The organism is Bradyrhizobium sp. SZCCHNRI1029, assembly GCF_032487555.1.
GTDB lineage: Bacteria > Pseudomonadota > Alphaproteobacteria > Rhizobiales > Xanthobacteraceae > Bradyrhizobium.
The window spans coordinates 573,865-624,519 of record NZ_JAUEUK010000004.1 but is presented as its reverse complement, the minus strand read 5'-3'; the positions used below and the strand labels follow the sequence as shown (position 1 = coordinate 624,519).

Annotated in this window: 50 protein-coding genes, 1 tRNA gene and 1 pseudogene (1 of these 52 only partly in view); 28 read left to right on the top strand and 24 right to left on the bottom strand. The window is 64.6% G+C overall.

The window, feature by feature from the left end; genetic code table 11:
• Window positions 1-757: 757 nt before the first annotated feature.
• The gene (locus QW861_RS15105; protein WP_315750089.1) at window positions 758-1,015 is read left to right on the top strand and encodes a hypothetical protein; all 258 of its coding nucleotides are present in this window, start codon (window positions 758-760) and stop codon (window positions 1,013-1,015) included.
• 178 nt (window positions 1,016-1,193) lie between these two features.
• A complete protein-coding gene (locus QW861_RS15100; RefSeq protein WP_315750090.1) occupies window positions 1,194-1,445 on the top strand; it encodes a hypothetical protein in 252 nt (83 codons plus the stop codon).
• A 10-nt stretch (window positions 1,446-1,455) separates the two neighbouring features.
• Here QW861_RS15100 and ppk2 read toward each other — a convergent pair whose 3' ends face one another.
• The 7 genes from ppk2 to napE all read right to left on the bottom strand — a co-directional run bounded on the left by ppk2 (window position 1,456) and on the right by napE (window position 8,287).
• Window positions 1,456-2,586 (bottom strand): polyphosphate kinase 2, encoded by a 1,131-nt coding sequence (gene ppk2, locus QW861_RS15095; protein ID WP_315750091.1) that lies wholly within the window; start codon window positions 2,584-2,586, stop codon window positions 1,456-1,458.
• Window positions 2,587-2,732: 146 nt separating this feature from the next.
• Window positions 2,733-3,842, bottom strand: a complete 1,110-nt coding sequence (locus QW861_RS15090) for an ATP-dependent RecD-like DNA helicase (protein ID WP_315733892.1) — start codon at window positions 3,840-3,842, stop codon at window positions 2,733-2,735.
• A 267-nt stretch (window positions 3,843-4,109) separates the two neighbouring features.
• The gene (locus QW861_RS15085; protein ID WP_315714154.1) at window positions 4,110-4,772 is read right to left on the bottom strand and encodes a NapC/NirT family cytochrome c; all 663 of its coding nucleotides are present in this window, start codon (window positions 4,770-4,772) and stop codon (window positions 4,110-4,112) included.
• Complete coding sequence (locus QW861_RS15080) at window positions 4,769-5,239, bottom strand: nitrate reductase cytochrome c-type subunit (RefSeq protein ID WP_315714155.1); 471 nt, start codon at window positions 5,237-5,239, stop codon at window positions 4,769-4,771. The genes QW861_RS15085 and QW861_RS15080 overlap by 4 nt, the downstream gene beginning before the upstream one ends.
• Window positions 5,240-5,244: 5 nt before the next feature.
• Entirely contained in the window at window positions 5,245-7,749 is a 2,505-nt protein-coding gene (gene napA, locus QW861_RS15075; protein WP_315750092.1) for a nitrate reductase catalytic subunit NapA, read from the bottom strand.
• 15 nt (window positions 7,750-7,764) lie between these two features.
• Complete coding sequence (locus tag QW861_RS15070; RefSeq protein ID WP_315714157.1) at window positions 7,765-8,085, bottom strand: chaperone NapD; 321 nt, start codon at window positions 8,083-8,085, stop codon at window positions 7,765-7,767.
• A 16-nt stretch (window positions 8,086-8,101) separates the two neighbouring features.
• Window positions 8,102-8,287 (bottom strand): periplasmic nitrate reductase, NapE protein, encoded by a 186-nt coding sequence (napE, locus tag QW861_RS15065; protein ID WP_315714158.1) that lies wholly within the window; start codon window positions 8,285-8,287, stop codon window positions 8,102-8,104.
• Between the two features lie 389 nt (window positions 8,288-8,676).
• Between napE and QW861_RS15060 the strand changes: the two genes are divergently transcribed.
• The 6 genes from QW861_RS15060 to QW861_RS15035 all read left to right on the top strand — a co-directional run bounded on the left by QW861_RS15060 (window position 8,677) and on the right by QW861_RS15035 (window position 13,358).
• Window positions 8,677-9,633, top strand: coding sequence for an aliphatic sulfonate ABC transporter substrate-binding protein (locus tag QW861_RS15060; protein WP_315714159.1), 957 nt, complete (start codon window positions 8,677-8,679; stop codon window positions 9,631-9,633).
• A gap of 36 nt (window positions 9,634-9,669) precedes the next feature.
• A complete protein-coding gene (gene ssuD / locus QW861_RS15055) occupies window positions 9,670-10,848 on the top strand; it encodes an FMNH2-dependent alkanesulfonate monooxygenase (protein WP_315827660.1) in 1,179 nt (392 codons plus the stop codon).
• Window positions 10,845-11,651 carry an ABC transporter permease subunit gene (locus tag QW861_RS15050; RefSeq protein WP_316176094.1) on the top strand — a complete coding sequence of 269 codons (807 nt, stop codon included), beginning with the start codon at window positions 10,845-10,847 and terminating at the stop codon, window positions 11,649-11,651. Before ssuD ends, QW861_RS15050 begins: the two co-directional genes overlap by 4 nt.
• A gap of 9 nt (window positions 11,652-11,660) precedes the next feature.
• Entirely contained in the window at window positions 11,661-12,521 is an 861-nt protein-coding gene (locus QW861_RS15045; RefSeq protein ID WP_315750097.1) for an ATP-binding cassette domain-containing protein, read from the top strand.
• 14 nt (window positions 12,522-12,535) lie between these two features.
• Window positions 12,536-13,111, top strand: coding sequence for a flavin reductase family protein (locus QW861_RS15040; protein WP_316193224.1), 576 nt, complete (start codon window positions 12,536-12,538; stop codon window positions 13,109-13,111).
• A gap of 91 nt (window positions 13,112-13,202) precedes the next feature.
• Window positions 13,203-13,358: a hypothetical protein gene (locus QW861_RS15035; RefSeq protein WP_316193223.1), complete on the top strand. Its 156-nt coding sequence runs from the start codon at window positions 13,203-13,205 to the stop codon at window positions 13,356-13,358.
• Window positions 13,359-13,802: 444 nt separating this feature from the next.
• Here the strand turns inward: QW861_RS15035 and QW861_RS15030 are convergent, their stop codons facing one another.
• The 8 genes from QW861_RS15030 to QW861_RS14995 form a co-directional block, all read right to left on the bottom strand.
• Complete coding sequence (locus QW861_RS15030) at window positions 13,803-15,182, bottom strand: sigma-54 dependent transcriptional regulator (RefSeq protein ID WP_315714165.1); 1,380 nt, start codon at window positions 15,180-15,182, stop codon at window positions 13,803-13,805.
• Window positions 15,183-15,235: 53 nt separating this feature from the next.
• Entirely contained in the window at window positions 15,236-15,583 is a 348-nt protein-coding gene (gene fliN / locus QW861_RS15025) for a flagellar motor switch protein FliN (RefSeq protein WP_015669138.1), read from the bottom strand.
• Window positions 15,584-15,612: 29 nt separating this feature from the next.
• The gene (locus QW861_RS15020) at window positions 15,613-16,233 is read right to left on the bottom strand and encodes a FliH/SctL family protein (RefSeq protein ID WP_315714166.1); all 621 of its coding nucleotides are present in this window, start codon (window positions 16,231-16,233) and stop codon (window positions 15,613-15,615) included.
• A complete protein-coding gene (gene fliG, locus QW861_RS15015) occupies window positions 16,233-17,327 on the bottom strand; it encodes a flagellar motor switch protein FliG (RefSeq protein WP_315714167.1) in 1,095 nt (364 codons plus the stop codon). Before fliG ends, QW861_RS15020 begins: the two co-directional genes overlap by 1 nt.
• Window positions 17,328-17,371: 44 nt before the next feature.
• A complete protein-coding gene (gene fliF / locus QW861_RS15010) occupies window positions 17,372-18,970 on the bottom strand; it encodes a flagellar basal-body MS-ring/collar protein FliF (RefSeq protein WP_315750101.1) in 1,599 nt (532 codons plus the stop codon).
• A 335-nt stretch (window positions 18,971-19,305) separates the two neighbouring features.
• Entirely contained in the window at window positions 19,306-19,581 is a 276-nt protein-coding gene (locus QW861_RS15005; protein ID WP_002714638.1) for a DUF1153 domain-containing protein, read from the bottom strand.
• Between the two features lie 249 nt (window positions 19,582-19,830).
• On the bottom strand, window positions 19,831-20,529 hold the full coding sequence (locus QW861_RS15000) for a flagellar hook assembly protein FlgD (RefSeq protein ID WP_315750102.1): 699 nt from the start codon (window positions 20,527-20,529) through the stop codon (window positions 19,831-19,833).
• Window positions 20,530-20,541: 12 nt separating this feature from the next.
• The gene (locus tag QW861_RS14995; RefSeq protein WP_316172599.1) at window positions 20,542-22,146 is read right to left on the bottom strand and encodes a flagellar hook-length control protein FliK; all 1,605 of its coding nucleotides are present in this window, start codon (window positions 22,144-22,146) and stop codon (window positions 20,542-20,544) included.
• Here QW861_RS14995 and QW861_RS14990 point away from each other — a divergent pair.
• The 5 genes from QW861_RS14990 to QW861_RS14970 all read left to right on the top strand — a co-directional run bounded on the left by QW861_RS14990 (window position 22,133) and on the right by QW861_RS14970 (window position 25,103).
• Complete coding sequence (locus tag QW861_RS14990) at window positions 22,133-22,360, top strand: hypothetical protein (RefSeq protein WP_316169303.1); 228 nt, start codon at window positions 22,133-22,135, stop codon at window positions 22,358-22,360. The two genes, QW861_RS14995 and QW861_RS14990, sit on opposite strands and share 14 nt — an antisense overlap.
• Before the next feature lie 142 nt (window positions 22,361-22,502).
• A complete protein-coding gene (gene mnmA / locus QW861_RS14985; protein ID WP_315714172.1) occupies window positions 22,503-23,699 on the top strand; it encodes a tRNA 2-thiouridine(34) synthase MnmA in 1,197 nt (398 codons plus the stop codon).
• Between the two features lie 27 nt (window positions 23,700-23,726).
• The gene (locus QW861_RS14980) at window positions 23,727-24,362 is read left to right on the top strand and encodes a class I SAM-dependent methyltransferase (protein WP_316172598.1); all 636 of its coding nucleotides are present in this window, start codon (window positions 23,727-23,729) and stop codon (window positions 24,360-24,362) included.
• A 76-nt stretch (window positions 24,363-24,438) separates the two neighbouring features.
• Window positions 24,439-24,789, top strand: coding sequence for a hypothetical protein (locus QW861_RS14975; RefSeq protein WP_316172597.1), 351 nt, complete (start codon window positions 24,439-24,441; stop codon window positions 24,787-24,789).
• A 237-nt stretch (window positions 24,790-25,026) separates the two neighbouring features.
• A tRNA-Met gene (locus QW861_RS14970) sits at window positions 25,027-25,103 on the top strand.
• Here QW861_RS14970 and QW861_RS14965 read toward each other — a convergent pair.
• Window positions 25,060-26,691: a recombinase family protein gene (locus QW861_RS14965; protein ID WP_315768699.1), complete on the bottom strand. Its 1,632-nt coding sequence runs from the start codon at window positions 26,689-26,691 to the stop codon at window positions 25,060-25,062. The two genes, QW861_RS14970 and QW861_RS14965, sit on opposite strands and share 44 nt — an antisense overlap.
• On the opposite strand from QW861_RS14965, the gene QW861_RS14960 reads away from it, so the two are divergent.
• Entirely contained in the window at window positions 26,675-26,938 is a 264-nt protein-coding gene (locus tag QW861_RS14960; protein ID WP_315707331.1) for a hypothetical protein, read from the top strand. The two genes, QW861_RS14965 and QW861_RS14960, sit on opposite strands and share 17 nt — an antisense overlap.
• A 218-nt stretch (window positions 26,939-27,156) precedes the next feature.
• On the opposite strand, the gene QW861_RS14955 is transcribed toward QW861_RS14960, so the two are convergent.
• Window positions 27,157-27,432: a helix-turn-helix transcriptional regulator gene (locus QW861_RS14955; RefSeq protein WP_315707353.1), complete on the bottom strand. Its 276-nt coding sequence runs from the start codon at window positions 27,430-27,432 to the stop codon at window positions 27,157-27,159.
• A gap of 102 nt (window positions 27,433-27,534) precedes the next feature.
• Window positions 27,535-30,546 carry a Ti-type conjugative transfer relaxase TraA gene (gene traA / locus QW861_RS14950; RefSeq protein WP_315827668.1) on the bottom strand — a complete coding sequence of 1,004 codons (3,012 nt, stop codon included), beginning with the start codon at window positions 30,544-30,546 and terminating at the stop codon, window positions 27,535-27,537.
• Window positions 30,547-30,715: 169 nt separating this feature from the next.
• Between traA and QW861_RS14945 the strand changes: the two genes are divergently transcribed.
• Both QW861_RS14945 and QW861_RS14940 read left to right on the top strand, forming a co-directional pair.
• Window positions 30,716-31,042, top strand: coding sequence for a conjugal transfer protein TraD (locus QW861_RS14945; RefSeq protein ID WP_315706518.1), 327 nt, complete (start codon window positions 30,716-30,718; stop codon window positions 31,040-31,042).
• Between the two features lies 1 nt (window position 31,043).
• Window positions 31,044-31,313, top strand: coding sequence for a conjugal transfer protein TraD (locus QW861_RS14940; protein WP_315706517.1), 270 nt, complete (start codon window positions 31,044-31,046; stop codon window positions 31,311-31,313).
• 94 nt (window positions 31,314-31,407) lie between these two features.
• On the opposite strand, the gene QW861_RS14935 is transcribed toward QW861_RS14940, so the two are convergent.
• Entirely contained in the window at window positions 31,408-31,605 is a 198-nt protein-coding gene (locus tag QW861_RS14935) for a tetratricopeptide repeat protein (protein WP_315706516.1), read from the bottom strand.
• Window positions 31,606-31,879: 274 nt separating this feature from the next.
• Between QW861_RS14935 and QW861_RS14930 the strand changes: the two genes are divergently transcribed.
• Window positions 31,880-33,187 carry an MFS transporter gene (locus QW861_RS14930; RefSeq protein WP_315706515.1) on the top strand — a complete coding sequence of 436 codons (1,308 nt, stop codon included), beginning with the start codon at window positions 31,880-31,882 and terminating at the stop codon, window positions 33,185-33,187.
• A gap of 105 nt (window positions 33,188-33,292) precedes the next feature.
• A complete protein-coding gene (locus QW861_RS14925; RefSeq protein WP_315706514.1) occupies window positions 33,293-34,765 on the top strand; it encodes a carboxylesterase/lipase family protein in 1,473 nt (490 codons plus the stop codon).
• A 27-nt stretch (window positions 34,766-34,792) separates the two neighbouring features.
• Here the strand turns inward: QW861_RS14925 and QW861_RS14920 are convergent, their stop codons facing one another.
• Window positions 34,793-35,791 (bottom strand): LysR substrate-binding domain-containing protein, encoded by a 999-nt coding sequence (locus tag QW861_RS14920; RefSeq protein ID WP_315706513.1) that lies wholly within the window; start codon window positions 35,789-35,791, stop codon window positions 34,793-34,795.
• Window positions 35,792-36,065: 274 nt separating this feature from the next.
• Here QW861_RS14920 and QW861_RS14915 point away from each other — a divergent pair, with 274 nt between their 5' ends.
• Window positions 36,066-37,160: a hypothetical protein gene (locus tag QW861_RS14915; RefSeq protein ID WP_315706512.1), complete on the top strand. Its 1,095-nt coding sequence runs from the start codon at window positions 36,066-36,068 to the stop codon at window positions 37,158-37,160.
• 27 nt (window positions 37,161-37,187) lie between these two features.
• Here QW861_RS14915 and QW861_RS14910 read toward each other — a convergent pair whose 3' ends face one another.
• From QW861_RS14910 to QW861_RS14900, 3 genes are read right to left on the bottom strand one after another with little or no spacing between them, the layout of a single operon-like run.
• Complete coding sequence (locus QW861_RS14910) at window positions 37,188-38,129, bottom strand: SMP-30/gluconolactonase/LRE family protein (protein ID WP_315706511.1); 942 nt, start codon at window positions 38,127-38,129, stop codon at window positions 37,188-37,190.
• Window positions 38,104-38,676, bottom strand: coding sequence for a hypothetical protein (locus tag QW861_RS14905; RefSeq protein WP_315706510.1), 573 nt, complete (start codon window positions 38,674-38,676; stop codon window positions 38,104-38,106). The genes QW861_RS14910 and QW861_RS14905 overlap by 26 nt, the downstream gene beginning before the upstream one ends.
• On the bottom strand, window positions 38,673-39,332 hold the full coding sequence (locus QW861_RS14900; RefSeq protein ID WP_315706509.1) for a GntR family transcriptional regulator: 660 nt from the start codon (window positions 39,330-39,332) through the stop codon (window positions 38,673-38,675). Before QW861_RS14900 ends, QW861_RS14905 begins: the two co-directional genes overlap by 4 nt.
• Window positions 39,333-39,549: 217 nt before the next feature.
• On the opposite strand from QW861_RS14900, the gene QW861_RS14895 reads away from it, so the two are divergent.
• From QW861_RS14895 to QW861_RS14860, 8 genes and pseudogenes are all read left to right on the top strand, one after another.
• A complete protein-coding gene (locus QW861_RS14895; RefSeq protein WP_315706508.1) occupies window positions 39,550-40,569 on the top strand; it encodes a TRAP transporter substrate-binding protein in 1,020 nt (339 codons plus the stop codon).
• Between the two features lie 74 nt (window positions 40,570-40,643).
• Entirely contained in the window at window positions 40,644-41,153 is a 510-nt protein-coding gene (locus QW861_RS14890) for a TRAP transporter small permease (RefSeq protein WP_315706507.1), read from the top strand.
• 55 nt (window positions 41,154-41,208) lie between these two features.
• Window positions 41,209-42,482: pseudogene (locus QW861_RS14885) on the top strand (TRAP transporter large permease).
• 28 nt (window positions 42,483-42,510) lie between these two features.
• Window positions 42,511-43,005 (top strand): type II 3-dehydroquinate dehydratase, encoded by a 495-nt coding sequence (locus tag QW861_RS14880; protein ID WP_315706506.1) that lies wholly within the window; start codon window positions 42,511-42,513, stop codon window positions 43,003-43,005.
• 13 nt (window positions 43,006-43,018) lie between these two features.
• Window positions 43,019-43,675, top strand: a complete 657-nt coding sequence (locus QW861_RS14875; protein WP_315706505.1) for a hypothetical protein — start codon at window positions 43,019-43,021, stop codon at window positions 43,673-43,675.
• Window positions 43,675-44,490 carry a sugar phosphate isomerase/epimerase family protein gene (locus tag QW861_RS14870; RefSeq protein ID WP_315706504.1) on the top strand — a complete coding sequence of 272 codons (816 nt, stop codon included), beginning with the start codon at window positions 43,675-43,677 and terminating at the stop codon, window positions 44,488-44,490. Before QW861_RS14875 ends, QW861_RS14870 begins: the two co-directional genes overlap by 1 nt.
• A 15-nt stretch (window positions 44,491-44,505) precedes the next feature.
• The gene (locus QW861_RS14865) at window positions 44,506-46,227 is read left to right on the top strand and encodes an FAD-dependent oxidoreductase (protein WP_315706503.1); all 1,722 of its coding nucleotides are present in this window, start codon (window positions 44,506-44,508) and stop codon (window positions 46,225-46,227) included.
• A gap of 188 nt (window positions 46,228-46,415) precedes the next feature.
• Entirely contained in the window at window positions 46,416-48,242 is a 1,827-nt protein-coding gene (locus QW861_RS14860) for a tannase/feruloyl esterase family alpha/beta hydrolase (protein ID WP_315706502.1), read from the top strand.
• A 279-nt stretch (window positions 48,243-48,521) separates the two neighbouring features.
• Here QW861_RS14860 and QW861_RS14855 read toward each other — a convergent pair whose 3' ends face one another.
• Window positions 48,522-49,589, bottom strand: a complete 1,068-nt coding sequence (locus QW861_RS14855; protein WP_316179841.1) for a LysR family transcriptional regulator — start codon at window positions 49,587-49,589, stop codon at window positions 48,522-48,524.
• Between the two features lie 135 nt (window positions 49,590-49,724).
• On the opposite strand from QW861_RS14855, the gene QW861_RS14850 reads away from it, so the two are divergent.
• Window positions 49,725-50,655, top strand: partial view of a 2,3-butanediol dehydrogenase gene (locus tag QW861_RS14850; protein WP_315706500.1) — the 5' portion only. Its footprint extends 152 nt past the window's final position; only the first 931 of its 1,083 coding nucleotides appear in the window; it begins with the start codon at window positions 49,725-49,727; its stop codon lies beyond the right edge, outside the window.

Sequence of the window (50,655 nt, the reverse complement as noted above, 5' to 3'; positions counted from 1 at the left end):
GCCCCGCGTTGACCGTTTCTTTCGAATGCCCATCGCAACCTCCTCATCGAGTGTTGCGACGACCAATTGAATCCGCCTCCGGCCCTCCCTGCGCGATGGTTTTAACGCTTATACGTGCTCTCCCCGGGGACCGGCTGTCTTGCCCCCGTCGCCGGCGGATCATCACCGCCAGCTTGGCCTCAGCGTCGGGAGGCCAGGACCACACGCTTTCGCCGTCCGCGCCATGCCGTTCGTCCGCAGGCGCTTCACCCGCTGCAACATGCCGCATCCATCGCATTTCGCTGCCAACGTCCGTGACGATCGCGATACGTCCCCTGCCGTGCAACGAAACGCAGGCATCATAAGCCTGATTTGGGCACGGCGCGAAATGATTTATGTTTTTCAGAAGACCTTGACAGCTTTTGTCGTCGCCGGCCGATTTGCCCGACGGGCCGAACGGCGCTGCCGCATGCGAGGAAGGTGCAGTGATTCATGCATGGGTGGGCAGCTACGAGATTCACCATAGTCGATATCGTCGACGGCGCGACGCGCGACGTCCAACCCGCCAGGTCACGATCCCATCACGCTTCGCCGATCCTCGAACCATGATGTCATTCCATTGTCGCGGTCGTGATGCCGGCGCGGCGGGACGCCGCGAATATTTCCTCCATCCGATGGTCAATACAGAGGCGGTCGCGCCTCGACCGGCAGGGCCCTGACCAGGGCATCGATCAATCGAGTGCGCGCTCTCCGCCTCTTGAGAACCTGGAGAACAATCATGACAATGTGGAAATCGAAGGCGGCAGCCGTGCTGCTGTCGATGGCGACTGCCGCGCCTGCATCGGCGCAGGGTTGGTTCTACGGCGAGCAGGAGCCGGGGGCGTTTCAGGCGATGTATCCCGATCGCGACGTGCTCAACGGCGGCGCACTGACGCCGGCGGGACGAATGGGCCTGGTGCGCGCCTCCGGCGCGGTGCTCGTGTTTCCGCCGCCGGCTCATCTCCGCCCGTATGATCGGCTGCCGCAGCGGCGATGACGCGTCGCCCGGAAGGCGCCCCTATGATCTGCTGCCCGGACAGCGGCTGCCGCGCTACGTCCGAGCGATGGGCGCGATCACGAACGGCCGTCGGCTCGCGCGGTCGTGATTGGGATGCCGCTTTCGCCTGCCTACATCATCGCCTGCGCGAACTGGTGCGCAACAGGGAAGACCAATTATGATCGCATTCAGGAGCCTGGCGGCAGCTCTGCTGATGTCGACGCTGGCGGCCACCGCGGCATCGGCCCAATTCTCCGAGCCGGCGGCCTATGCGGCCATGCATCCCGAACGCGACGTGCTCAATGGCGGCGCGCTGACGCCGGCGGCGCAGGCGGAACTGGCCCGCCGTGGCACGTCGGCCTTTCCGAATGCAAATGCAGCGATGCCTCCGGCCGATCGCGTGGGGCCGCATCGACGTCATCGGCGCTGAGCGCGTCGCCTCAGTTGGCGTGCTCCTCGCGCTCGTGGATGACGCTGGCGCGGCCGACGATGAGATCGTCGACCTGGCCGATGCGTGAGACGTCCTTGCCCGCATAGGGCAGCGAATGCAGCACGCAGCGCATCGCGTTCAGCCGCGCCCGCTTCTTGTCGTCGGACTTGATCACGGTCCACGGGCAGTCGGCGGTGTCGGTGGAGAAGAACATCGCCTCCTTGGCGCGGGTGTAGTCGTCCCATTTGTCGAGCGAGGCGGTGTCGATCGGCGACAGCTTCCATTGCTTCAGCGGATGCGCCTCGCGCTCCTTGAAGCGGCGGCGCTGCTCCTCGCGGCTGACCGAGAACCAGAACTTGATCAGGTGCATGCCGCTGCGCACGAGGTTGCGTTCGAACTCCGGCACCTGGCGCAGGAACTCGTCATATTCGGCCTGCGAGCAGAAGCCCATCACGCGCTCGACGCCGGCGCGGTTGTACCAGGAGCGGTCGAACAGCACGATCTCGCCGGCGGTCGGCAGGTGCTCGACATAGCGCTGGAAGTACCATTGGCCGCGCTCGACGTCGCTCGGCTTGTCCAGCGCCACGACGCGGGCGCCGCGCGGATTGAGATGCTCCATGAAGCGCTTGATGGTGCCGCCCTTGCCGGCGGCATCGCGGCCCTCGAACAGCAGCACCAGGCGTTGCCGCGCATCCTTCATCCAGTTTTGCAGCTTCAGCAGTTCGGTCTGCAGGATGAATTTCTGCTCCTCGTAGTCCTTGCGATACATCCGGTATTTGTAGGGGTAGCCGCCCTGGCGCCAATTGTCGGCGAGCTCGTCGGAGGTGTGGCGCCTGTCGCGCTTGGTTTGTTTGCCTTCGATCAGCGCCTTCATCAGCTTGGCATCGTCGGGTGCTGCGCCGTCCAGCATGGCCCTGATCGGTGCGCTGTCGGCGTCGAGTGCCGGCGGTCCGTTCAGCACGGTCTCGAACGCCGATAGCCCGGTGATCTGCGCAGCCTGCATCTGTTCGTCGACCAGCGACTGGGCGATCGGATCGAGCCCCGCAGCTGATTGCCGGCGCGGGGCGTGCACGGTGGCGGCTGCGCGCTTCATGCGTTGACCATTGGAGGCCTTGGCTTTCGTGGTCCTGGACTTTGCCATGCGATTCCGCTGCCTGCTGTTGGTTTAACAGAGATGTGAATCGATTTTTATCCGCCAAGGACCCTGCGTCAGGTTGACGTGGATCAACCGGCCGCAGGTGGGTACCAGCGAGGCGAGCGAAATCGTCTCGCGCGGTAAAGCCGGCGTTACACCACGATCGACAGCCGCTTCGCGGCCCGTGTGATTCCGGTGTAGAGCCAGCGGGCGCGACTCTCCTGGAAGGCAAAGCTCTCGTCGAACAGCACGACGTCGTCCCATTGCGAGCCCTGCGACTTGTGCACGGTCAGCACGTAGCCGTAGTCGAACTCGTCGTAAGGCTTGCGCTGCTCCCACGGGATGTCCTCGATGCCGCCGCCGAAGCATTCGCCGCGCACCGAGACTTTCGTCACCTTGCGTCCGAGATCCTCGTCGGGCGCGACCCGCATCGTCACGATCTTGGATTTCGAGGTCGCGCGCGACTTCACCCGCCATAGCCCGCCATTGAACAGGCCCTTCTTGCGGTTGTTGCGCAGGCAGACCAGCTTGTCGCCGGCAACGGGGAGGGCGTCCTCGATGTCGAGGCGCTGTCGAAAGCGGTTGTTGTAGGCGCGGCGGGTGGCGTTGCGGCCGACCAGCACCTGGTCGGCCTCCATCACGCGCGACGGATCGAGCTCGCGGCGCTCCACCACCTCGCTCTCGCCGTAGCGGCCGATGTCGAGCGTGTTGCCTTCGCGCACGTCCATCGACATCCGCACGATCGGATCGTCCTTGGCCTGGCGATGCACCTCGGTGAGCATCACGTCGGGCTCGCTCTCGGTGAAGAAGCCGCCGCCCTTGACCGGCGGCAGCTGCGCGGGATCGCCGAGCACCAGCAACGGGCAGTCGAAGGACAGGAGATCACGGCCAAGATCGGCGTCGACCATCGAGCATTCGTCGATGATGATCAGCTTGGCCTTGGACGCCGGCGCGTCGTCCCACAATTCGAAGTTCGGCTGCTCCTCGCCGCTCTCCTGCGCGCGATAGATCAGCGAGTGGATGGTGGAGGCATTGTCGCAGCCCTTGCTGCGCATCACGAGCGCCGCCTTGCCGGTGAAGGCCGCGAACTTGACCTCGCCGTCGACGTCTTCGGCGATGTGGCGGGCCAGCGTGGTCTTGCCGGTTCCGGCATAGCCGAACAGCCGGAACACCTGCGGCGTGCCGTTCTTGCCTGGCTTGGCTTTCAGCCAGTCGCCGACGGCCTTGAGGGCGGAATCCTGATGCGGGGAGAAGGTGGTCATGGCTCAACGAAATGGAGCCGCGCGGCGACTCGGGGACATTCCGTGAACCTAAGGGCTGACGGGGAGAGATCAAGCGCTCGATGTGAATGGGTCCACGCCTCCCCCGCTTGCGGGGGAGGTCGCATCGCATCGGAAGATGCGATGCGGGTGGGGGAACGCTCCGGCGGGACTGCCCGTGTGGCGCCCCCCACCCCTAGCCCTCCCCCGCAAGCGGGGGAGGGGGCACAGCGTGCCTGCGGCGATCGCTCGTTCCCCTCCAGAGGAAGCCTACTGCCAGCCCGGGACGCCGCGCATGTCCGGCAGGTGATGCGCGATGCCCTTGTGGCAGTCGATGCAGGTCTTCTCGCCGGTGAAGAGGAAGCGCTGGTGGGCTTCGACGGCGCGCGGCGACTGCTTGGTGATGTCCATCGACTGCGCGCTGTGGCAGTTGCGGCATTCGAGCGAGTCGTTCGCCTTGAAGCGCGCCCATTCGTGCAACGCCAGTTCCAGCCTTCGGTCGGTGAACTTCTCGCGGGTGTCGATCGAGCCGAACAGATGGCCCCAGACCTCCTTGGAGGCCTGCATCTTGCGCGCGATCTTGTCGGTCCAGTTGTGCGGCACATGGCAGTCCGGGCAGCTGGCGCGCACACCGGAGCGGTTGGAGAAGTGGACGGTCGTCTTCAGCTCGGCGAACACGTTGTCGCGCATCTCGTGACAGCCGGTACAGAACTTCTCGGTGTTGGTGATCTCCAGCGCGGTGTTGAAGCCGCCCCAGAAGATGACGCCGGCGAGGAAGCCGGCGAGCACCAGCACGCCGAGCCCGAACACGGAGCTCGGCTTCAGCAGCACGTCGATGAGGTCGAGAATGAACTGCCAGGCGCGGCCGGCAAGGCCGAGCCGCTTTTCGGGGACGGGCGCTTTGGCGCCCTCCGGGATGTCGGCGCTGCTCATCGCTTGCCCCCCGGCCTGTCGTGCGCCAGCAGCGTGTCGATGTCGACGAAGTCGTTGCTGACCGGCGGATTGGCGACGCTCTGCGGCACGTGGCACTGGGTGCAGAAGTAGCGCCGCGGCGACACCGACGCCAGGAACTGGCCGTCGCGATCCATGAAATGGGTGATCGACAGCATCGGCGCCTTCGACTCCGCCGTGCGCGCCCGGGCGTGGCAGGACAGGCATTTGTTGCCCTGCATGTCGACCTGATAGCCGTCGATGGCATGCGGAATCACCGGTGGCTGCTCCGGATAGTTGCGCACCTCCTTCTCGGCGGTGTTCTTCATCGGCTGCATCGGCGGCGCAGGACCCTCGTCGTTGAGCGGCGCAGGACCGCGCAGCGAGGACGAGACGCTCTGGGCGAGCAGGGCGCTCGATCCGGCCGCAACGCTGGCCGCGATCAGCATGACAGCGATTTTTCTCATCATGATGGTCACACCCGCTCGATGCGCACGGCGCATTTCTTGTAGTCGGTCTGCAGCGAGATCGGATCGGTGGCGTCGAGCGTCACCTTGTTGATCAGCTTCGACTCGTCGAACCACGGCACGAAGACGAGGCCGCGCGGCGGCTTGTCGCGGCCGCGGGTCTCGACGCGGGCGCGGATGAAGCCGCGGCGCGAGGCGACCTTGACCTCGTCACCGCGCCTCAAGTTCGCGGCCTCGGCATCGTCCGGATGCATGAAGCAGACGGCTTCGGGGAACGCCTTGTAGAGCTCGGGCACGCGGCGCGTCATCGTGCCGGAATGCCAATGCTCGACCACGCGTCCCGTCGACAGCCAGAACGGATAGTCCTTGTCGGGCGATTCCGCCGGCGGCTCGTAGGGCAAAGCGAAGATGCGCGCCTTGCCGTCGGGGAAGCCGTAGAACTGCACGCCGGTGCCGGCCTTGACGTAAGGATCAGAGCCCTCGCGAAACCGCCAGCGCGTCTCCTTGCCGTCGACCACCGGCCAGCGCAGGCCGCGCTCCCGGTGATAGGCCTCGAACGGCGCCAGGTCATGGCCATGGCCGCGGCCGAACGAGGCGTATTCCTCGAACAGGCCCTTGTGGACGTAGAAGCCGAACGCCTTGGACTCGTCGTTGGCATAGCCCGGCTCGATCTGGTCGAGCGGAAACTTGTCGACCTGGCCGTTCCTGTAGAGCACGTCGAACAGCGTCTTGCCGCGCACGTCGGGCTTCTTGGCGATCAGCTCCTCGGGCCAGACCTCCTCGATCTTGAAGCGCTTGGAGAACTCCATCAACTGCCAGAGATCCGAGCGTGCCTCGCCCGGTGCCGACACGAGCTGGTGCCAGAACTGGGTGCGGCGCTCGGCATTGCCATAGGCGCCTTCCTTTTCCACCCACATTGCCGTCGGCAAAATGAGATCGGCGGCGAGCGCGGTGACCGACGGATAGGCGTCGGAGACGACGATGAAATTGTCCGGATTGCGGAAGCCCGGATAGGTCTCTTCGTTCGCGTTGGGGCCGGCCTGCAGGTTGTTGTTGACCTGCACCCAATAGGCGTTCAGCAGGCCGTCCTTCAGCATCCGGCTCTGCAGCACGGCGTGATAGCCCGGCTTGTCGGGGATCGTGCCTTCCGGCAACTGCCAGATGTGCTCGGCCTTGGTTCGGTGCTCCTTGTTGGTGACGACCATGTCGGCGGGCAGGCGGTGCGAGAAGGTGCCGACCTCGCGCGCGGTGCCGCAGGCCGAGGGCTGGCCGGTCAGCGAGAACGGGCTGTTGCCGGGCTCTGCGATCTTCCCGGTCAGGAGATGGATGTTGTAGACGAGGTTGTTGCACCAGACACCGCGGGTGTGCTGGTTGAAGCCCATGGTCCAGAACGAGACCACCTTGGTCTTCGGATCGGCATAGAGCTCGGCCAGCGCCTCGAGCCGATTCAGCGGCACGCCGGACATCTCGGCGGCCTTCTCCAGCGTATAGTCGGAGACGAACTTGGCATACTCGTCGAACGAGATGTCGGTGGCGTCGTTGGCCTTGGCTGCGCCGGTGGCCTTCTTCTGCAGCGGATGCTCCGGGCGCAGGCCGTAGCCGATGTCGGTCTGGCCCTTCTTGAACACCGTATGCGCCTGGACGAACTCCTTGTTGACGCGGCCGGTCTTGATGATGTGGTTGGCGATCGCGTTGAGGAGATAGAGATCGGTCTGCGGCTTGAACACCATGCCGATGTCGGCGAGGTCGAACGAGCGATGCTCGAAGGTCGAGAGCACAGCGACCTTGACATGCGGCGCCGACAGGCGCCGGTCGGTGACGCGGCTCCACAGGATCGGATGCATCTCCGCCATGTTGGAGCCCCACAGCACGAACGCATCCGTCGCCTCGATGTCGTCATAGCAGCCGGCCGGCTCGTCGATGCCGAAGGTGCGCATCATGCCGGCGACGGCCGAGGCCATGCAGTGCCGCGCATTCGGATCGATGTTGTTGGAGCGGAAGCCGGCCTTGAACAGCTTTGACGCAGCGTAGCCTTCCCAGATCGTCCACTGTCCCGAGCCGAACATGCCGACGCCGGAGGGACCGCGCTTCTTCAGCGCGTCTTTGTACTTCGCGGCCATGACGTCGAACGCTTCGTCCCAGGAGACGGGGGTGAACTCGCCGTTCTTGTCGTACTTGCCGTTCGTCTTGCGCAGCATCGGATGCGTCAGGCGGTCATGGCCGTACATGATCTTCGAGAGGAAGTAGCCCTTGACGCAGTTGAGGCCGCGATTGACCTCGGCCTTGATGTCGCCATGGGTGGCGACGACGCGGTTGTCCTTGGTCGCGACCATCACGCTGCAGCCGGTGCCGCAGAAGCGGCAGGCGGCCTTGTCCCATTTCAGCTCGCTGGCTTCGCGCTCGGTGACGAGGTTCGCCGCAAGCGAGCTGCCGGGCATGCCGGCGGCGGCCGCGGCAATCGCGGCGGCTTCCAGCTTCAGCATCTGGCGACGATCGATCTTCATGTCGGTCATTGGTGTCTCGTGTGATTAGCCGGCGTCGATGGCGTGGAAGACGAGGCAGGCGGAGTGCACGTGCGGCAGCAGGCCGATCCGGTTCATGGTGGCGCCGAGCGCGCCGGCATCGGGCGCATCGACGACGACGATCAGCTTGCCGCGTGCGTCGCGGCCGTGAATCTCGCAGCCGGACAGCGCGAGGATGTCGGCTTCGACGCGGTCGAGCTGCTCGGGCCGGGTCTGCACGATGATGCTGGCGATCTCGCCCTTGGCCAGTGCGACGACGGGATCGGCGGTGAGGACTCGGCCGGTGATCAGAGCACGGCGGTCGAGGGAGGTGCGGTGTGAGAGCATGGCGGGGTCCTTCCGATCAGTGCGCCGCGGGCGGCCCGGGTGGCCCGGCCATCATCTGGTAAACCCAGACCGTGAGCCCGTAGGAGCCGACGGTGGCGACCGCGAGCGCGGGCATCAGCACAGCGGTGAGAAACAGGAAGGCAACAATTTCCATGCGTCTGCGACGCGCACGCGCGTTCGCATCGCCGCCAACGAGCGACATGAGAGAATTCTCTGCTAGGGGAGGTTCAGTTCAGGAGGGATTGCGGCATCCGGGCCGCGCCTGATCTTATGTTTAAGAAGGCTCCGGAAACCGGCGTTGACCTGGATCAAGCGGGCGGAACCCCGCGCACACCGGCGCACCGCCAGAGCGGAGTCGCGCCGGTCCCCACTGAGCTCTTGGTTGACGGGCTGTGAAGACGCGTGATCGCAGCTTTGCTTGCGAGAAATTCTCGCTGCTCTGCGCCGCGGTCTCGATACGAACATCCCCTCCGGCCGTAAGCCGATAGGACCCGCATCGCTATTTTTCCGGGACGCTCGACACGCGTTGCGCCTGCCACCATCATTCCGTGCATCGCATCAATGCGGATGCAGTCTTGGTCGGAGAGGGCAATGAAGCGTCGTGATTTTCTGAAATTGTCGTTGGCATCGGCTGCGGTGATGGCCTCAGCGGCGCCGCTGCGCGCCGAGGACAAGCCGAAGGAGATCCGCATCGGCACCCAGAAGGGCGGCTTCTTCCCGGCGGTGAAGGCGCGCCGCACCATCGAGGATACGTTCAAGCCCGTCGGCATCGACATCGTCTGGGTCGACTTCCAGTTCGGCCCGCCGCTGCTGGAGGCCATCAATGTCGGCAGCGTCGATTTCGGCTATGTCGGCGACGCGCCGCCGATCTTCGCGCAGGCCGCCGGTGCCAAGATCCGCTACGCGGCGGCCGTCAAGCAGAACGGCAGCAGCCAGGCGATCATCGTGCCCAAGGACTCGCCGATCAAGTCGCTCGCCGATCTCAAAGGCAAGCGCGTCGCCTTCGGCAAGGGCTCGAGCGCGCACAATCTCCTGGTCGCCGCGCTGGAGAAGGCGGGCCTGTCCTGGACCGACATCACGCCGGCGCCGCTCGCGCCCGCCGATGCCACCGCCGCCTTCGTCAAAGGCTCGGTCGATGCCTGGTCGATCTGGGATCCGTATCTCGCGCTTGCCGAGCTCAAGGAGAATGCGCGCGTGATCGTGTGGGACAAGGATGTCCACAAGCCGAACTCATTCTACATCGTCGGCTCCGACTTCGTCGAAAAGTATCCGGCCGTCGTCGCCAGGCTGAACGCGGCTTTCGCCGCCGAAGGCGTGTGGGCCAACAGCCATCACGAGGAGGTCGCCAAGGCGCAGGCCGAGGCCACCGGCGTCGATCTTGAGGCGGTCAAGCGCTTCGTCGACCGCTCGGTCTATAGCGTCGTGCCGATCGACGACGAAGTGATCAAGAGCCAGCAGGCCGTCGCCGACCGCTTCGCCCGTGTCGGCCTCATTCCCAAAGCCGTCAACGTCGCCGACATCGTCTGGAAATGGACGCCGTCCACCTGACGGCTGTCCCGCCACTCAAATCCGAAAGAGAACGACATGAGCAACGCTTCGTCGAAGCCCAATGTGCTTTGGTTCCTGCCGACCCATGGCGACGGCCGCTATCTCGGCACCTCGCAAGGCGGCCGCGAGGTCAACTTCAACTATCTGCGCCAGGTGGCGCAGGCCGCCGATCAGCTCGGCTATTACGGCGTGCTGATCCCGACGGGACGCAGCTGCGAGGATTCCTGGATCGTGGCGTCGGCCGTGGCGCCATTCACCGAGAAGCTGCGCTATCTCGTCGCGGTGCGTCCGGGTCTGCAATCGCCGGCCGTGGCCGCGCGCATGACCGCGACGCTCGACCGCGTCACCAACGGTCGCCTGCTGGTCAACGTCGTCACCGGCGGCGATCCGGTCGAGAACAAGGGCGACGGCATCTTCCTGTCGCATGAGGAGCGCTACGAGGTCACCCGCGAGTTTCTCACCGTCTACAACGCGCTGCTCGAAGGCGAATCCGTCAACTTCGCCGGCAAGCACATCAAGGTCGAGGATGGCCGGCTGCTGTTCCCACCGGTGCAGTCGCCACGCCCGCCGCTGTTCTTTGGAGGCTCGTCGGATGCCGGCATCGACGTCGCCGTCGATACGGTCGAGAAGTATCTTACCTGGGGCGAGCCGCCGGCAGATGTCGCGGCGAAGATCGCCAATGTGAGAGCAGTCGCCGACAGCCGTGGCCGCAGGCTGTCGTTCGGCATCCGCCTGCATGTGATCGTGCGCGAGACCAACGCGGAGGCGTGGGTCGCCGCCGACGACCTCATCAAGCACGTCACCGACGACACCATCGCCTCGGCACAGAAGATTTTTGCGCGGATGGATTCGGTCGGCCAGCAGCGCATGTCGCAGCTGCACGGCGGCCGGCGCGACAAGCTCGAGATCAGCCCGAATCTGTGGGCCGGCGTGGGCCTCGTCCGCGGCGGCGCCGGCACCGCGCTGGTCGGCGATCCCGACACGGTCGCGGCGCGCATCCGCGAGTACCAGGAGCTCGGCATCGACACCTTCATCCTGTCCGGCTACCCGCATCTCGAAGAAGCCTACCGCTTCGCCGAGCTGGTGTTTCCCAAGCTTGGGCTGAACGTGTCCGAGCAGGCCGGCAACGTGACCAAACTGCGCACCAACACCGGCCCATTCGGTGAGACCATCGCCAACGAGCATCGTCCGTTGCAGAGAGCCTCGCAGTCATGAGCCTGATCGAAAGTCTTCCCAAGGTCGGCAAGCTCGTGGTGCCGCGCGCGGATGCGCTGATCCCCTGGCTGGTGCCGCTCGCGATCATCATGATCTGGCAGGCGGCCTCGGTCGCCGGCCTGGTGTCGCCGCGGGTACTGCCGGCGCCGACCGACGTCGCACGCGCCGGATGGAAGCTGCTGCTATCAGGCGAACTCGGCCGTAACATCTGGGTCAGCTTCTGGCGCGCCTCGATCGGCTTCTTGATCGGTGGCGTCATCGGCTTCGCCTTCGGGCTCGCCAATGGCCTGTCGCAGCTGTCGGCGAAGCTGACGGACACCACGCTGCAGATGGTGCGCAACGTGCCACATCTGGCGCTGATCCCGCTGGTCATCCTGTGGTTCGGCATCGACGAGAGCGCAAAACTGTTCCTGGTGGCCCTCGGCGTGTTCTTCCCCGTCTACCTCAACACGCTGCACGGGATTCGCACCGTCGATCCGCAACTCATTGAAATGGGCCGCGTCTACGGCATGACCGACGGCGAACTGTTTCGCCGCGTGATCTTCCCCGGTGCGTTGCCGTCGATCTTCGTCGGTCTGCGCTTCGCGCTCGGCATCATGTGGCTCACCCTGATTGTCGCCGAGACGATCGCGGCGTCTTCGGGCCTCGGCTACATGGCGATGCAGGCGCGCGAGTTCATGCAGATCGACGTCGTCGTGCTTTCCATCCTGATCTACGCCCTGCTGGGCAAGGTCGCCGACAGCGCTTCGCGGGTGCTGGAACGGACGACGCTGTCCTGGCATCCGGCCTTCAGCAAACATTGAGGTTCGTAAATGCAGCAAGCGCTCCGAATTCCCGTGTCCGGCGTCGAGGCGATCGACGGCACTGACGTGATCGGGCATGCCGAGGCCTTCCGCCACGCGAGGAAGCCCGGCGTGACCCCGGCCAAACCCGCCACGCGCGGCCTGCCGCTGGTGATCCGCGACCTTCGCAAGGCGTTCGGCGACAACGAGGTGCTGCGCGGCATCGATCTCGAGATTCCGGGCGGTCAGTTCGTGGCGATCGTCGGTCAGAGTGGCTGCGGCAAGAGCACGCTGCTCCGCCTGATCGCAGGTCTGGACAAGCCGACGTCGGGCAGCATCAGCTTCGGTGAAGCCGCGGCGCGGCCCGAGGACGTCCGCGTCATGTTCCAGGAACCGCGGCTGCTGCCGTGGGCGCGGGTGCTCGGCAATGTCGAGGTCGGCCTCGGCCGCGAGCGCAAGGCCGCCGGCGCCCATGAGCGCGCGCGGCAGGCGCTGGAGGAAGTGGGTCTCGCCGACAAGCGTGACCAATGGCCGGCGGTGCTGTCCGGCGGCCAGAAGCAGCGCGTCGCGCTGGCGCGCGCGCTCGTCAGCGGTCCGCGCCTGCTGGCGTTCGACGAGCCGCTCGGCGCCCTCGATGCGCTGACGCGGATCGCGATGCAGCGGCTGCTGGAGCGGGTCTGGGCCGATCAAACCTTCACCGCAATCCTGGTCACCCATGACGTGGCGGAAGCCGTGGCCCTGGCCGACCGGGTTCTGGTCATCGAGAATGGCCGGATCGCCGAGGATATCGTGGTCGATCTGCCGCGCCCGCGCCAGCGTGGCTCTGCGGAGCTTGCGGCGCAGGAAGGCTCGATCCTGGGCCAGTTGCTTGGACCGGGCGCGGCGGGTTAGGAGAGAATATCGCAATGAACTCCATCGTCCGCCTCATGCCCGACGCCTCCGCGCTTCAGCCCGATTTCCGCTCCGCGATGCGCCAGCTGGTCGGCGGCGTGAGCGTGATCACCGTCGGGCGCGGCGATGAGGTCACTGGCATGACGGTGAGTTCGCTGTCATCGCTCTCCATCGAGCCGGCGTCCGTGATCGTGAGCCTCAATCGGAACGCCTCGTCATGGCCGATCCTGCAGCGGGAGCGTGTTTTCGGCGCCAATCTGCTCGCCGCGGGCCAGATCGGCGTGGCCGAGCGGTTCTCGGGTAAAGGCGGTCTCAGAGGCGCCGAGCGGTTCGCCGGCGCGGAGTGGCGCAAGCACGTGACCGGCGTGCCGCTCCTGGTCGGGGCACTCGCCGCGCTGGACTGCGAGGTCGAGGAGATCATCGAGCGGCACTCTCATGGCATCGTGATCGGCCGCGTGGTGCATGTCGAGGTGGCGCCGCAATCGGCAGCCCTGGCATATTGGCATGGCGGCTATGTGCACGTCGACCGCGACGAGGACGTGGCCCGGCTCGCCCCCCTCGGCGGGCCCGATCCGCAGGACGAGCCCTAGGCGGTGAGCGGCGGTTGGCCGCAGGGTGGCGTCCCGAAGCTGGACGCCGTAAAAGCACCGCGGCCTTGAGGCGGTGTTTGCGGCGGAGCTGATGAAACGGATCGGAACCTGGGCGCTCTATCTGATCGGCACGGCCGCGATCCTGTATCTCGCGCTCTATGCCTATGCCGTGCTGACGCAGCGCGAGTTCACGCCCGGCGATCCCATTCACATCTTCCGCAATCCCGAGGCGCCGAACTATTCGTGAGGCTGTGCCCGGCGACGACGCGCCGGCGTATTCTCGCGAACCCACGGATCCGGGGACTGTTCACAGTCCTGTAGCTGCATCCAATCGTCGGTCAGAAACTGCACGCGGCAGCGGCGCCACACTTTGATGTGTCCGCCATCCGGCGACGTCTCGACATCTGATAGCGACAGGGTGGGCGGCCGCCAGCGATAGCTGCGTTCGTTGTCCCAGCCGTCGCAGCCCTCCCTGCCACAGGCAACCGTTCGCGAGATCAGCTTGCCCTTGCCTGCGAAGCACCAGCTCCGGGCGCCCCATTCCTGACCCGACGACGGATTGACGAGCGGTGCGTGCGACGTCTGCTCCCAGCAGCCTGACAGCACGCCGCGCGTTGCGGCATCAGCCGGCGAAACGGCAAGCGGCGCGCCGAGGGCCAGCGCGCCGCCGAGAACGAACCGGATAGGCAGATTATACGGGGCTCGGCATGCGCGGCGTATCGCCGGAGCCCGGCGGCGGGATCGGCACGCCGCCGTCGGCATATTCGTTGAGCTTGTTGCGCAACGTGCGGATCGAGATGCCCAAGATATTGGCCGCATGTGTCCGATTGCCCAGGCAGTGCTTCAGGGTCTCCAGGATCAGGTCACGTTCGACATCGGCGACCGTGCGGCCGACCAAGGCGCGCGTGACCTGCTCCGCCGCCATCGTAGCATGCGCTACGGCGGGTTGGGTCTTGCCGATGTCGAGGCGGGTGCCGTCGGGCGTGAGGATGGCATCCGGCCCGATCTCGTCGCCCTGCGCCATCAGCACCGCGCGATGCATCGTGTTCTCCAGCTCGCGCACGTTGCCCGGCCAGCGGTTGGTGGTGAGGATGCGCTTGGCCTCCGCCGAGATCGGCCGCAGCGGTACGGCATTGGCCTCGGAATATTTGCGCGCGAAATGCTGCGCCAGCTCGAGAATGTCGGCGGGGCGCTCGCGCAGGGGAGGGATCTTCAGGTTCACGACGTTGAGCCGGAACAAGAGGTCCTCGCGGAACGAGCCCTCGCGCACGGCGTCGGCCAGGTTGCGGTTGGAGGTCGCGATGATGCGGATGTCGACGGGGACGGGGCGGGTGCCGCCGACGCGGTCGATCACGCGCTCCTGGATGGCGCGCAAGAGCTTCGACTGCAGCCGCACGTCCATTTCCGAGATTTCGTCCAGCAGGAGCGTGCCGCCATTGGCCTCCTCGAACTTGCCGATGCGGCGGGCGACGGCCCCGGTGAAGGCGCCCTTCTCATGGCCGAACAGCTCGGACTCCAGGAGGTGCTCAGGGATTGCGGCGCAGTTGATCGAGATGAAGGGACGCTTGGCGCGGGCCGAGCGGGTGTGGACGTAGCGCGCCAGCACCTCCTTGCCGGTGCCGGACTCGCCGGTGATCATCACCGAGGCATCGGAGCCGGCGATCTGCTGGGCGAGCTTGATCACCTTCGCCATCGCCTCGTCGCGATAGACGAGGTCGCGGCTGTCATTGGCGACGGCGGCGAGCACGGCGGCGATCAGTTCGGGATCCGGCGGCAGCGGAATGTATTCCTTGGCGCCGGCATGGATGGCGGCGACCGCGGCGCGTGCATCGCTGGTGATGCCGCAGGCGACGATCGGCACGTGGATGTGCTCTGCATCGAGCCGCATCACCAGGTCGCGGATGTCGAGCGCGACGTCGACGAGGAGCAGGTCGGCGCCCTTGCCGCCGCGCAGCACCCGCATCGCCTGCTCGTTGTCCTCGGCATGGGTGACGGTGGCGCCGTTCTCCATGGCGATCTTGGTGGCCGTCGTCAGCTGGCCCTTCAGCGTTCCGACGATGAGAAGCCGCATGTTGGTCTCCTATTCGGTCGTGCCGCTCTCGATCGGCACGCAGGTCATGTCTGTCAGTTGCGGTCGGACTTGATGATTTCGGTCATCGTCACGCCGAGCTTGTCTTCGACCAGAACCACCTCGCCGCGTGCCACGAGCCGGTTGTTGACGTAGATGTCGATCGCCTCGCCGACCTTGCGGTCGAGCTCGAGCACGGTGCCGGGCCCGAGCTTCAGGAGCTCGCCGACATCCATCTTGGAGCGGCCGAGCACGGCCGAGACCTGAACCGGGACGTCGAACACCGCCTCGAGGTCGGCCGCGATGCGCGCGGCATGCTCTTCCTCGTTGTAGCCGACGTCCCCGCCCAGCGGAGGCGCGTCCGCCGCATTGAGGTCGGGAAGCGGGATCTCGTTGTCGCTCATGACTTAACTCCCTCGGCCACCACAGCGGCCTAGTTCTTCTTGGACGCCATGTAGCGTCCGACCAGCTCGTTGATCTTGGCGTCGATCGCAGCGCGCTCCAGCACGACGCCGCCATCGGCCCATTCGATACGGCAGTCGCCGGTCGCGATCTCCGGCTCGGCGAGGATCACGAGGCGCCCCTCGAAGCCGCTCTGCTTGGCGAGCTTCTCGATCTTCTCGCGGGCGAGCTCGTACAGCGTCTCGTTGATGCGCAGCACGAGGTGCGGCGTGGCAACCAGATGCGCGAAGCAGTCGTGCACGAGTCCAATGATCTCGCCGAGCGGCTCCGCCTCGACCAGCGCCGCGCACAGCTTGCGGGCGACGGCGACCGCGACATCGACGGCCTCGGTTTCCATCCGCTGCTCGATGCCTTCGAAGCGGGCGGAGATGCCCTGCAATTGGATGTTGATCTGCTCCAGCGCCGAGGCGACGCGGCGGTCGGCCTCGACCTTGGCTTCGCGCTGTGCCGCCTCGTAGCCGTTGCGATAGGCGGCGGCTTCGGCGGCCGCGACCTTCTGTGCGATTTCCGCGGACGTGGCTGCACGCTCCCGCGTCGTCTTCTCCGGCGCGGCGAAGTCGGTATCGAACAGGAATTTCGCAGGCTGAGCCATCAATACACCAGTTCGTCGTCGGCGCGGTTCTTGCTGAGCATGATCTCGCCCTTTGCGGCGAGGTCCTTGGCGAGATTGACGAGCAGGGCCTGCGCCTCGTCGACGTCGCGCAGCCGCACCGGCCCCATGGCGGCCATGTCGTCCTGCAGCATCTTGGCGGCGCGCGACGACATGTTGCCGAAGAAGAAGTTGCGGACCTCCTCGTTGGCGCTCTTGAGCGCCACGCCGAGCTTGTCCTTGTCGACATTGCGCAGCAGGGTCTGCGCCGAGGCGGAATCGAGCTTGATCAGGTCGTCGAAGGTGAACATCAGCGCCTTGATGCGCTCGGCCGATTCGCGGTTCTCTTCTTCGAGCGACGTGATGAAGCGGGTCTCGGTCTGGCGGTCGAAATTGTTGAAGATTTCGGCCATCACCTCGTGGGCGTCGCGGCGGCGGGTCTGCGACAGGTTCGACATGAACTCGACGCGCAGGGTCTGCTCGACGCGCTCGATGACCTCCTTCTGCACCGCTTCCATGCGCAGCATGCGGCCGATGACGTCGAGCGCCATGTCCTCGGGCAGGATCGCGAGCACGCGGGCGGCATGCTCCGGCTTCAGCTTGGACAGCACGACCGCGATGGTCTGCGGATATTCGTTCTTGAGATAGTTGGCGAGCACCTCTTCCTGGACGTTGGAGAGCTTCTCCCACATGTTGCGGCCGGCGGGGCCGCGGATCTCGTCCATGATGCCGTTGACGCGTTCCGGCGGCAGGTATTGCTGCAGCAGGCGCTCGGTGGCGTCGAAATTGCCCATCAGCGCGCCCGAGGCCGACATGCGCGAGACGAATTCGAGCATCAGGTCCTCGACCACGTCGGCTTCGATGGTTCCCAGCGTCGACATCGCCAGCGACAGTTCGCGTACCTCGTCGTCATCGAGCTGCTGCCAGATCTTGCCGCCATACTGCTCGCCGAGCGCGAGCATCATCACGGCGGCGCGCCGCGGGCCGCTCAAGGGTTCGGTCTTCTCGCGCTGCGCCTGGCGGCTCGCCAAGGTCGCGATGACCGTGGAAATGTCGTTGTTGTTGGCGTTGGCGTTCTGGGTCTGCGGCAGCGACATGGCGTCTACGTTCTTTTCAGTTCAGGCGGTTCACGTCGATCGGGTCAGCTCTGCGGCTCGGCGAGCCACTGGCGGATGATGGCGGCGGCTTCGCCCGGGTTGCGGTCGGCCAGCTCGCCCACCCGGTGGACGGACTGAGCGTGGACCTGACCCTGGACCTGGGCGACGTCGATCATGTTGGCGGTCTGCTGGGCGTGAGCGGCTGCCTGGATGGTTTCGTCGGTGAGGGCCGGCAGGCCGCCGCCCGGGGCGGCGATCTCCTCGCTGGCGATGATCTTCTTCACCAGCGGCCGCACCACCATGAACACGACCACGATGCCGAGCAGCATCATCACCGCGAGCTCGATGACGTACATGACGTCATCCTTGGTGAAGTGGAGCATGCCGAGGAAGCCGGTGGGCTCGTTGATCTGCGGCACGGCGGGAGCGTCGGCGAATTTCAGGTTGACCACCTCGACCTGGTCGCCGCGCTTCTGGTCGAAGCCGATGGCGGAGCGGACCAGTGCGGCGATGCGGTCGAGCTCGTCCTTGCTGCGCTCTTGATAGACCAGCTCGCCCTTTTCGTTCTTCGAGTAGGCGCCGTCGACCAGAACCGCGACCGAGATGCGGTTGACCCGTCCGGCCTCGGTGACTTCGGTCTTGGTGGTCCGGGAGATCTCGTAATTGTTGGTCTCTTCGGTCTTCTTGCTCTGGTCTCGCGGCTGTTGCGGCGGCGCGTTCTGCTGGTTGCCGGGCAGCTCGTTGTTGACCGTGACCTGGCCGTTGTTCTCGTTGGTCGCCGACTGCTCTTCGCGGGTCTGGCTCGAGCGCAGCACGCGGCCTTCCGGATCGTAGCGGTCGGAGGTCTGGGTGATGCGGTTGTAGTCGAAGTCGGCGGACAGCTGGACGCGGGCGCGGCCCGCTCCGACCACCGAGGAGACGATGTCCTCGACCTGCTTGCGCATCCGCTTCTCGAAGGCGTTGCGGCGCTCGTCGCCGACCTGCTGGTCGATGTCGGTCTGGGTGCCGTCGGCAAGCAGCTGGCCGGCCTCGTCGACGATCGACACCCGCTGCGGCTTCAGGCCGTTGACGGCGGAGGCGACGAGGTGGCGGATGGCGCGGATCTGCGCCGGCTCGAGGGTGCCGCGCACGCGCACGACGATCGAGGCGGACGGCTCCGGGGTCTCGCGCGAGAACAACGGCCGCTCCGGCAGGACGAGATGGACGCGCGCCGCCTGGACACGGTCGATGGCGCGGATGGTGCGGGCGAGCTCGCCCTCGAGCGCGCGGAGATGGTTGATGTTCTGGACGAAGCTCGTGGTGCCCAGCGCGTCCGACTTGTCGAAGATCTCGTAGCCGACGCCGCCGCCCTTGGGCAGGCCGCCCTCGGCGAGCTTCATGCGCAGCCGGGTCACCTTGTCCTTGGGCACCAGGATCACGCTGCCTTCATTGCGCATCTCGAAGGGAATGCCCTGCCGCTCCAGATCCTTGATGATGCTGGAGGAGTCTTCCATTGTCAGGTCGGTGAAGAGGGTGGTCATCTGCGGCGCGGTCACGCGCATGATGACGAAGCCGAAGAAGCCGATTAAGGCAGCGGTGACTGCGATCATGGCGGTGAGCCGCGCGGCGCCCAAACCCTTCAGGAAGTCCAAGAGACCTTGCAAGCAACTGCCCCATAGTTCGGCATTCGACGGGTGGCCGCTGAAAGGTGATTTGAGCTTCGCGGGCCTTTACGGCCGGTTGCATCGATCGCGAAATTCAATCCTTAACCTTCACCAGCACCCGCATTCCAGGTGGCGATCCGATGTCGGCCGCTGCCCCGCCGTTCGCGGGACGGGGCGCGGAGGTTGAATCGAACCACTGGGCAATTATTGCCTATGGGAAGGTTTCGATATGGTTAACGGTGGTTAAAGGGTCCTAACAAAGTGTAGACATGCAAAAAATCGGCTTGGCAGGGCCAAGCCGATTTTCGAAGAAATCCCGTCGTGTCGGCAACGATCTATTGGCGATATTGCTGAATTCGGGTGGTGCGCAGGCCGGCGAGACCGTGCTGGTCGATCGAGAACTGCCACGACAGGAATTCGTCGACGGTCAGGGTGTAGCGGCTGCACGCTTCCTCGAGGGACAGCAAGCCGCCGCGAACGGCGGCAACGACTTCAGCCTTCCGGCGAATGACCCACCTCTTGGTGCCTGGCGCAGGCAAATCCGCGATGGTGAGTGGGCTGCCGTCAGGCCCGATGACGTATTTCACCCTCGGGCGATGGGGTTCTGTCATGGCGTACTCACAAACTCTTAACCACTGAACTCACGGTAAGACCCTACGCCGCCTCGCTTAAAATTTGCCTAAGCCGAGGGCGCGAATCCGGCGTTGCGCGCGAACGCCGCCACTTCCGGTGGCGCTGCGCCCCGGGAGCGGAATCGTGGTGAATGATTGGTTAAGAATTTCCGGCGCTTACGCTGACAGGTCGCCGCGGCGGCTGAGCTTGTTCAAGTCCAGCCGGGATCGGTTCAGATGGGGTGGGAGCTAGCTCACGATCCGCTGGATCTGGTTCACCGTGTAGGTCTGGCCGCCGATCGTCAGCAACGGCGGCTGCTGGGTCAGGTCGACCGAGGACACGGTGCCCTGGACCTGGGTCGAGATCGCCACCGGACTGCCATTGGTCACATCGGTCGCGACCGTCGTGATCTTGTACTGCCCGTCCGGCCATTGGGTGCCGTCATTGCCCTGGCCGTTCCAGTTGTAGGTCTGATTGTTGCCGGCGCTGGCGGTATATTTGCCGGTGAAGACGGTCTGGCCAACGCTGTTGGTGATGTTGACGGTGAGGTTGCAGTCCTTGGGGATGCTGAGGTCCCAACTCGCCTTTCCGCTGGCCATGGTCGTCGTGGAGCCGCTGACCACGGCGGTCTTGCCGACGAAGGCCAGCGCCTGGGTCGCCTGCGTCGCCTGCTGCATCGTGAGCAGCGATGCGAGCTGGTCGTTGGTCTTGAGCTGCTGCTCGACGCCGGCAAACTGCACGAGCTGCTGGGTGAACTGATTGGTGTCCAGCGGATCCAACGGATTCTGGTTCTGCAACTGCGTCGTCAGCAGCGTCAGGAAGGTCTGGAAATTGCCAGCAATCGTCGAGCCTGTGCTCGAGCCGAGGCTGTTGTTGCCGGTTGACGAATTGGTGTTGGTCGTGCCCGAGACTGGCGGGCTTGACGTGATCGCGTCGCCGATTGCCATGGAAGCCTCCTGTTAAACCCTGATATCCACGCCGCCTTGCGCGCCGAACATCCGTCCATAGGACCGTCCGGCGAGCTGGACCGGGACGTTTTCGTCCTCGGTCACGATCAGGCGTTGTGCGTTGCCATTCTGTTGATAATCGCCGCCATTCTGGCCGGACGAGTTCTGGTCGCGCAGCGAGAACTGCAATCCGCTGTTGTTGCTCTTGAGGCCGGCGTCCTGCAGCGCCTGCTGGAGCTGCGGCGCCGTCTGCTGCAGCATCGCCAGCGTCTCCGGCTTCTCGACCCGCAGATGCGAGGTCACCTGGCCATTGCGGTCGACGTCGATGCGGACGTCGATGCGGCCGAGCTCGGCCGGATCCAGTCGGATCTCGAAGCGGCTCTTGCCGTTGAGCGCGGAGGCTGCGATCTCGACGGCAAGCCCATGAAGCGGCACAGCGGCCGCCGTAGCGGCCGTCGCGGTCAGGTTGGCCGCGGTGATCTGGCTGGTCGATGCGGCCGGCGTCGACAGCTGGGGCTGCGCGGCGGCCGTGGCCTGTGCACTCGGATCGGGCGCCGGCGCGTTGGTCTGACTGGTCGTCGGCGCGGCGTTGCGATCATGTGAGGCCGGTGCCTGCAAATTGCCGTTCGCCTTCCCGTCGCCGGCCTCGACGGAGTCCGGCTTGGCTGCAACAGCGGGTTGTTGCGCGAGCGCGCCCTGGCCCGGCTGCTGAGTGGACTGGACGTTGCCATTGCCCGGTTCGGTGACCTTGCCGGCTGCGCCGTCGGCGAGCCCCGTCTTAATCTGTGTGCCCGGCTTGCCCGTCGTCTTGGTGCTGCCGGGAACGGCCGTATCGAGCGCGGCGGTGAAGGTCTGATCGGCAGACGCGGCAGCGTCGCCGGAGGCCGCCGCTGCCGTCTCGGGCGCCGTCGCGGTGGATCCGGCTCCGTCGGCATCCTTGGCCGCCCCGGTGGATTTGGCTGCGGCCGCCAGCAGACCTGCCGCGGCATCGACCGAGCCCTGCGGGCCAACACCGGCTACTCCGACGGGCGCGGTCGCGCCGGGCGCATTGGTTTTGCCGTCGCCGCCCGCCGTGCCATCGCCGGTGGCGGGGTTGGCGAGGGTGATGTCGGGCTGGATGGCGACGGCGACCGGCGTCGGCACGGCCACGGTCTGCTCGGCTATAGCGGTCGTCGCAGCGCTCGCATCCGTGCTGGCCTGATCGCCGTCCTTCTTGTCGCCCGTCTTGCCGTCGCTGGTCTTTCCGTCGGCGGTCCCGGCCGCATCGGTCTTGGTCGGCGTGCCGGTGGTCGCGTCGGCCGTGGTATCGGGACCGCTGGCGTCGGCGCCCGCAGTGCTGCCGTCGGCCTTGTCCGCCGGCTTGTCCTGCGACCTGGCCTGGGTGGTGCGATCGGCGTCGCCGGCCCGCGCCGGTTCGCGGCTCGGGGTGGAAGCGCTGCCGGCGCGCGGTGACGGCGACGCGGAGGTGGGCGGCGACGCTGTCGACGGATCCGGAGTCGCGGCGTCGACCAGCGCCGAGAAGCTGTCGGACGGCTGCGGAGCGTCCTGACGGGACTGTCTCGGCGCCGTGGTCTTGAGAACCGTGCCTGCCTGGATGTCTGACGTGACGCTGAACACCTTGGACCCTCTCGCGATGAACTCGACCAAGCAGTTCAGCAAGGAGCGGGCCAAGCCGGCGCCACTGAAAATAGTCAATAAATTCAATTTCTTATGGAATCGATCGCGGCGCGGATCCGCCGCCGCGTCCTCGCCATTTCTGCCCGGCCGGCAAGATTTGCCGCCGGCATCTGCGACCGGCGCAATTGCTTCGCAGGAAGTGCGCCTATATTAGAGACAGATGCTTTCGTGTTGTTTCCGATCAGGACATCCTGTCCGGAGATCGCCCGAAGCAAGCCATCCGCAAAGACGGCGCATGCGAGGCGTTCCCGCGCCGGGAACCCGTTGCCTGACGCCGCGATCGCAGTGACCGGATCATGCTCAACAGTCTCGATCTCGAAGGCCGTCCTGAAGACACCAGGGTCGTCGTCGCCATGTCCGGCGGCGTGGACTCCTCGGTGACGGCCGCGCTGCTGAAGTCGGAAGGCTACGACGTCGTCGGCATCACCCTGCAGCTCTACGATCACGGCGCGGCGACGCACCGCAAGGGCGCGTGCTGCGCCGGCCAGGACATCCACGATGCCCGCAACGTCGCCGAGCGCCTCGGCATCCCGCATTACGTGCTGGACTACGAAGACCGCTTCCGCGAGTCGGTGATCGACAATTTCGCCGCCAGCTACGCTTCGGGCGAAACGCCGGTGCCGTGCATCGAGTGCAACCGCGCCATCAAGTTCGGCGATCTCCTGAAGACCGCGCGCGAGCTCGGCGCCTCCGTGCTCGCCACCGGCCACTACGTGGCCTCGCGGCGGCTGGCGGACGGATCGCGCGCGCTCACTTGCGCGGCGGACAGCGATCGCGACCAGAGCTACTTCCTGTTCGCGACCACGCGCGAGCAGCTCGATTATCTGCGCTTTCCGCTCGGCGACATGACCAAGCCGGAGGTGCGCGAGCTCGCGCGCCGCTTCGGACTGGAGGTCGCCGACAAGCACGACAGTCAGGACATCTGCTTCGTGCCGACCGGCCGCTACACCGACATCATCGGCAAGCTGCGCCCGAACGCGATGGAGCCGGGCGAGATCGTCGATCTCAATGGCCGCGTTCTCGGCGTGCATCAGGGCATCGCGAACTACACGATCGGTCAGCGCAAGGGCCTCGGCATCGCTGCCGGCGCGCCGCTCTACGTCGTCAAGCTGGACGTCGCCACCCGCCGCGTCGTGGTCGGCCCGCGCGAGGCGCTGCGCACGCATCGCATCACGCTGCGCGAGGTCAACTGGATCGGTGACGGCGCGCTCGACGCCGCCGCGCGCGAGGGCCTCGAATTGTTCGTGCGGGTGCGCTCGACGCGGCCGCCGCAGCCGGCTTGGCTGCGCGGTGCGGACGGCCGTTACGAGGTCGAGCTGGTCGCCGGCGAAGAGGGCGTCTCGCCGGGCCAGGCCTGCGTGTTCTACGATGCCGCGTCCGGCCGCGCCCGCGTGCTCGGTGGCGGCTTCATCCAGAGCGCTGTTGCGGAAAGCAGCAGCTTGGGCGGCAACGTGATCAGGCCGCAGCGCGTGGCCGAGCCGGTCCGCGGCTGATCAGCATCCATCATTCGGGGCAGGGGCATGGGGGACATCGACCGCGCGGGGGTCGAAAAGGCCTATGAGCGCTGGGCGCCGATCTACGATCTGGTGTTCGGCAAGGTCTTCGATCAGGGCCGCCAATCGACCATCGCGGAAGCCGATCGCATCGGCGGCCGCATTCTCGACGTCGGCGTCGGCACCGGTCTGTCCTTGTCGGACTATGCCCGGACCACGAAGATCTGCGGCGTCGATATCTCCGAGCCGATGCTGCGGCGGGCGCAGGCCCGCGTGCGCGAGCTGAAGCTCTTCAACGTCGAGACGCTCGCGGTGATGGACGCGAAGCATCTCGCGTTTCCCGACAATTTCTTCGACGCGGTGGTCGCGCAATACGTCATCACCGCGGTGCCGGATCCCGAAGCGACGCTCGATGATTTCATCCGCGTGCTGAAGCCGGGCGGCGAGCTGATCCTGGTCAACCATATCGGCGCCGAGAGCGGCCCGCGCCGCATCTTCGAGCTCGCCTTCGCGCCGATCGCGCGCCGGCTCGGCTGGCGGCCGGAGTTCCCCTGGGCCCGACTGGTGAACTGGGCCGCAAAGCATGGCGGCGTCACGCTGGCCGAGCGCCGGCCGATGCCACCGCTCGGACACTTCTCGCTAATTCGCTACCGCAAGGGCTGACCGCCAGATCCTCTGGCCGTGCGCTTTGCCACGCCATCCGCGCGGAACGCGAACGCGGGGTTTGCGTTGCCCCGCCATGAGCATCAGGCAATCCTTGTTCCTCTCCTTCGCACTGGTCTCGGCCGCGGCTGCGGCCCACGCCCAGGCGCCGCCGACGGCGGCCACACCTCCGCAGGCGACGGCGCCGGCCTCCGACGCGAATGCCGCCTGTGCGCCGAATGCCCGCGCGACGGCGACGCCCGACGGCATCACCACCGGCAGTGCCGGCGAGCCGCTCGGCGACAAGCTGGCGAAGACCAACGGTGTGTTGTGTCCGCCGAGCGGGGTCGATCCGGAGATGCACGCGCCGACCCCGGAGGGCGGCACGACGCCGGTGATCCCGCCGCCCGGCAGCCCCGGCGGCAATCCGAACGTGCAGCCGAAATGAGCCTCTTGTGAACTGCATTGCCTAGCCGTCGCTCCTGGCGCACATGTCGGCCTGTGGCCCTCGACGACCGGCGGATACATGCGCAAGGCCTTGGAGAGTCGTCCGGAAATCCCCTGGTGCGAAAACCGCTGCTGCCCGCGAGCTTTGCTTGACAGGGGCGGAGACGCCTCCTTATATGCCGCCCGTTCACAAGGCCCGGCGCCCGCTTCGACCGGTCTTGCCTTGATCGAACATCGTGGCGGGGTAGCTCAGCTGGTTAGAGCACGGGAATCATAATCCTGGGGTCGGGGGTTCGAGTCCCTCCCCCGCTACCACGCGTGACCCACTATTGTAGCTGCCGTCTGGGAACACTCCTTTCCCGAGTAAAGCAGCTAGCTTTCCCTTCACTTCGATCTCAAATCCTTCCCTGGGTCCCTTCGGGTAAATCGTGACGCTGTGCACGAGAGCCCGGAAATCGTCGATGAGCGTGCCTCGGTCGTCCTCGGCAATGGCGTGGTCCGCCAAGGTTTCCGCTAGCGCATCGACGGTTGCGACATATCGGTCCAAGGTTGCCGGGTGAAGGGCAACCGGAACAGGCGCTTCCTCGAGCGCGGCCAGTTCCGCCTCTACCCGCTCTCGCTCCTCTTTGAGCTCGGCGATGCGTTGCCGAGCGTCGTCCTCCGAAATGACGTATCGGACGACAAGATCGATGTTGCGCTGCCGCTCGCCCTCGATCCGATCGCGCTTCGCCTCCAGGCGCGTGCGTGTTGCGGCGGCGTCTCCGGCAAGGCGCTCTCGTTCACGATTATAGTTGCGCACATAGGTCTCGATCAGCCGAGGATCCTTCAGTTCTTCGGCCATGCCGCTGAGGACCAGATTTTCGACGTCGCGAAGGTACAAGATTCTGCGGTTCGAACAGCTGCCGCTTTCGCGCACGGCCGAGCAGCGGACGCGGGTCTTGCCCGTTTTGTCCCGGTCATGCACCGACAGGCCGGATCCGCAGCAACCGCAGCGAAGAAGTCCGGAAAGCAGATGTGGCGTTCGGCGCTTGACGTGGCTGGCGAGACGGCTCTTCTGCGACTTCAACAGATGAGCCTGTTCCCAAATGGACTGTTCGACGATCCGCAAATGGGGGGCTTCGATGCGCTGCCACTCGTCCGGCGGATTGGGCCGAGACAGCCGCTTTCCGGTGTCGGGATCTTTGACCATCCGGACCTTGTTCCAGACGATGCGACCCGCATACAGCTCATTGAAAATGAGGCCGTTCCCGCGCTGCGCGTTGCCGTTGATCGTCGATGCATTCCACCGCGGGCCTCGCGGCGGACGAATTTCCTCGCGATTGAGATCCCGCGCAATGTCGCGAGGTGTTCGTCCGTCGGCATAAGCGGCGAAGATGCGCCGAACGACGGCGGCCTCCTGCTCGACGATTTCGAGCTCGCCGGGTTTGCCGGCGACCGCACGATAGCCATAGGCGCGCCCGCCAGCGTGGCGGCCATCGCGTATCACGCCGGCCATACCGCGCCGGACTTTCTTCGCGCCATCCTCGCGTTGCATCTGTCCGACGAGACCGCGAATCCCTATCAGGATGGAGTCTGCCGTGCCGTCATGCACCGCTTGGATCTGGATCCCCTGAAAGGACAGCCTCTTGTGAATTCCGGCGAGATCCTCCATGTCGCGCGAGAGCCGATCCAACGCCTCCACGACTACGACATCGAATGTGTGCAGGCGTGCAGCATCCATCAGCTGCATCAAGCCATCGCGTCCAAAAACCGAGGCCCCAGACCGGGCCTTGTCCTCGAACGTAGCGACGACTGAGAGCTGATGACGCGCCGCATAGGTCCGACACAAAGCGATCTGATCTTCAGTCGATCTTTCGCTTTGGAGCTCGGTCGAGAATCTGGCGTAAATGGCTGCGCGCTTCATCATGAACACCATTGCTGCGGCACCGAGAGTTGACCGCATCAAGATGGCATTTTGTCAGCGGCTCTCTTTCCCGCAGATGATCGCGCCTCGCATCGGCAATCGCAAGCGCTTCAACGAATTTGGCCAGGGCATTGTCAGTTTCGGCAACACAGCCTGTTGCCCGATGCGATCCCTGTCCGGTCTTTTGTCGCGCCATCTCAACAGGATGCTGCGCGGGGAGAGCCGAGGCGAGATCGGGGAACGATGAAGCGTAGCATTGGATAGAATCGAGAACAGAAACGTCGTTTGGATGCGGATCGCTTTGACCTTGGGCACTGTGCCTGCCGTCGGCACAGTCAAAAGAGGGGTGTCCGGAAACGGAAGAGGATCGGAGACGCGCTCGCCGTTTAGGATGCGCTGGCGAAGGAAAGGGTCCGGGATCGAAAGTGGGCGGTGTATGAAGTGAGGATACGAGAGCACGAGTCTTTACGTTCTGCGGCCGGTTGAAGGATCGGAAATCGAGCTCACCGCGGCTTCCTCGAATCGACCTTCCGCACGCCATCCGGCTGGATCTGCGATCCATCGGTTTATATCGGATTCATGCCAGCCCGAACCGTTGCTGCTGATTTTGAGCTGGGCCGGGAACGTGCCCTCGGCGATCTTGCGGTAGATTGTGGACCGGGACAGCCCGGTCCTGGTGAGGATGGTCTTCAACCTGATGATCTGGTTCGCGCATGGCCGTGATGCCCTTCGCTGGTCGATTCTGAGGTGTTGTGAGACCAGAGAGGCCAAACAGATGCAGGCGGACAATAAGAGTTCGCGCGTTGCCAAGCGTGGCGTAGAGCCGGCGGCAAACGGGATGGGTCAAATTCCAAGGCTTCGGCCTCTGCCGAGATCGATGCCATGGACGAAGGCCAGATCCTGGCCGAGCCGGCGGCCTGATTCGAATGCAATGCCGAGATCGTTCTTGCGACCGGCGAGAATGGATTCCAATTGCGGGTCGCGTTCGAGACTTTTCGCCATGTCGCCCATCGCGGACCGCGTGGCCTTGTAACCGGACATGTCCCCGGCCTGATATTGTCGCTGACTGGTGTGCTCGAGCTTCTGCCAGCGCTCTACGAAGCGATCGGCGCGGCGGCTCGGATCGGTGCGCAGTTCAGTCTCGAGCTGGAGCGCGCGGATGGCGCGGTTGAGGCGTCCGCCAGCGGCCTCGCGGGCCAGCTCGGGGTTCTTCTTGTAGGCGGCCTCAGCGTCGTGGGAGCCATAGGGGCGCACCTTTTCGAAGGCCTGGCGGGCGGTCTGTAGCTCTTTGACCTGTTCGGGGCTCGCTCTGCCGCCCATCTCATGCGCTGCGAAGATCGCATCCACGGCGCGAGCATGGCGCACCAGCGCTCGGGTCCGCACACGACGGGCTTCCGCTTCGGGATCTTGCGCCACGGTCCTTGCCGGCACTTCGGCTTCGCGCCGGTCGGCTGCCGTGCCGCTGTTTTCTTTTTCGGGGGATCCCCGCTCGGGCCGTCGTCCGCCATCCCGGTCGAGCACCTCTCCAGAAACGCTAAGGCCGTCGAACATGCCGCGCAGCGTCTCTGGCACGGCCTTGCGCACGATCTCGGCCACGCGCTCGCGGAACGTGATCCCGCGCCGCTCGGCGTAGCTCTGGACGGGATCGGCACGGTCGTAATCCAAGGCCATGTCCTTCGACCGGTCGCGCGACAGAGCACGGTTGAGCCGATCCGCATCGGTAAAATCGTTGCGGCCATAATGCAGGTCCACGCTGTCGCGATGCCGCGACAGTGCGACATAGCTGCTGTGGGCGTCCATGCCGGGCGTTGCCAGTACATGGACCCGGTCGACCGTCATACCCTGCGCCTTGTGGATCGTCGCGGCATAACCGTGGTCGATCCGGTTGTAATCCTTGAGGTCAAAGCGCACGGACCGGCCATCGTCGATCTGCACGGTCATGGATTGCGCGCTGACCAGTTCAATGGTCCCGAGTGTGCCGTTCTTGACACCAAGCCCACGCTCGTTCCGCAGGAACATGATGCGGTCTCCGCCGGCGAAGCTTCTCGCGCCGCGCTCGACCGTTACACCCACCTCATTGCCCAGAGCGCCGGCGGCCCGCATCCGTCCGCGCGCCGCCTCGTTCAGCGCGCGCACCTCGTCATTGGTATGGGTCAGGATGATCCGGCTCCGGTCCGGCGATACCTGCCGGTCGCGGTCCCAGCGCGCGATCAGATCGCCCCGCGCCTGCTCGCGGGTTATCGCCTCATGCACCATGCCGTTGGCCCGATAGGCTTCTAGCGCATGGCCGACCTTGCCGGTCGCCAGATTGCGCGTGGCGTCGCGCTGCCAGTCTTCGCGCTGACGGCGTATTTCGCCGATCTCCGCCCCGCCGTGACGCTCATGGATCGACCGGAAAGCTGCGCCCGCCTCGATGGCCTGCAGCTGCTGCGGATCGCCGACCAGCACGACCTTGGCGCCCGCCTCGGCAGCACGAGACATCACGCGCTCGAGCTGGCGCGTGCCGACCATGCCCGCCTCGTCGATGACGAGCACCTCGCTCGATTTGAGTAGATCACGGCCCTGCTCCCAGCCATGCTCCAGACTGGCAATCGTGCGCGACGCAATGCCCGACCCGCCTTCGAGGTTTTCTGCTGCAATGCCGGACAGCGCCACGCCCCGGACCTCGAAGCCGGCTGCTTCCCACGCCTCCCGCGCCACCCCCAGCAGCGCGCTCTTTCCTGTCCCGGCATGGCCGACCACGACGCTGAGACCGCGTCCATCCGTGACGTGCGCCAAGGCGTCAACCTGCTCGGATGACAGCACCAGGCCGCGTGCTTCCGCACGCGCCAAAGCGGCCTGGCGATCCTCGTCGCGCACCTGGTGGCGCTCCCGTTCTGCCATCAGCTCAGCGGCCCGGTGCAGGCGCCGTTCTGCTTCGATCATTCCGCGGGTGGTGAACCGATCCTCGCCGCGAGCGTCCTTGCCGAGGTCGACTAGATCTGGCGCTCCCTGCATTGCGCCCAGCACTTCATTGAACTGGTCGAGCCCGTCACTGTGCCGATGCGCAAACTTTGCGAGGTCACGGCGTGTGAAGGTCGATTGCTGTTGGGTGATCGCGTCCAGTCCAAGGGAGGGATCGGCGATGATCCTCCTGCCGTTGTTTCGCGCGATCTCGCGGTGCATCTCGGCCCGGTCAGCCTCAGCGCCCTCGCCTCCGCCTCTCCGCCCCTCAATGCGCTTGGCCGGTGCGCCGATCTGGCTTTGCGGCTCGAGCGCAATGCCCTGGGCTTCCAGGCTGCGGTGATCAATCCGCGCGTCGATGTCGAGCTCGGCCAGCCGCTCGTTGGCAATCTCCGCCCAGCGTTCGCGCCAGCGCTCGACCATCTCCGTGCGGTTCCACTCTCTCACCTTCTGACCAAAGCCGTTCTGATCGACCGAGCGCATTGTCAGCATGACATGGGCGTGCGGCTTGGGCAGGCCGTCTTCGGCCCTGTCCCAATGCACATTAAGATCGGCGATCATGCCGCGACGGACGAACTCGCTCTGAACGAAGTCCCGAGCCAGCTCAATGCCCTGCGCCTCAGTCAGTTCTCGCGGAAGGGCGAACTCGATCTCCCGGGCCAGCTGGGCGTCCTTGCGGACTTCGAATGCTTCGACATCGTTCCAGAGCCGCTCGCGGTCACTCCACGCCTCCGGCGCATTCTCCGGCAGCATCACCTCGGAATGGACGACGCCGCGCTTGGCCGAAAAATCCTGCTCACGGCCCAACCGCTCGTCGCGCAGCCGCGAGCCCGAGCGGTAGGCCGCCGATGCCACCGCGCTGCTCCCGGCCTTCCGGCCAATGACCTTGACGTGAAGATGATAGATCGCCATCGCGAGCAGAGCATCTACACAGCGAAGCGTACGTCGGCACGACGTATAAGCGCGCCCTCCCTCGAAAAAATCTCGGGAGGGATTATCCCATCTCAGCTCGTCCTGACGACCTTACGGCAAGGCGCCGCTAGCCGAGTTATCATTTCTCCGCCGACGTAGGGAGACGACAATGCGCAAACCAAGGGACTTTGATGCGGACCTGAAGGCACTCGACGACAAAGCGCACGAGCTTAAAACCCGCAAGGTGCGGCAGCTAGGCGAGCTCGTCATTGCCACGGGAGCTGACGCGCTTAGCGCAGACGAACTCGCTGGTGCGCTGATCGTGCTGGTCGAGACCAAGGAGGCCGGAAAGAGGGAGGCATGGGCCAAGCGCGGCGTCTCGTTCTTTCAAGGACGGTCGATGCGGAATGCGCCAGCAACTGACCGCGACGCTAATGTGGTTTCGACGCAACCGAGCGGCGCGCAACCGGCAACAAGCCGCAAGGGCACGGCGTGACATGCGCTCTTGGCAGATCACGCGCCGAAAGCGCACCCGCCATCTCATCGAACTCGGTGGCCTCGTCGTCAAAGCCGGTGTCGTGGAGCAAACCGGCGATGATCGCGCCATCATCTATGGCGCGCTGCTCTGGGTTGCTGACAAACTCCAAAGTGATCAGCGCGAACGGGCGCGAGCGCTATGGATGGCAGAGGGGAAGCGGGTGTTTGAGGCGGAAGCGGCGACACCAGACAAGAACGATCAAAATGGCTCAACACCAAGCAAGAGCTGAAACTCTGCCTGCCCAATCGCCAGTGTCCTTGACGCGCAATTGGCGGCTGTGCGGTGTGAGCTTGAGCCGGCGAGAGGCATGGCAGCAATGCCGCTTAGCGCTCCGGCAAGCCGGCGGCGATCATCAGCTTGATCATCCGATCGGCGGCCTGGACGAAGACCGGGCTGGTGTTCTTCATCGGCGGTGCAACGTTGAGGGCCGTCGTGCCAGGCCGCAACCTCAGGCCCTCCTGCATGGCCGCCTTCGCCTCCTCGGTCCGGCCCAACTGCTGGTAGGCCGCCGCCAGATTCATGTGCGGTCGCCCCGAGGCCGCGGTCTGCGCCGCGACGGTGGTCGGCGCATCGTTGCTCAGGCTGCATCAGGGCCACGACGGTCTGATTGGCAACGACCTCGTCACCAGCAACGTCGCCATGCTTGAACATGTCTTCAAGCCAAGTGAGGATCACGGGCTGCGCGTAACAGCTCGCGTCTCAATTATAGAACCGAGCATCCCATTCCTGGAGCTGGACAGCTAGTTTGGAAACCCCTTGAGTTTTCCCCAACGGGATTGGTGTGGAGGCAAAAGGGTGAAGGGCGTAGCGCAAGCAAGTCCGCTAGGAAGCGAAGGCGAAGAATGCGACTCCGGCGTCAACGACACCAGCACGCGCCTTGGGAGCACGTCCGCTGAACGTGTATCGAGATCAGCCTGGATCGCGATCGCGCTCAGCTTCGCAGCGGTCCTGCTCGACGGGCTTGATACCAGTTCGATCGGCGTGGCGGCTCCCGTCATCGCAGCCCACTTCATGGTCTCGCCGGCGTCGCTCACACCTGCGTTCGTGCTGACGAGCGTCGGCGCCGTGCTCGGATACCTGGCGTCCGGCCCGCTGGTCAGCCGTTGGCAGGCGCGTCCTGTCCTGATCGCAAGCGTGGCGGCGTTTGGCGTTCTCTCGCTGGCAACGCCGCTTGCGGGTTCCGTGGAGCAGCTTGCAGCGCTGCGCCTGATCACGGCTATTGGGCTCGGTGCAGCGTTGCCGTCGGCGATTGCCATTGCGACGTCGCAATGTCCGCCAAGGCTGAAGGAGACGGCTGCCGTCATCGTCGGGACCGGGCTCGCCGCCGGCGGCATCCTGGGCGGTGTGCTCGGTGCAGTCCTGACCGCGCGTTTGGGTTGGCAGTCCATCTTCATCATCGGCGGTGCCCTGCCGCTCGGACTCTCCCTCGTTCTGCTGTTTTGGTTACCCAGGCTGACCGCCGCGCGCGATCCGTTGTCGACCAATCAACGCGACCTGCACCTGGGCGGTTTGAAGCTGATCGGAGATCTGCTCGCCACTGGCGTTGCGAGCCGGACCGTCAGCCTTTGGATATTCTCCTTTCTGATCTTCGCTGACGGCTACGCACTGGTGTTCTGGCTGCCGGCGCTGCTCGTCAAGCTCGGATTCTCGACCGAATATTCGCAGCTTGGCATCAGCTTCTTCAGCGCCGGCGGCCTGGTCGCCAACGTCCTCGTGATGCTCCTCGTGAGCAGGCTTCCGATTGCGCGTATCCTGGTGTCGGCCGTGACCCTTGGGGTCATGTCTGCGGCGGGGCTTGCGGCGCACGACGTGGTCCCGCTCGGTGTCTGGCTGCTGATTGCCGGAACCGGTGCAGGTCTGATCTCCTGCAGCGTGGGGCAGTCCGCTCTCGCTGTCGCGATCTATCCCGAAGCGCTTCGCACCCACGGTGTCGGCTTCTCCGCTGCCGCCGGCCGCATCGGCTCGATCGTTGGGCCCGCGTTCGCAGGTCTCCTCGTTTCGAAGGGTGTTGCGCCGAAAGCGATCTTGCTCGCGGCCACGCTTCCCGCATTGCTTGCGATCTTCGCTCTGCTTCCGCACTTGCGGACGACGGAGCGGTCATGATGCGGCGTTTCAAATCTGGAACGCTGCTCGCCATTTTCGGACGCTGGCTGCATTTGGTGAGAGAGCTTAAGCCGTGGGGCCGGGAAGTGCCTTGTCGGAATAGGAATGACCGCTGTGGAGCATGTTGAGCTGGAAACGCCGTTTGGTCGGCTGCGCGGCGCGCGATCAGAAGGAGTGACCGCGTTTCGGAGAGTTCCGTATGCGGAAGCCCCCGTCGGCCCATTGCGCTTTGAGATGCCGTCAGTGCCGCCGCGATGGGGCGGTGTTCGCGACGCCGTCGCGGCCGGGCCGATTCCTCCGCAGAATCCGTCGCGTCTCGACGTGGTGATGGGGACCTACGACGTCGAGCAAAGCGAGGATTGTCTCCATCTGGACGTCTGGACCGGTCATGCGGCAGGCGACCGCGCTCCGGTCCTGGTGTTCATTCATGGCGGCGCCTTCATGACCGGAGGCGGATCGCTGCCTTGCTACGACGGAGGCATCCTCGCGAAGGACAATGGCCTCGTCGTTGTCAACGTCAGCTATCGGCTCGGCATTCTCGGCTTCTTCCCGCATCCCGGCCTCGGCGGTCTGAACCTCGGCCTGCACGACCAGGTCGCAGCGTTGCGCTGGATAGCACAAGCCATCAGCGTGTTCGGCGGAGATCCGCAGCGGATCACGGTGATCGGCCAATCGGCGGGCGCATTCAGCATCGCGGCCCTTGCCGGCATCGAAGCTGGATCGGGGCTGTTCAACCGGGCGATCCTGATGAGCGCGCCGGTCGGCGTCAAGCTGCGTACCGTCGAACAGTCGCGACCGGTCGCCAATGCAATCCTCGATGTTCTCGGCATCGCCGCTGACGAGGTCGACAAACTCCGAACGATCCCGATTGGTCGCGCCCTCGAGGGCTTGCGCATGCTGCAAAGGCGGCCGCCGGCGACCCCGGGAGATATCACGCCTCCCTTCATGCCGGTTCTGGATGATGCCCTCGTGCACCGCGATCCCATCGAGTCAATTCGAAGCGGCGGCGCACGGTGGTGCGACATGATGATCGGCTTGACGCGCGAGGAGTATGCCGCGTTCTCGATCTCGAATCCGTCGCTCGACGAACTGTCCGATGATGCGCTCGAGGACGTGATCCGATCCCAGGGGGACGACGACGCAAGTGCGACGCTGGCACGGCTGCGTTCCTCGCGCGTGCCTGCGACACCTCGCATGCTCCTGGGCGACTTCTACAGCGAACGGATGTTCACAAAGCAGAGCCTGGAGATCGCCGCCACGCAGTCCAGCCTCGGTCGAAAGGCCTTCACCTATCTGTTCGACTGGCAGGCGCCCGTTCCGGGCCTGGGAGCCTGCCATTGCATCGATCTTCCCTTCCTGTTTGGCAACTTCAACATCTGGCAGTCGGCTGCCATGGTCAAAGGCGCGGACCGGCGCGAAGTGCAGGACCTGAGCCGCCTCTTCAGAGGCTCGATCGCCGCGTTCGCGGCAGCGGGAGACCCGAACGCGCGCGGTCTCCCGGAATGGCCCGCCCACGCGGCGGATCAGGCGGTCCTGCATTTTGATCGCCGCATCACGGCATCGCGATACATCGCCTGACTCGAGCAGGAACGGCCGGGAGTTCTCTCAACGCCTGGCCGGTCTGGGCCTGCGCTTCTTCACGGCGCGTTGGGATTTGCGCCTCACGGCGGACGCCGGACCCGATGGCTGCGGACTATCGGACGAGCGCAGCCTGTCCTGAAGAAATTTGGCGAGACCGGCGAGGAACAAACGGCCGGCGACCGTCAGGGATCGGCGCGAAGGATAGAGCGCATAGAACGTCACCGGTGGCGGCGCCCAGTCGGGAAGCGGCAGAACGAGCCGGCCATCGAGCAGGTCGGCGTCGCACATCGGCATCGGCAGTCGCGCGAGACCGAGGCCGCGTAGCGCAGCCTGGCGAATGATGTTGAGGTTGTTGGCTGAAAAGTTGAGCTTGACGTTGATCTCCGTCGTCGCGTCGCTTGCGCCTAACAGACGCCAGCGCGCCATGAAGCCGTCGGCGCCCCATCCGACGCCCGGGAGGCCTTCGAGGTCTGCGGGGGTCGTGCGCGGGCCGAGGCGCGCCATCAGGGCGGGCGCTGCGACTAAGCGGTAAGGCGCTGTCGCGAGCTTCTGGCAGATCAATTCGGAATCCGCCAGATCTTCGCGCACAGGATGGATTGCGAGGTCGTAGTGATCGATCTTCGGGTCGAACGTCCCTTTGGTGTTGTCCAAGGTCAGGCGCACATCCGGATAGGTCTCGGCAAACTGGATGGCAAAATCGGCGACCAGAATCTCGGAGAGGACGGCCGGGCAGGAGATGCGCAGCATGCCCGAGGGGCGGTTCGTGCGGTCCTCCGCAAGCGCCTTGATCGCAACCAGCTCTTCCCTGATCTTCTGGCTCCGCTCGTAGATAGAGAGGCCGATTTCAGTCGCCGCGAAGTTGCGCGGGCCGCGATGAACGAGATGCACGCCGAGCTGACTTTCGAGGTCGCCGATCCGTCTGCTCAAGCTCGACTTCGGAATGCCTGTCTTGCGGCTCGCCGCCGACAGGCTGCCGGCCTCGATGATTTCGACGAGAAGTGTCAGGTCATCGACCGTTCCCATGAGTAATCCTCTGCGGAGATCTCAGACAGAAGTCCGGATTCGATGAGACGATCGAAAGCGGCACTCCAGCAAGCAGGTCGTCGTTCCAATCCTGGAACGTGACTGTACCGATTGCCGGACTTTTTGTCCCGCGTCCACTGCCTATGCTGTTTCACCGAACTGAACGGGGCGGTTCGAGGGACAACACGCCGGACCACGACAGCGTCTGATGTCTTGGACCTGGGCTTAGAGGACATTGGAGGGGGACTTGAGGCATCATATTCAGCCATTACTCATGGCACTGGCTTTTGCGTCGTGCGCAAGCGCGGCAGCTGTCGCGGAGGATTTGCCGGTCAAGGCAAAGCCAGCGGCCTCCGGTCAGCCATTCTTTTCGCTGATCGATGATCGCCTCACCTTCTCCTATATCCCCAAGGCGACGGACCCCGGCGTGTTCTCCAGGAATCCGGACGGGTCGCTCAACAGCACGACCGCGATGCAGGTCTACTCGTTCACGCATTTCGACATCTGGCAGTACGGTACGAACTTCCTGAACATTTCGATGTTCAAGGCGGACCATAACGATCCCGCCAGCCCCTGCACGAACGCGGGCGTCGTGGTCAATCCGGGCACCGGTGTTGCAACACCGGCCAATTGCGCGGGTGCAATCTTTTTCACCGGTCAGAGCCGTTCGACATTTGGCTGGAATGAAATCTTCGATACCAAGGCGTTCACGGTCGGCCCGCTCCGCAACATCTCCTTCGAGGTCGGTTTGGACCTGAGCACGTCGAACTACTATCGCGCCGCCGCTGCGCAGGCCGTATCGGCCGGCCTGCAGTTCCAGTTCGATCTTCCCTACAAGGGTTACGTCAACGTCGCGCCGCTCGCGACATGGATCTACATGGCACACATGGGATTCCTGCAGTGCGGTGGTGGCTTTGCCCCTCCGGGGCCCGGCGTGAGCTGTCTGCCCGACGGCAACCGGCGGTATCAGCCGACCTGGGCGATTGAAACGAACTACTACATGGACCTCGGCTTCTTACCCGAGAGCATGCGCTATTTATCCATCAGCGGCCGCGCCCAGTTGCTCGGCGCGCTCGGCCCCGAGAACAGCCCACTTCCCTATAATCCGCTGCCCGTCGCGGCGCCGGCCAACTCCATGACCAAAGTCTCACTCAACTCCGAGCCGATCCGCCTTACCTTCGATGCCTCCAAAGCGATGTGGGGCCCGAAATTCTCGCACTATCTCGATGTCTGGGTGGCCTATCGCTACTGGCAGAACAAATACGGTCTCGATCACAATGTCAGCAAGCTCTGCACGAGATCGCCAGGGGTGAGCAACAACACCTGCACCGAATCGAGTCTGTCCAGCGGCATCAGCGTGAAGTTCTAGTGCGTCGACAAAACGGGGGAGAGCGGTTTACCTGCCGCGCCTGATGCGACCGTCGTCAGCTTTTTGGCGTCGCACAGCACCGCCCGATGGGAAACGATGTTCGGAGAGGCCTTGTGCGAGGCCGCGGACAGCAAGCAGATGTCCCGCCATGGGTTCGGCACTCAACTGCTTCGGATCCAGGAATTTTCTGGCCGTCGTGATGAACAGCGTTTTGAGGTCGCTGCCTCCAAAGCACACGCAGGTCGGGTTCGTCACCGGCAATGGGACGATGGTGTCGATCTGCCCGTTCGGGCGGTAGCGTACGACGCGGCCGCCCGAGAAGAAGGCTGTCCATAACCCGCCTGCGGCATCGACGCAGGCGCCGTCCGGTCTTTCCTTCGACGTGCTATAATCTGCAAACAGGCGCCGGTTGCTGATGATACCGTCGTCGAGATCGAAGTCGAACGACCAGGTGCAGTATCGCCGCGTATCGGTGAAATAGAGCGTGCGGTTGTCCGGCGCGAACGCGATCCCATTGGTCACGATGACGTCGCCGAAGATGCGCGTCACCTGGCCGTCTCCGGTCACGCGATAGAGCGAGCCGTTCGGGCGATGCAGCTGGTTGTCCATGGTGCCGATCCACAAGCGGCCGCGCGCATCAACCCGGCCGTCGTTGAGGCGGTTGTCGAGGCCGTTTTCGACCTCGACAAACTGCTCCGGATGATCGGCCGCGCGACGGTACAGAGTCAGATCCCGTGCGAGCAGATGCGAGCCGTCCGCCGTCAGCGCCTGGCTGCCAAGGAATTGACACTCATGGGAAACAGCGTGGTGCGCGCCAGTTTCCGGATCGAACGACTGATGCAGCCTGCCGTCGATATCGATCCACCACAGCTTGCGGGTCCGGTCGCACCATAATGGCGTCTCGCCGAGGAGATCGGCGTTGGCCACCGCAATCTCGACCCGATCAGCGGAGATCGAATGAATGGTCATGTCGGAATCCCGTTCCAGCCGCGCGCGCTATCGATCTCAGCTTTTCCAGCGGGCGCATCGCCTGGACGAAGCGGCAGTTCCTTGCGCAGCAGGTCCGCGGCGTCGGCGGAAGGAACGACAACTCCACGCCGACAGCAAGCCCCGGCGTCGCGACGGATCGGACATGCCCGAGCGCGAGCGTCATGGCCTCGACCGAGGTTGACGATCCGAACACGGCCGGCGGCATCCAGTATCCGGCGTCCGTCCTATTGGGGATGCTGTCCCGCTCGTTCCGGTTGGCGGTGTAGACCGTCTTGTCCGGCTCGCCCTTCACATAGATGAGGATCGGCAGGTGCCGGCTGATGCCGATCGCGTCCATGAAGTCGAACTGGAAATGGTAGTAGCCGCCGAGAAGGTACTGATGTTGTGCTTCGACGTGCAGATCAGGACGTCGATGCCGGCCGCGTCGAGCAGGCCGTCGAGCCGGGCGGTCGAGAAGGGAATGTTGGCGCGCATGAATCGTTCTCTGCGTCGACCACCCGGGGGGCGGCAAGGTGAGGGCGATCAATTGCCGGTCCAGGAGGACAGGGCATGCGCGACACAGTTGTTGATGTGCTCGCTCAGGACGGTCCTTGCGCCCTCGATGTCGCGCCTCAGGGCGCATTCCAGCAGCGCCTTGTGCTGGTTGATCGTCTCGCTGCCGCGATAGCGCAGTGCGTAACGGAAATATTTGTCGAACACGATGGAATGCGTATGCATCAGCTCGCGCGACCCGCAACGCGAGATCAGCGCCTGGTGGAATTCGCCGTCGTAGCGCTTTCGCAACTCGGGATCGTCGCCCTCCTTCAGGATGGTGCGCTCGGTCGCGGCCAGCTTGTGATGCGCTGACACCACGCGTCCTTCCCACTCGACGTCTCCGGCGCGGAACGACTCGGCCATGGCGTGATGCTCCAGCAGGATGCGCAGCTCGGCGAGCTCGCGCAGGTTCTGGAGCGAGACCGGTGCCACCTCGAAGCCACGCTGCCCTTCGGCGACCACGAAGCCTTCGGACGCCAGGCGATTGAGGATCTCGCGCAGGGTCGAGATGCTGACGCCGTAATCCTCCTTCATCGCCTCGAGCCTGAGGCGTCCCGACGGCGTGAGCACGCCGAAAATGATGTCGGAGCGGATGCGCCGATAGCCGCTGTCGCCCGCCGACAGCGGCCGTTCCTCAAGATCCGTCATGCCTTCTGATCCCGCTCGCCCGGAGCGCCGCCCTGTGGGAGCGGGCCACTCGCCGGCATTATAGCAGAGTCGCGGCATCTGATGTCCATTGAAATCTCATATGAAATTATGATTGTCGTTTGACATCGATATTGATGTGTGTTTTCTCGATAAACAGAGGGTACGGAAAATAAGCGCTCAACCCGCCGCGTGCCCCGAAGAAACCAGGGAGGACACGATGAGCTTGTTCGCACGGGCGCTGTCTGCCGCCGCGATCTCGGTGGCGCTGACGGTCGGCGCATCTGCCGCCGATGACATTCAGGAGCGGACGATCCGGTGGGGGCACCTGAACAACACCGATCACCCCGTCAGCTTCGGCGTGCAGAAGTTCGGAGAGATCCTGCTGGCCAAGAGCGGGGGTAAGATGAGGGTCCGCGAGTTCGCGGCCTCGCAGCTCGGCAACGAATTGCAGCAGCAATCCGCGCTGCGCGGCGGCACTCAGGAGATGCTGTCGGCCTCGACCACGTCGCTTGCGACCGTCGTGCCCGAGTTCGGCCTGATCGATTTCCCGTTCCTGTTCAACACGACCGAGCAGGCCGATGCGCTCGCGACCGGCAAATTCGGCAAGGCCATGCTTGAGGGCCTGCCGTCGAAGAACCTGATCGGCCTCGGTTATTGGGGCCTTGGCTTCCGCAACGTCACCAACAGCACCCGGCCGATCACCAAGGTCGAGGACTTCGCCGGCCTGAAGCTGCGCGTCATTCCGAACCCGGTCTATCTGGAGAGTTTCAGCGCTTTCAAGGCCAATCCCGTCCCGATGGCGTTCGGCGAATTGTATTCGGCGCTGGAGACTCGCACCGTCGACGGGCAGGAGAATCCCTACACCGTCATCCTCTCCAACAAGTTCTACGAGGTGCAGAAGTACGTCTCGGCCACCAACCACACCTTCACCCTCAACATCATCCTGGTGAGCAAGACGTTCTGGGACAAGTTGTCGCCGACCGAGCAGCGCCTGATGCGCGAGGCCTATGAGGAAAGCCGCAACTATCAGAAGGAGCAGACGCGCCTCCAGACCGAAAAGGCGCTGGCGGAATTGCAGGCCAAGGGCATGCAGTACAATGCGATCGCTCCCGAGGAGACCGAGCGCATGCGCAAGGCGGTTCAACCGGTCGTGGACAAGGTCTCGGCCAATCTTCGGCCCGAGACGGTGAAGCTGTTCAACGAGGAAGTCGAGCGCATCCGCAAGGACGTAAAGTAATCGCCTCTCCATCACGATAGGCGGCGGAGCCGGCCCATGCCGGCTCACGTCCCACATCTGCTCGGACCTGACGCATGGCGCAGTTTCTCGACCTCTATTGCTCGTTTCTGAAAGCCGTCATTGCCGCGTGTCTCGCGGCCATGGTGGTGCTGGTCTTCGGCAACGTAGTGCTGCGCTATGGCTTCAACTCCGGCATCACGGTGTCCGAGGAGCTGTCGCGCTGGCTGCTGGTGTGGCTGACCTTCCTCGGAGCCATCGTCGCGCTGCGCGAGCACGCCCATCTCGGCGTCGACAGCCTGGTGCGGAAGCTGCCGGCCTCCGGCAAGCGCATCTGCTTCCTCATCAACTACGGCCTGATGCTGTTCGCCGATTGGCTGCTGCTCTCCGGCAGCTGGCGTCAGACCCTCATCAACATCGACGACCGCGCGCCGGCGACCGGTCTGTCGATGGCCATCTTCTACGCCGTCGGCGTGATCTTCGGTGTGTCGGCCGCAATTATCCTTCTCTACGACCTGTACCGGGTGATCAGCGGGCAGGCGAGCGAGGAGGACATGGTGGCGGTCAGGGAATCGGAGGAGCAGTGATGGCCTCGATCGTCTTCGCGCCCTCTCACTCTCTCCGCGTCACCCGGATCATGCCATGACGATCGTCGTCTTCACCGTCTCTCTGCTGGGCGCCATGGCGCTGGGCATGCCGATCGCCTTTGCGCTCCTCATCTGCGGCGTCGCCCTGATGAGCACCATTGACATGTTCGATCCCCAGATCGTCGCCCAGAACGTCATCAACGGCGCCGACAGTTTTCCGCTGATGGCCATCCCGTTCTTCATGCTCGCGGGCGAGATCATGAACAAGGGCGGACTGGCCAAGCGCATCGTCAATGTCGCACTCGTGGCGGTGGGGCATTTCCGGGGCGGCCTGGGCTACGTCACGATCCTGGCCGCCTGCATCCTGTCGTCATTGTCGGGGTCGGCGGCGGCCGACGCCGCCGCGCTGGCGGCGCTGCTGGTGCCGATGATGGTGGCGGCGGGACACAAGAAGACCTATGCGGCGGGTCTCGTGGCGGCCGGCGGCGTGATTGGCCCGGTGATTCCGCCCAGCATCGGATTCGTGATCTTCGGCGTGGCCGCCAACGTCTCGATCTCGAAGCTGTTCCTTGCCGGCATCGTGCCCGGCCTTTTCCTGGGATTGGGCCTTTGCGCCGCCTGGTACTGGGTGGTGCGCAAGGAAAACCTGTCGCCGCCGCCGCGCGCCGCGAGGTGTGGCATGCGATCACCGACGGCTTCTGGGCACTCATGCTCCCCGCCATCATCATCGTCGGCCTGCGCTTCGGGATCTTCACGCCAACCGAGGCCGGCGTCGTCGTCGCCGTCTATTCGATGTTCGTCGCGACGTGCATCTATCGCGAGCTGAAATGGTCCGAGATCTACGCGGTCCTGGTCTCGTCGGCCGTGACCACGAGCGTCGTCATGTTCCTGGTCGCTGCGGCCTTGGTGTCGTCCTGGCTGATCACGGTGTCTGAGATCTCCAACCAGGTCGTCGATCTCCTGAAGCCGTTCATGAGCAACAACACCATCCTGATGCTCGCGATCATGGTGGTCGTCGTGATCGTGGGCACGGCGCTCGACATGACGCCCACCATCCTGATCCTGACGCCGATCCTGATGCCAATCATCAAGGCGGCAAATATCGACCCCGTCTATTTCGGCGTGCTGTTCATCATCAACAACTCCATCGGCCTGATCACGCCGCCGGTCGGCATCGTGCTTAACGTCGTCTGCGGCGTGTCCAAGATCAGCATGGAAGACATCATCAAGGGGGTCTGGCCCTTCATGATCGCGCAGCTGATCGTCCTGTTCGCGATGGTCCTGTTTCCCGGCCTGGTGACGGTGCCGGCGCGATGGTTCGGCGGCTGATCGGGCTGCGTTGGCAAAGGAGTCGAACATGGCCGCACGGATCGTGATCTTGAATGGACCCAATCTCAATTTTCTCGGCATTCGGGAGCCCGACATCTACGGCTCGACGACGCTGAAGCAGATCGAGGACAGCTGCCACGCGCTCGCGGACCAACTCGGCGTATCCGTCTCGTTCCACCAGTCGAACATGGAAGGCGAGCTCGTTGGTCTGATCCAATCCGCTCACGGCCAGGCGGATGCGATCATCATCAATCCGGCAGGCTATTCTTTCACATCGGTCGCGCTGATCGATGCGCTGAACATCTTCGATGGGGTGAAGATCGAGCTGCACATCTCCAACATCCATGCGCGGGACGAGCTGCACCGCCATTCGATCACCTCGCGGGCCTGCACAGCGGTGATTTGCGGACTTGGCGCTTACGGCTATCTCGCTGCGATCCTGGCGGTCGTCCAGCGGCTCGGGCAATTGCCTGAAACGATTCCGCCGGCCCTGCACGGGCTTGCGCTAACCGGCAAGATGTAATCAGGAGACAAGCATGCGCGGAACAGGGTTTCTCGCCATCTGGAGCGACGTCGAGGCGCATGATCTGACCGACTACCGGCATTGGCTGACGCGCGAGCACACCACCGAGCGCGTGACGACGCGGGGCTTCCTGGCGTCGCGTGTGTTTCGTGCCGTGCGCAGCGACGTCAACCGCTTCTTCATCCTGTACGAGCTCGAAACGCCCGAGGTCCTCGACGGCAAGGACTATCTGGCGCGGCTCAACGCGCCCACCCCGTGGTCGCAGCGCATCATGCCGAAGCTCGGCAATTTCATGCGTGGCGGCGGTGTGATCGTCGCGCGCGCCGGGCGGGGCGAGGGCGCCACGATCGTGGCGCTGCGGATCGACAAATTGCCCGCCGACCCGCAACGGCTGGCCACCGCGCTCGTTGGCTGCGACGGGATCGCTGCCGTGCAGATCGGGGCGACCGACGCGCCGCGGACATCCGTACCGACCGCTGAAAAGGGCATGCGGAAGCACGAGGGCTTCTTCTCGGGGCTTCTGTTGATCGAGGCGCTCGATGACGCTTCGTTGCAGAGGGCCTTGCGGCAGGCGCGGACACTTGCATCCGATGTCATGGAGGGAGCCAGCGAGCCTGACTTCTATCAGGGCATGTTTGCGCTCGACGCACGCATCGCGGATGCTTGCTGATGGCGACCTTTTCGCTCGCTGCGCTGACCGTGCTCGACTTGGCGCCGCCCGAGATGATCGATCTGGCGGCCCGCTGCGGCTACGACAAGGTCGGCCTCAGGCTGCTGCCGGCCGTGCCCGGTGGACTGGCTTATCGCCTGATGGATGACGCCGCGCTCCTGCGTACGACGCTCCAGCAGTTGCAGTCGACGGGTGTAACCGTTGCCGATCTCGAGGTCGTCGCCTTCAGACCTGAGACGAGCGTCGCGTCGTTCATGCCGTTCTTCGAGACAGGCGCACGCCTCGGCGCCAGGCACATCCTTGTCGCCGGCTATGACCCCGACCTGGCGCGGTTCTCCGATCGTTATCGGCAGTTTTGCGAGGCGGCTGCTGCGTTCGGTCTGACCGCCGATCTGGAATTCATGCCCTGGACCAGCGTTCCTGATCTGACAACCGCGATGCGGATCGTTGACGATGTCGACCATCCCGCGGCCGGCATTCTGGTGGATGCGCTGCATTTCGATCGATCGCGAAGCAAGCTCGCGGATCTCCGCTCCATCCCGGCCGATCGGCTGCACTATTGGCAGCTCTGCGACGGTCCGGCCGAGCGCCCCGCGACGACTGAGCAAATGATCCATGCCGCGCGCGAGGAGCGCATGTTCCCGGGCGAGGGCGGCATCGATCTCGTCGGTCTCACGCGGGCGATGCCGGACTGCCTGACCATCAGCATCGAGGTGCCGACCGTTGTGCTGGCGAAGACCGTCGATGCTGAAACGCGGGCGCGGCGCGCCCTTGCAGCGGGCAGGGCCGTGGTCGAAAAGGCGCAGGCGCTGTGACGGAAGAGGCTGGTGATGGCGCACAACGATCGCCCGTGGGACGTTGAGACCGATCTGCTGGTCGTCGGTACCGGCGCTGCCGGCATGACGGCCGCGCTGGTGGGCGCGCTCGAAGGGCTCGACGTCGTCCTGTGCGAGAAGTCGGACATGGTGGGCGGCACCACCGCAACCTCCGCCGGCACGGTGTGGATCCCGGGCAACCGGCAGGGCCGCCTTGCGGGGACGCCTGATACGGTCGAGGCCGCGCGCACCTATCTCGCTGCAATGCTCGGCGAGCACGCCGCCGACCGCCGCGTCGACATGTTCCTTCGGGCAGGGTGGGTCGTGCTTGATGATCTCGAGCAGAAGACGAGCGTTCGATTTGCGGCGCCTCCGATCCACCCCGACTACAAGCAGCTTCCGGGCGCTGCGATCGGCGGACGCGCGCTCACGGCCATGCCGTTCGAGGGCCGAAAGCTCGGACCGGATTTTGCCCGTGTCAGGCCGCCGCGTCGGGAGTTCATGGTGCTCGGCGGCATGATGGTGAGCAAGGCGGACATCCCGGCGCTGCTGGCGCCATTCCGCAGCTGGAGCAGTCTTAGGCATGTCCTGGGTCTGCTCGCCCGGCATGCGATGGACCGGATCAGCCACACGCGCGGAACGCGCCTGGTCATGGGAAACGCGCTCGTCGCGAGGCTCCTCGACAGCCTCCGCCGCGTCGCCGTCGACCTGCGCTTCGAGACCGAACTTCGCGATCTCGTTTGCGAGGGGGATCACATCATGGGTGCGGTTCTTTCGTCTCCTGGCGGAGAGCTCAGGATAAGGGCCCGCAAGGGCGTCGTGCTGGCGAGCGGAGGCATCGGCTGGAGCCGTGAGCTAAGAGAGCGTCTATTCCCCGAGCCGGCGCGTCGACTTTCGCTCGCGCCCACCTCGAACACCGGCGATGGCATCCTGGCGGCGGAGCGCGTCAGTGCAGCGATCGCCCGAGACCTCGACAGTCCGGCGTTGTGGATGCCGAGTTCGGTGATGACGCAGGCCGACGGTCATGTGTCGATCTTCCCGCACATCATGCTCGATCGCGCCAAGCCTGGATTGCTGGCCGTGAACAGGTCAGGCCGCCGTTTCGTGAACGAGGCCGATTCCTATCATGACTTCGTCGCCGCGATGCTGCGATCGAACGCGCCGTCTTCAAGTCCGGCCTTCCTGATCTGCGATGCGACGTTCATCAAGGATTTCGGCATTGGGCTCGTTCGTCCGGGGACGCGAAACCTGAAGGCGTTCGTGCAAGCCAGCTATCTGGTCGAGGCGGAGACGATCGAGCAGCTGGCGCGAAGGATCGGCGTCGACGCCGGGCAGCTTGCGGCAACGGTCGAGCAGTATAATCGCTACGCGGACAGCGGGATCGACGAAGACTTCGGCCGAGGGTCCAGCGCGTTGAACCGGTTCAATGGCGATCCGGAGACCAAGCCGAACCCATGTCTGCGGCGGATCGGTCAGGGGCGCTATTATGCCGTCGCCGTGTGGCCGTCGGATCTCGCCAGCAGTTGCGGTCTACTTACGGATGAGCGCGCCAGAGTGTTGTCACGCAACGGAACGGTCTTGCCCGGACTGTATGCCGTCGGGACCGATGCATCCTCCATTTTCCGCGGCATGTACCCCGGACCTGGAACGATGATCGGCCCCGCCATGGTCTTTGCATGGTGCGCCGCGCTCGATTGCGCAGGAACGCTCGCTGACCGAATGAGGCTGTCTGAGTGACCAACGGGAGGTTCGCAGGCGATTCTGATTCGCGACAATTTTGCCTTCGGGTTCAGGCGCCGGGTTGGCGCCCCCGGAGTCGCGGCTCGGCTGCGCCGCACAGACCCATGAGCCGCTGACGGTACCGATTGTAGACTAAGGCGGCCCCGGGCTGCCAACAGAGAACGATAAGCAAGAGGAGAGAACTGATGCCGATCGCGCGAGGAATTTTTTGGGCAATGCTGCTGGTGGCTGCGACTTGCCAGGTGACATCGGCGTTCGCCGAGCCGATGGCTTGTGACGACGGCATCAAAGCCGCCTTCCATCCCGACGAGATCACGACCGTGATCGCGGTCCGCCGGGTCAACAAGGGTGAGGAGCTTTTGGCGCCCGATGCGCCGAAGCCGATCACGGCGGCAGCCGATCTTTGCCTCGTGAAGCTGTTGGTCGGTCCCGGCGTCACAGCGGAGAAGGACAAAAACGCGCGCTCCTATTCAGAAGGTATCGGCATCGAGGTCTGGCTGCCGACGCAGGCCAACTGGAACGAGCGCATCCGTAACTATGGCGGTGGCGGCTGGGTCGGCGGCGGCCATCGCTTCGCCGACAAGATCGGGAGCAAGGTGCCGGCAATTGTCAACGCCAATATCGGCTATGCTTCGGGCACAACGGATGCCGGCCAGCCGTGGTATCAGGACGGTTCGTTCGCCTTCCTCTCTGACGGCAAGGTTAACGTCGAGGGCCTCCGCGACTTCTCGGTACGGGCGATGGTCGAGCAGGCGATCAAGACCAAAGCGCTGGTCAATCTCTACTATGGCAAGGCGCCGAAATTCGTCTACTACGATGGACACTCGCAGGGCGGCCGCCAGGGCCTGAAGATCCTGCAGGAATATCCAGAGCTCTATGACGGCTACATGATCGCGCAGCCTGCGCCGAACATCGCGCGGTTCGGCACCACCAGCCTCTATCCGCAGATCGTGATGAAGACCGAGCTCGGCTTCTCTGCCATCAACAAGCCGGAGGCTGCCGCGTTCGCCGCCAAGGTCGACGCTGCCAACAAGCGCGCCGTTGCAACCTGTGACAAGGCCGGGCTCGGCTTCCTGCTTGATCCCTTCGCCTGCGACTACAATCCCGCCCGCGACGCGGTGCTGCTCTGTACGGGCGAAACGAGCGACGGCGTCACCGGAAGCAACGCCGACAAGGCAGCTTGCATGAGCTCGAAGGAAGCGGGTGCGCTCAACAAAATCTGGTACGGCGCGACCCGCGATGGCAGCGTCGATCCGGCTCAGACGGCGGAAGCCCGCAGCGGCAAGGCGCTCGGCGTGAAGCAGATGTGGTGGACCTTTACCAAGGGCACGTCGATCTCAACGCAGATCACGAGCCCGTCGACTGACAATTTTGCGCTCGGCATGGAGGACGTCAGCTACGCCGCTGATGCCAGCGCGACCTCAGCCATTCCGATCACCAACACCTCGACCGCAAGGCGCAACCGCTGGCTCGAGCTCGATTATGCCGCCTTCGCTGCTGGCGTCGACAAGAATGTCGAACTGCAGCCCACGCTGTTCAGCAATCTGATCACCGACAAGGCCGATCTCTCGAAGCTGCGCGATCTCGGCCGCAAGGTGATCATATGGAGCGGCCTTGCGGATGATGCGATCCCGCCGGCCGGCAACGTCAATTATCACGAGCGCGTGCTTGCTGCGATGGGCGGCGACGCCGAGGTCTCAAAATTCATGCGGATGTATCTGGTCCCGGGGGCTGCGCATTCCTCGCAGGGCCGCTCGTACACCGTGACCGGCAAGAACGACGCCGTGCCGCTGCCGAAACTGCCGGGCAATGCCAACCAGACGCCGACCCGCGACAAGGACCAGTTCTTCTCCGCATTGACGGATTGGGTCGAGAAGGGAGTGCCGCCGGGCGAGATCACGTTGACCTCGCGCGATGGCAGCGTGAGCTATCCGGTCTGCGTCTATCCGCAGCGGACGACGTGGGATGGCCGCGGCCCTGCGACGCAGCCTTCGAGCTTCAGCTGCCGCTAGTCACTACAATCAAGAAATTCTCGACAGAGGGGAGACAGACGAGAGGCGATGGCGGTCTCAGTTGTCGTTGGAAGAGCCTGACTCTTTCACCGTTGCATGTCGCAGCTCCGTCGTCAAAATAGGAATGAAGAACCATTGGTTTGGGATTGGCAGCGGACTTCGCTACCAATCCTACTATCTCATGCGCCAAACTACGATTTTTCGTGATTCGTACTCCCGCTGCTGGCAGTCCTCGTCCGCGAACGGCACGCAATTTCCGCCGAAGGACGTTGAAACAGGTCAGTCGCTCTCAGTCGGACGTCCGCGCAGTGAAGTCTCTGCGCTGTCCCAGGGCGGTTCCGGCCGCCAAGCCTCTATCAACGCATCGATGAATGTACGCACCTTCGGCGACAAGTGCCTGCTCGAAGGATAGACGGCGCGAATGGGTGCACCATCGGCGTCGACCTCTTTGAGGATCGGCACCAGCCGACCTGCACGCAGATCGTCGCTGACCAGGAATGTGGCAAGCCGAGCGATGCCGAAACCCGCAATCGTCGCGTCGCGCAAGGCTTCAGCGTTGGTCGCGACGAAACGCCCATTGATGGCGATCACGCGAGCTTGTCCGTTCTCGTTGAATCGCCAGTCGACGGAGCGCCCGCCGTGCACGAAGGCGAGGCAGCTATGCTGCGCCAACGCGTCGATGTTTCTCGGCGTTCCTCGCTCGGCAAGATAGGCCGGCGACGCACAGGTCACCAGGCGATGGCGCGCCAGAAACCTATTCATCAGCCGAGAATCTTCGCTGCTGCCGATCCTGATCGCGAGATCCACGCCCTCGTCGATGAGATCGACATAGCGATCGCCGAAGGAGGCGCTGACGGATATCTCCGGCCATTTGCGAATGAACTCATTGAGGACCGGAAGCACGTGCAGCCGGCCGAAGGATACGGGCAGATCCAGCCGCAACCGCCCCCGCGGCGCCTGCGAGTGACTGAGCATCGCCATCTCCGCTTCGTCGAGATCGGCGAGCAGCCTCACGCACCGCTCGTGGAAGGCGGCTCCCTCTCCGGTCAGTGAGACGCTTCGCGTGGTGCGCTGGAGCAGCCTGACCCCGAGCCGGTCCTCGAGCCGAACGATGCTCTTGCCGACTGCCGATCGCGAAAGGCCGATGCGTTCGGCCGCTGCCGTGAAGCTCTTGGCTTCGGCGACATGGACGAACACGCTGATGTCCTTCATCCGGTCGATAGCCATTGCGCCTCCTGAAACAGCCCCGAGCTGCAGCCGCGGCCATTCAAATCCGCCACGAACGGTCCGATCATTGGGGCAATACGTTCCCCAGTGAAGGGAAATCACCGGATATTGTGGCTCCAAGGCGCCTATTCTAACCTTTTTGAAACTGGCTGCACCAGCATGGGAAGTAAAATTCCCCATTCAATCAGATCAATGCAAACCGGTAACATGGTAGTGCGAGGCCAATAACCTGCCGCGCAGAAGGGGAAGCGCACCGTGAAGGCTGTTCGCTATTACGGACGGAAGGACATCCGTGTCGAAACCGTCGATGAGCCCAAGGAGATGGGCGCCAGCCAGCTCCTGGTGAAGCCGCTGTGGACCGGCATCTGCGGCACGGACCTCCACGAATACATTGCAGGGCCGATCGTCACGCCCGCGTCGCCGCACGTGTTCACTGCAGCAACCTTGCCGCAGATCCTGGGACATGAGTTCTCGGCCGAGGTACTGGACGTCGGGCGCGACGTCACTCATGTGCGGCGCGGCGACCGTATTTCGGTGCAGCCGCTGATGATGCCGATGAACGACTATTACAGCCGGCGGGGTCTCAACCATCTCAGCGAAAAGATGGCTTGCATCGGCCTCAGCTGGGCCTGGGGCGGCATGTCCGATCTCGCCGTCATCAACGACTACAATGCGGCGAAAGTGCCCGACTCCATCACCGACGAGGAAGCCGCCATGATCGAGCCGGCGGCGGTCGCGCTCTATGCGGTCGACCGCGGCGGTGTCCAGGCTGGCAGCACCGTGCTGATCGCAGGTGCAGGCCCGATCGGCGCGCTGACCATTCTGTGCGCCCACGCAGCCGGCGCCGCCAGGATCTACGTGTCGGAGCCCAACGCATCGCGGCGTCGAACGATCGAGAGCTGGGGTATTTGCGCCGGCGTCTACGATCCCAAGACGACGGACGTGGTCGCGCGCGTCAAGGAGCAGACCGAAGAGAATGTCGGCGTCGACGTCGCCATCGAATGCGTCGGTAACGAAAGCGCATTGAACACCTGCGTCGAAGCCGTGCGGCGGCGCGGTGTCGTGGTGCAGGCCGGCCTGCACGTCGGCAAAGCCTCGACCGATCCGATGTTGTGGGCCCTGAAGGACATCACCATCGAGGCAACCTGGTGTTACCCGATCACGATGTGGCCGCGCATCATCGGAC

Excerpts from the sequence above, each read along its gene's own strand:
- QW861_RS14915 (WP_315706512.1), top strand. The coding sequence starts at position 36,066 with ATGGCACTGGCTTTTGCGTCGTGCGCAAGCGCGGCAGCTGTCGCGGAG.
- QW861_RS14965 (WP_315768699.1), bottom strand. The coding sequence starts at position 26,691 with ATGAAGCGCGCAGCCATTTACGCCAGATTCTCGACCGAGCTCCAAAGC.
- QW861_RS14920 (WP_315706513.1), bottom strand. The coding sequence starts at position 35,791 with ATGGGAACGGTCGATGACCTGACACTTCTCGTCGAAATCATCGAGGCC.
- QW861_RS15000 (WP_315750102.1), bottom strand. The coding sequence starts at position 20,529 with ATGGCAATCGGCGACGCGATCACGTCAAGCCCGCCAGTCTCGGGCACG.
- fliN (WP_015669138.1), bottom strand. The coding sequence starts at position 15,583 with ATGAGCGACAACGAGATCCCGCTTCCCGACCTCAATGCGGCGGACGCG.
- QW861_RS15090 (WP_315733892.1), bottom strand. The coding sequence starts at position 3,842 with ATGACCACCTTCTCCCCGCATCAGGATTCCGCCCTCAAGGCCGTCGGC.
- napA (WP_315750092.1), bottom strand. The coding sequence starts at position 7,749 with ATGACCGACATGAAGATCGATCGTCGCCAGATGCTGAAGCTGGAAGCC.
- mnmA (WP_315714172.1), top strand. The coding sequence starts at position 22,503 with ATGCTCAACAGTCTCGATCTCGAAGGCCGTCCTGAAGACACCAGGGTC.
- QW861_RS14880 (WP_315706506.1), top strand. The coding sequence starts at position 42,511 with ATGGCCGCACGGATCGTGATCTTGAATGGACCCAATCTCAATTTTCTC.
- QW861_RS15030 (WP_315714165.1), bottom strand. The coding sequence starts at position 15,182 with ATGCGGCTTCTCATCGTCGGAACGCTGAAGGGCCAGCTGACGACGGCC.
- QW861_RS14910 (WP_315706511.1), bottom strand. The coding sequence starts at position 38,129 with ATGACCATTCATTCGATCTCCGCTGATCGGGTCGAGATTGCGGTGGCC.
- QW861_RS15060 (WP_315714159.1), top strand. The coding sequence starts at position 8,677 with ATGAAGCGTCGTGATTTTCTGAAATTGTCGTTGGCATCGGCTGCGGTG.
- QW861_RS15085 (WP_315714154.1), bottom strand. The coding sequence starts at position 4,772 with ATGAGCAGCGCCGACATCCCGGAGGGCGCCAAAGCGCCCGTCCCCGAA.
- QW861_RS14890 (WP_315706507.1), top strand. The coding sequence starts at position 40,644 with ATGGCGCAGTTTCTCGACCTCTATTGCTCGTTTCTGAAAGCCGTCATT.
- QW861_RS15070 (WP_315714157.1), bottom strand. The coding sequence starts at position 8,085 with ATGCTCTCACACCGCACCTCCCTCGACCGCCGTGCTCTGATCACCGGC.
- ssuD (WP_315827660.1), top strand. The coding sequence starts at position 9,670 with ATGAGCAACGCTTCGTCGAAGCCCAATGTGCTTTGGTTCCTGCCGACC.
- fliG (WP_315714167.1), bottom strand. The coding sequence starts at position 17,327 with ATGTCGCTGCCGCAGACCCAGAACGCCAACGCCAACAACAACGACATT.
- QW861_RS15105 (WP_315750089.1), top strand. The coding sequence starts at position 758 with ATGACAATGTGGAAATCGAAGGCGGCAGCCGTGCTGCTGTCGATGGCG.
- QW861_RS14895 (WP_315706508.1), top strand. The coding sequence starts at position 39,550 with ATGAGCTTGTTCGCACGGGCGCTGTCTGCCGCCGCGATCTCGGTGGCG.
- QW861_RS14940 (WP_315706517.1), top strand. The coding sequence starts at position 31,044 with ATGCGCTCTTGGCAGATCACGCGCCGAAAGCGCACCCGCCATCTCATC.
- QW861_RS15020 (WP_315714166.1), bottom strand. The coding sequence starts at position 16,233 with ATGGCTCAGCCTGCGAAATTCCTGTTCGATACCGACTTCGCCGCGCCG.
- QW861_RS15035 (WP_316193223.1), top strand. The coding sequence starts at position 13,203 with ATGAAACGGATCGGAACCTGGGCGCTCTATCTGATCGGCACGGCCGCG.
- QW861_RS14945 (WP_315706518.1), top strand. The coding sequence starts at position 30,716 with ATGCGCAAACCAAGGGACTTTGATGCGGACCTGAAGGCACTCGACGAC.
- QW861_RS14865 (WP_315706503.1), top strand. The coding sequence starts at position 44,506 with ATGGCGCACAACGATCGCCCGTGGGACGTTGAGACCGATCTGCTGGTC.
- QW861_RS15045 (WP_315750097.1), top strand. The coding sequence starts at position 11,661 with ATGCAGCAAGCGCTCCGAATTCCCGTGTCCGGCGTCGAGGCGATCGAC.
- QW861_RS15050 (WP_316176094.1), top strand. The coding sequence starts at position 10,845 with ATGAGCCTGATCGAAAGTCTTCCCAAGGTCGGCAAGCTCGTGGTGCCG.
- traA (WP_315827668.1), bottom strand. The coding sequence starts at position 30,546 with ATGGCGATCTATCATCTTCACGTCAAGGTCATTGGCCGGAAGGCCGGG.
- QW861_RS15080 (WP_315714155.1), bottom strand. The coding sequence starts at position 5,239 with ATGATGAGAAAAATCGCTGTCATGCTGATCGCGGCCAGCGTTGCGGCC.
- QW861_RS14860 (WP_315706502.1), top strand. The coding sequence starts at position 46,416 with ATGCCGATCGCGCGAGGAATTTTTTGGGCAATGCTGCTGGTGGCTGCG.
- QW861_RS14980 (WP_316172598.1), top strand. The coding sequence starts at position 23,727 with ATGGGGGACATCGACCGCGCGGGGGTCGAAAAGGCCTATGAGCGCTGG.
- QW861_RS15040 (WP_316193224.1), top strand. The coding sequence starts at position 12,536 with ATGAACTCCATCGTCCGCCTCATGCCCGACGCCTCCGCGCTTCAGCCC.
- QW861_RS14960 (WP_315707331.1), top strand. The coding sequence starts at position 26,675 with ATGGCTGCGCGCTTCATCATGAACACCATTGCTGCGGCACCGAGAGTT.
- QW861_RS14935 (WP_315706516.1), bottom strand. The coding sequence starts at position 31,605 with ATGAATCTGGCGGCGGCCTACCAGCAGTTGGGCCGGACCGAGGAGGCG.
- QW861_RS14875 (WP_315706505.1), top strand. The coding sequence starts at position 43,019 with ATGCGCGGAACAGGGTTTCTCGCCATCTGGAGCGACGTCGAGGCGCAT.
- QW861_RS14870 (WP_315706504.1), top strand. The coding sequence starts at position 43,675 with ATGGCGACCTTTTCGCTCGCTGCGCTGACCGTGCTCGACTTGGCGCCG.
- napE (WP_315714158.1), bottom strand. The coding sequence starts at position 8,287 with ATGTCGCTCGTTGGCGGCGATGCGAACGCGCGTGCGCGTCGCAGACGC.
- QW861_RS14975 (WP_316172597.1), top strand. The coding sequence starts at position 24,439 with ATGAGCATCAGGCAATCCTTGTTCCTCTCCTTCGCACTGGTCTCGGCC.
- ppk2 (WP_315750091.1), bottom strand. The coding sequence starts at position 2,586 with ATGGCAAAGTCCAGGACCACGAAAGCCAAGGCCTCCAATGGTCAACGC.
- QW861_RS14925 (WP_315706514.1), top strand. The coding sequence starts at position 33,293 with ATGACCGCTGTGGAGCATGTTGAGCTGGAAACGCCGTTTGGTCGGCTG.
- QW861_RS15100 (WP_315750090.1), top strand. The coding sequence starts at position 1,194 with ATGATCGCATTCAGGAGCCTGGCGGCAGCTCTGCTGATGTCGACGCTG.
- QW861_RS15005 (WP_002714638.1), bottom strand. The coding sequence starts at position 19,581 with ATGACAGAACCCCATCGCCCGAGGGTGAAATACGTCATCGGGCCTGAC.
- QW861_RS14900 (WP_315706509.1), bottom strand. The coding sequence starts at position 39,332 with ATGACGGATCTTGAGGAACGGCCGCTGTCGGCGGGCGACAGCGGCTAT.